Below are 47,417 nucleotides of genomic sequence, written 5' to 3' on the forward strand. Positions count from 1 at the left end.
TGAGTGTCGGCGAGGGCTTTTCCTACGGTGAAGACCGGGACGGCGTGTGGACCGAAGGGACGAGCCAAGTGGCCCTCTTGATGAAATTGCTCGGCAGGACTGAGAGGGCAGAGTCGTTGATCGCTGTCATCGAATCCCAGAGGTCGCCGGATAGCGGGTTCTATGCCACAACTGTCCGCGAGTTACCGACCGGGTTCGTGCTGGACACCGATCCGACCAAGCCGCGACTCTATTTCCGATTGTCACATCTTGGCGCAGCTTCGTGGGCTGCCCTCGCGGAACGTGGGTTCAATCCGTTTACGCTGACAAAAGGACTTCCATAGTTGAGCCGCAGTGCTTCTCGTCTCGGCCGTTTCGGTCTGTTTTGATTTCGATATGTCCGCAAAGGGGTCATTTTCGACCGATTGAGCGTAGGTTGGTCCGCTGGCTCATGTCCGCTTTGCCCCGAAAGCACCGAAATCCCGGGCCGTGTCAGCTTCGCTTCGGCACGAGCCCGTTGCAACCGCCGGCCTGCTCGGCATCGAGGACCAGCAGGGCGCCGGCGGCGTAGAGCCGGCCGACGAAGTCGGCAGCGTTGGAGCGGGCGATGGTTACGTAGGCGTACGAGGCCAATACGCGACCGTCGGCCTTCGCGATTGCCGCGATCGCCTGCGCCTGTGGCCCGATCACGGCCAGCGAGCGGCCGGGCGCGGAGCCGAAAGTCAGGGCAACGACAAGCGCAAGCCAGCCCGCGACGACGAGCGAGACCGCAAACGCGACGCTGCGGAGCGGCCGGGGTGTCGTCCGGCTAGTAGTCGTAGAAGTGCTCAAGGCTCGCACCTTTGGTCGTCAGCTCGCGCTTGATCTCGACGAGCCGATCGATCCTAGCCTTCAGGCCGGCCCTGCGGAAGCCGGGTTTGGCGTCCAGATCCAGTGAAAACAGTTCCGTGGTGTCGGGAATATCGAGAGCCGTCCCTTTCGGCGCGATCACGGTGATGAGGATATCGTGATTGCCGGCGATCTCCGCCAGGCGGTGGCCGCCATCGAGCAGCTTGTTCAAAATCTCGCTCAGCGCCTTGTAGCGCGGCGCCTGCACGAGCTGCCAATCCGGTGACAGCGTCCGGACCGGGGTGATGCGTGGCTCGGCGCCAAGCACGTCCTGCGGGAGCGTCGCGACCACGAACATGATGTCGCGTGGCTCGTCGTCATCGCTGGCATCGAGCGCCTTCTGAATCGCGGCGGCGTAGCCGATCTTGACGAAATACTCGGTGCCGAGCGCAAAATTGCGCTCCCACGTGCGCAAATCACTCGGCGTCGGTGCCGAGATCGCCGTTAGCCCGTTCAGCGTGTCGCGGAACGGATATTTGTACCAGGGAATGGTGTAGAGGAAGGCCGCATAGTCCTGCAGCACCGCGCGGGCATATTCATCCTGCGGCGTGAGCTTCTCGCCCCTGATCCATTCGAACGCGCGCCCGATCGTGTTCTCGTAAAATCCCTTGATCGCGTATTCGGCGGAGTAGCTGATGCCGATGACGTAGATCATCATCTTCACGTCGAAGCGCGACTCGGCGCTCGCCGGGACCGCGCGGTTGATGGTGCAGAAGCTCTGCCAGAAGCCGAGGATGTGACGCAGGTATCCGAAATGGCTTTCGCTGGACTGGTCGAGGGAACGGCCAAAATCCTCGAAGGAATAGACGATGTACCATTCGGGGAAGGTGAAATAGGTGTTGTCGAGCGGCCGGCGATAGCCCTTCTCGCCGATCGGCGGCAGCGGGTCTGCGGCCGTCACCGCGGATGCAATGTCGGATGTGGGCTGGCAGGTCCCCTCGATATAGGCGAGTGGCCCCAGGATCGCGACGACGATCAGGACGACCAGCGTGAGGACGATGCGACGCAAGCGCTTAAGCATGGGCCGGGCGTGTGCGCGGTGCGAGGAGATAGCCGATCAGGATGGCAAGCCCGCCGAACCCGAGATGCGGCGCATTGGCGAAGATGCGGGTCGACAGCGGCAGGTTCAGCACGCCGTTGATGAGGATGCCGAAATCGAGATAGCCGCTGCCGGTGAGGAGGCCGAGCACGCCATCGGCGAAATAGAAGACGCCGAAGAGCTGGAAGAACAGCTCGGATGCGCGGCGCGAGGTCAGCGCCGAGGCAAGGGCCCACAGCGCGGAGACGAGATGCAGGCCGTCGGCGTACCAGGTGCGGCGGAACAGGCCGAAGATCATGTCGTTCTGGTCGATGAAGGCGGGGATGTAACCGGTCAGGATCACGAAACCAAGCAGTGCGGCATAGCGAAGGGCGCACAATCTGATGATGTCCATGAGTCCTCCGGTGAGTTTGAATCTTGGTCGAGTTTAGAGTGTCCCGAGCGCCTTGAGCAGGGCGTCATTGAACTGGCCGGGATCTTCGATCTGCGGAATGTGACCGAGCCCGGGCAGCAGAGTGAGGTGCGCCTGGGGCAGCAGACCATTCAGGTCGCGCGCCTGGGCGAGCGGCGTCACGGTATCCATCTCACCCCAGAGGATAGCGACGGGCTGCTTGAGCCGCGCGTAGGCGCCGCGGTCGGCGCTGATCGCGCCGCGATCTGTACCTGCGAAATAATAGACCCAGTCGGCGATATCCGGCGTCGAGTTCTGGCGCGTCAGTGGCCGCTGCAGGATCTCGACATATTCAGGCAAGGCGCGATCCTTTTTCGCGATCAGCGATTGCAGCAGCATCTTCGTGGCAAGTGGATTAGTGACCGTCAGTGACACCAGCATTTCACGCAGCCATTTCGGACGCAGCGCTGCCGGTGGATCGGACGGTTCGGCCGTCAGCCCCAGAGCGGCATCGACCAGCACCAGCGCCCGGGTGCGGGCCGGGAAGCGCAGCACAAGCTCGGTCGCGGCACCGGCGCCGAAGGAATGGCCGACGATGATCGCGGGCGCTGCATTGAGCTTCTCGAGCACGTCGCTGATGCGCTCGGCCTGATCCTGTCGCGTGTAGCCGCCCGGCCGATCCGAGAAGCCGAACGGCGGCAGGTCGAGCGCGATCACGTGATAGCCGCCGGCGGCGAGCGCATTGCTCGTCGCCCGCCACAACTCGCTCCAGGCCGCGGTGCCGTGAAACAGCACGACCGGAATTCCGACCGGCGGGCCTTTCTCCTGAATGAACACGTCACCCGAGCGCGTCGTCACCCAATGCCCGCTCGACGGCGCGTGATCGGCACGGCCTGCCGTCTCGCGAGAAACGGCCGCCAGCCGAAATGCGATGACCGCTGCGACGACCAGCAGCAAGAGGGCGCCGCACAGCTTGGCCGCACCACGAAGGATTCCAGGGATCAAAAGGCCTCGCGGGATGAGTCGGTTGATATTGGACCGCTACTCTAGCGCGAGTTGATTTGGCGTTGAAGCGAACCGCGGTCGCGGGCCTCGCTCACGATGGAGTGGTGCTGCTGATTTGCCCGACGTGTCAAATCCTGGCCGGTGAGGCCATTCTACTTTGCATGGGGTTGTTTTCGATGTTTTTGGGGAGCCTACCCGATTCACTGCCCCGACGGCGTGCGCAGGCCGTGCCAGGCGTCGCGCACCTGGTGATAGTGCACTTCGGGCAGATAGTCGGGCGTGTTGAGGCTCAAGGTCTTGACGTCGAGGTGGCCGACCGCGCTGAGCAGCGTGTAGGAGGCGATGACGCGGTCGCGCAGCGCGCCGATCAGGCGGGCCTTGGCCTGGATCAGGTCGGCCTGCGAGTTCAGCACGTCAACGGTGGTGCGCTGTCCGCCGGCGGCTTCGCGCTGCACGCCCTGCAGGGCGACGGTCGCCGCCTTCACCTCGGACTCCGAGGCTGAGACCGCGATCTTGGCGCCTTCGTTCGCCACCCAGGCGCTGGTCGCGGCGGTGCGCGCCTGGTTGCGCACCTGGTCGAGCACGAGGCGGCTTTGCGCCGACACCTCCTTGGCCTGCCGGGTTTGCGAGGCGGCCGTGCCGCCGTCATAGATCGGCGCGGTGACGTTGGCGACGATGGAGGCCTGGTCGGTGCCGAGGGTACTGAGCGTCGGGTCGGCGTCGCGGCTGCGGCTGGCGCTGCCCTGCACATTGGCGCTCGGTAGCAGTGCGCCTTCGGCGACGCGGATATTGGTGGAGGCGACGTCGACGTCGAAGCCTGCCGCCATCACCGCCGGGTGCTCGCGGATCGCCATGGCGAGCGCGTCCTCGCGGCTCTTCGGCAGATAGCGGTCGACGACCTCGGCGGGCCGAAGCTGCGACGGTGGGTTGCCGATCACCTGAGCGTAGGTCGCCTGGCTGACGGCAAGCGCGACTTCGGCGGCGTTGAGATCGGAAAGCCCGCGGTTGAGGCGCGCCTCGGCCTGCGCCGTATCGGTCGGCGTGACGTCGCCGGCGTTCAGCCGGCGCTGGGTGACGGCGAGTGTCTCGCGCAGGAACGCGACGTTGGAGCGCTGCGCCTCGACCAGCGACTGGTTGGCGAGCACGTTGGTGTAGGCGGTCACGGCATCGAGCAGCACGCCCTGGCCGACATTGCGCAAGGCCTCACGGCCCGACTGCACCTGGAACTCGGCGACGCGCACGCTGTTGGCGGTACGGAAGCCATTGAACAGGGTCTGCGTCACGGTGACGCCGATGGTCCAGGGCTTCAGCGTCGCGGTCTGGATGGTGTTGTCTGGAAGCAGGTTGCGCACCGATTGCAGGCCGGCGCTCAGGCTCGCCACGATCTGCGGCCGGTAGCCGGCAAGCGCCTGCGGCACGTTCTCGTCGGTGGCGCGCTGGCGCGCCCGCTCGGCATTGAGCTGCGGATTGGTCTGATAGGCTTTTGCCAGCGCTTCCGGCAGCGCTTCGGCCAGCGCAGCGGCCGGGAGGGCGCAGGAAACCGTTAGCGCGGTCCATGTGACAAGGACATGACCCACGCCCGATCGGCGCCGCGTCCTTACGCGGCCAGTTCTGGCGGCACGCCCCTTCATCTGATCCCGTAACAACCCCGGCTATCCGCCCCCGCCGACGGCGGCCCTCTTACCTGTTTAACCAGCGCCGGTCCCGCAGGCAAACTGCCGCGGGTGAATGTCCCATGAAATCCGCGCTTGTTGCAGCTACGTCACAGGATTTTGCGGGAAGGGATGGGGAGCCTTACACCAACCTTACCGATTCTTGTTCAGCGGCTTGCGCTTCTCGATGAACGCGGCCATGCCCTCCGAGCGGTCCTCCAGCGCGAAGGTGGCGTGGAAGAGGTTGCGCTCAACCTGCATGCCCTCGGCGAGCGTGGTCTCGAAGGCGCGGTTCACCGCTTCCTTGGCCATCGCGGCCGCCGGCTGCGACATCGCGGCGATCTTCTCGGCAGCCGCGATCACCTCGTCCATCAGCTTGTCGGCAGGGACCACACGGCTGACGAGGCCGCTTCGCTCGGCTTCCGCCGCATCCATCATGCGGCCGGTGAGGCAGAGGTCCATCGCCTTGGACTTGCCGATCGCGCGCGTCAGGCGCTGCGTACCGCCGATCCCGGGAATGGTGCCAAGCGTGATCTCGGGCTGGCCGAATTTCGCGGTGTCGGCGGCGATGATGATGTCGCACATCATCGCGAGCTCGCAGCCGCCGCCGAGCGCGTAGCCCGCGACCGCGGCGATCGTCGGCTTGCGACAGCGCGCCACGCGGTCGCCGCCGATGGCGGCAAAATCTTCCGAGAACATGTCGATGAAGCCTTTCGGCTGCATCTCCTTGATGTCGGCACCCGCGGCGAATGCCTTCTCGCTGCCGGTGACGACGATGCAGCCGATCGCGTCATCGGCCTCGAGATCGTCGACGGCGGCGGCGATCTCGCGGAAGACGCCGAAGGACAGTGCGTTGAGCATCTTCGGGCGGTTCAGCTTGATGATGCCGACCGCGCCTTGGCTTTCGACGATGATGTGCTCGAACGTGCTCATGCTCCACCCACGCGTTTTTCGATTTCAGCGGGCAATGTGCCCGTTGGCGGGGTGGGCTTCAAGAGGGCGAAAACGCCTGACGGGACGCGCGAGCCGCGCGTCCCGGAACCGGCTCAGGCCAAGAATCGAGCGAAGAATCAGGCCAAGAATCAAGCCATGAACATGCGCGCGGCCGAGGCCAGCGTCAGGAGTGCGCCGAAGCCGATGAAGATCTTGCCGATCAGCGAGCTCTGGTCCCAGGCCGAGTTTTCGCTGCTCGCGGCAGCCATCACCGGAGCCGGGCGCGGCTGTGCATCGGTCGCCGCGACGGCCTTTTGCGCAGGCGGGTTATCCTGCTGCTGGGTGGCATCATCCGGCTGATCTGACGCGGCCACCTGGCTGTCTGGCGCTGCAGCCGCCTGGTCTGCCGCGGCCTGCAAATTGTCATTGGCCCGCGACGTCATGGCGGTGGCCGCAGCGGCGGTCGGCGTATCGGCGGAGGCGAGCTGCGCATTGGCGTTGGCGACTGCGGGCGGCATGGCGCTGGAGGCCGGCGCGATGCTCTCGGCGGCCGCGGCGTCCTTCTTATCGCTCTTGCCTGCCTTGTCGTCGGAGGATTTCTCCGCCGTCTTGCTGGTGTGGTGACGAGCGTGGTGACGCCGAGGCTTGGTTTCTTTGACGGTCTCGCTCGAATTGCTCGCGCTGTCCGACTTGGTGTCGCTCGCGGCGGTCGGTGCAGCCTGTGCGGTGTCCCCGACTGCGACGAAGAGTCCGGCGGCGAGAATCAACGCTACGCGCCCGCTGGCTTTGATCATTGTGATGATCTCCCCAATTGGCCCATCCCGGGGCGAACAGAGACCCCTGGGCGTGACCACAGCTGGGCAAAAAAAGGGAATCTTCGGGCTGGACCGGGCAAAACCGGGGCAATTGGTGGCCCGCAAAGCGCCCGATGGATGCCAGCCGGAGGGATCGGTGTTATGAGCCTCCCCGACTTGCGGGCCGGGCCGGATTCTACACCCTCAGCTTGATCACGAAGTCGTGATCTGGCCGGTGCGGGCGTAACAAATTGAAAGAGCGGCCGAATTGCTAGGTGGGAGCGCGCGTGCGCGGACGTGAGGACGAATGGACCGGCCTGATGCGGTCGGCCATGGCAGGGGATGATGCGGCGTATCATCGCCTGCTGAAGGCGGTCACGCCGGTGCTGCGGGCTGCCGCCCGGCGCGGACTCGCGCGGGCCGGCCAGCCTCCCGATCAAGCCGAGGATATCGTGCAGGACATTTTGCTGGCGGTGCATTTGAAGCGGCATACCTGGGATAGCGAAGCGCCTCTCGCCCCTTGGCTGTTCGCGATCGCCCGCAACAAGCTGATCGACGCGCTAAGGCGACGGGGCAGGCGGATCTTCGTCAATATCGACGATTTCGCCGAGACGCTGCCGGGCGAGGCTCTGCCGGAGACGGCCTCCGCAGGCGAGGTCGCGGCGCAGCTTGCGACACTGCCGCAGCGCCAGCGTGACGTGTTGCAGTCGATTGCGGTCGACAGCGCCTCGATCAGGGACACCGCGTCAAAGTTGTCGATGAGCGAAGGCGCGGTGCGCGTCGCGCTGCATCGGGGGCTGGCCGCGCTTACCGCCAAACTGCGGGACAGATGAGATGGATACCGATCAACTCATTCGCACGCTCGCGGCCGACAACGCTCATCGTGCGCCGAAGGTCGGTGCCGTGCTGGCGCTGTCGCTGCTGGTGGCCGCGCCGCTCTCGATCCTGATCTTCGCCACCTTCCTCGGCGTGCGGCCGGACGTGATGAGCGCGATGCACAATCCGTTCTTCGATATGAAGTTCGCGGTCACCCTGTCGCTCGCGATCCCCGCGATCGCGATCAGTCTGCATCTGTCGCGGCCCGAGGCCTTGATGCGCGGCTGGGGCTGGCTGCTGCTGCTCCCCGTGGCCTTGCTTGCGGTGGCGATCGGCGGCGAGATGATGATGGCGCCTGCGATGCCGATGACGATGCGGCTCGTCGGCAAGAATTCAAGGGTGTGTCTGTCGGCGATCCCTGCGATGTCGCTACCGCTGCTGGCGGGCGCGCTGTTCGGCCTGCGTCACGGCGCGCCGTCGCGGCCCGCGCTTGCCGGCGCGCTCGCCGGCCTTTTGTCGGCGGGGCTGGCGGCGACGCTCTACGCCTCGCACTGCACCGATGATTCGCCGCTGTTCGTGGCGACCTGGTACACGCTCGCCGCCGCGTTCGTGACCGCGATCGGCGCGTTCATCGGATCAAAAGTGCTGAAGTACTAGCACCGGCTACGCCGGTGCCGTGCTCTGCTGCATGCGGTGGAAGCGCAGCACCTGCTGCGCCGTCGAGGTGCGCAGCGCTTCGTAGGTGTCTCGCGCGCTCAAAAGGTCGGTCAAATCGCGGCCGGACAGCTTGTCGCGCATGGCGATGATCGCGCGCACGCTCGACCACGAGAGCCCGGCGACCTTGGCGAGGATCATCACGCCCTCGGTGCGGGTTTCGATCATCATGTTTTCGGCGATCGCAACCGGAACGCCCGCGAGCGCCGCGAGCCCGGCATTGGCCTCGTCGAATTTGCCCTGTTCGGCAAAGGCCGTGACTTGGTGCTCGTTGAGACGGCCGTCATCGAACAGCGATCTCACCAGCGCGCGCGCCATTTCGGTCTGCCGCGTCATGGTCGCCGCGCGAACGCGTTGCGCCGCCTCGTGGACCGCGCTGAGCACCGCGTCGGACTGGCCGGGATTGGCGGCTTCGAGCTTCCTGCGCACGCTCAAGGACGCCTTCGCGATCAGTTTCAGATAATGATGGCGCGGCAGGTCCGGGCGCAGGCCCACGCAAGTTGCGAGGTCGTCGTCGCGTTCGGCGCGTCCGACCAGGTCGGTAAGGCTCTTTTCCGTGAATTGCGCGCCGGGATTCTTGACCGTCGACTGCACCACCTCGTTATCGCCGCGCGCCACCAGCACGTCGGTGAGCGCATCGGACAGCACGCGGCGCATCGAGATGGCCTTGAGATGCGCCTGGCTCTTGCTGCGCGCGATCTCGATCAGGGTCGCCTCGTCGAGCCGTTCCGACTTCGACAGCACAGGGCCGGCGACGTCGATGACGTCGTCGAGCGCGAGCGTGCGGATGGTCACGGCCGGCGCCGTGTCGATCGGTGCCAGGCGCTCGGCGAGCAGCACTTTGGCCGAGGTCTCGATATGTTCGATCAGGCACTGGAAGACGTCGTCGAACACGGCGACCTGGTCGTCCGAATAGTCCACCGCGCCGGTGATGAAGAGATCGGTGACGCGGCGCAGCGTCTCGACCCGGCGCGCAACCGTGCCGTGGGACAGCGTCGCCTGCAATTCATCGAGCAGGTTTTCGGAAACTTTGGCGGCTTTCGATCTCATGGCCCTGTCCTGGAGCGTTCGGTCCGGGGGCTCTTTCTGCGCCACCGGGCAAAAATGGATTGGTCAGCTGGTCGCAATGCGGTTGCGTCCTTGCGCCTTGGCGGAATAGAGCGCGCTGTCGGCGCGCGCGAGAAATGAGTCGGCATTATCATTGTCGCGCAGCGCTGCGACGCCTGCGGAAATCGTCACATGCATGCCGGGCGCGAATGCGCTCCAGTCGAGCTCGGCCACGATCATGCGCAGGCGGTCGAGCATGCGCATGGCGGCCTCGCCCGACGTGTCCGGCATCAGCAGCAGGAACTCCTCTCCGCCGTAGCGGCCGAAACGGTCGTTGGGGCGGATATTGGCGAAGATGGTGATGGCGAAGTTGCGCAGCACCTCGTCGCCGGTCGGATGGCCGTGGACGTCGTTGATGCGCTTGAACCAGTCGAGATCGATGAGTGCAGCCGAGCAGGGCGCTTTTGCCTCGCGCACGCCGGCGATCTCTTCATCGAGCGCGCGCATGATCGAGCGGCGGTTGAGCGAGCCGGTGAGCTCGTCGAGCTCGGCGAGCTCCTCGATGCGCTGATAGGCGGCCTTCAGCTCGATGCTGCGCCGGTACAGGATCTTGCGCAGCGTGCTGCCGAACAGGCCGAGGAAGGCGCACTGGCCGATCACCAGGACAAAGCACAGCATCGATGCGAGGCGCTCGAGCCGGCTCGTCACCGGCATGCCGATCGGCAGGTCGGAGATCAGGAAGACGAAGCCGAGCCCTATGGTCGCGAGCGCCCAGGTCAGCATCGCCTGCTGCGAGGTCATGCGCAGCGTGCCGAAGGCGAAGATCAGGAACAGCACGCTGATGAAGGCGACCCCGATCGTCGGAACCGCCAGCAGGAAGACGAGCTGGAGCGCCATATGCGCCGAGATCTGGAAGACGGTCAGGTAGTGGTCCCGGTAGCGCTCGCCGACGCCGGCCTCCGACAGCACCGCGAAGCTGCCGATGATCATCAGCCCGCCGAACCAGAACAGCGACGGCACGATCATCGAGATCGCCCCGCCATAAGCGTAGATCAACAGGACGGATGTGCCGAGCGAATAGCTCGCGGCCTGGCCGACATACATCTGGCGCCGCTGCCGCATGCGGCGCGCGACGACCTCCGGCGTGGCCTGGTCGGGAAACAGGACGAGATCCGCGACCTCTGCGGCATTCCGCTCCGGGATGGATGTCGCGGCCGTGCTCATGAACCTGCCATTGGTGAATGTCAGTCCAAAAATCTACGTGGCAAGCCTTTAGGTTTGGTATCCTTGCGGTGCGAATCCGGGCCGGCCGCCCGGGTAAGTGCCTTGATCCGACACGGAAATTAGCGAGCGATTAGGGATTGTCGGCGATAGGCCAGGGAATTGGCCAGGCAATGGGCCACGGATAAGGTCAACGGTAAGGTCCAGAGATACAGTCAATTGGCCGGCGAATACGCTGCACAAGGCTGCGTTATGGATCGAGGCTTGGTAAGATCGGGCCGCGCCCGTGTGCGCTCCGCAGGGAAAAGTTATAGTATTATGTTACCATTTTTAGCGAGCCCCCAGGGGCTGCAAGAATACGCGCGTATGTGGGGTACATCACACATGTCCCCGTGCAACCGCGGTAGGTTGAAGATTCTTGCATCACCCGTCGAACCGCCTGCCGTTTCGACCCGACCAACTTTGCGAGACGGCCTTTGAGCGTGACACAGGCGGCTTCGGACGAAGTCCTAATCGCCCGGATCGCCCAAGGCGACCGGCTCGCTATGCAGGTGCTGTACGGGCGGCACCATGTCAGGGTCTATCGCTTCGGGCTTAGGCTCGTGCGCGATGAGCAGGTCGCTGAGGACCTGATCAGTGAGGTGTTTCTCGACGTCTGGCGTCAGGCCGGAAAGTTCGAGGGCCGATCCGCTGTTTCCACCTGGCTGCTGGCAATCACCCGATTCAAGGCCCTGTCTGCGCTTCGGCGCAGGAAGGATCTTGAGTTGGACGAAGAGGCCGCCAACGCGATCGAGGATACGTCCGACGATCCGGAAACGGCGGTGCAGAAGAAGGATACCAGTGAAGCGTTGCGAGAGTGTTTGACGGCACTGTCGCCGGACCATCGGGAAATCGTCGATCTCGTCTACTACCACGAGAAGTCCGTGGAAGAGGTGGCCGAAATCGTCGGGATACCGGAGAACACCGTGAAGACGCGCTTGTTCTATGCGCGAAAGAAACTGGCCGAGCTGCTCAAGGCAGCCGGTGTTGAGCGAGGCTGGCCATGATGGCATTGAGCAAGAAGATGCTGGAGCAAGAGCCCAGTGAAATTGAGATGCTGCTGCCATGGCATGCTGCCGGCACGCTGAACTCGCGCGACGCGCGCCGGGTCGAGGACGCCCTCGCCGGCGATCCTGAATTGGCGAGGCAGTACGCCGCGATCCGCGCCGAATACGAAGAGACCATCCATCTCAACGAGAGCCTGGGTGCTCCGTCGGCCGGCGCGATGCAGAAACTGTTCGCCGCGATCGATGCGGAGCCCGCACGCGGACCCGGAGGGCTGTCGCTCTCGACACGCATCTCGACGTTTTTCGCGAGCCTGTCGCCACGCACGCTCGCCTGGTCGGCGAGCCTCGGCGCGATCGCGCTGCTGCTCCAGGCCGGTATCATCGGGGCCGTGCTGGTGAAGAACCAGAGCTCGACCTTCCAGACCGCCTCGCTCTCCACGAACGCGCCGATCACGCGCGAACTCGGTGCCTCGCCTGGGGCGTCGGCGCATGCGCTGGTGCGGTTCACGCCGGACGCGCGGGTCGCCGACATCACCACGCTGCTCGACAGCTACCAGGCATCGATCGTCGACGGCGCCAAGGGCGGCATGTTCCGCCTCCAGTTCAACAAGGCGATGAACAACGACGAGCTTGCCTCGCTGCTCGGCAGGATGCAGCGCGAGAAGATCGTCAACCTCGCCGTGGCGGCCCCCTAAGCGCCGAGAGTCATGAAGCGTAAGTCCGAAAGCGTGTCGAGAGCGGGCGTCTTCGCTTCGTCGATGGGCACAGTTCTCTTGCTTGGCGCTTTCGGCGGCGAAGTCGCGCACGCGCAGGCGATCATGCGCACGCCGACAATCAGCATTCCCTCGCGCGTTCCGACCATCAGCCCGACGGTGACGGGGCGCGGCGGTCCCGTCGTCACCGGGCGGGCGATAACCAGCGTCGATCGCGGACCCAGGGTGGTGCCCCGGCTGACGGCGCGCATGGCCCACACAGCGGTGCTGCCTTACGTGCGCTATTCGCCCAATCTCTATCCGGCCTGTAGCGCGCCTAATCGCGACGCCGACGGAGAATGCCTGGATCAGCCGAGTGCGGCCGGCGGCGGTTCGGGCAAATCGGGCAAGAAGGGCGCCGGCAATTCCGGCCGCAACACGGCGCAGGCGGCGACCACGTCGCGCAGTATCGCCAATGAGTTCGTGGCGGAACTCGACAGCAACCTTTCGACGGCCGATGCCGACGCGCTTGCGCGCAGCCACGGCCTGACCCGCATTGCGTCGGAGAGCTTTCCGCTGATCGGCGCCACCATCGGGCTGTTCCGCATCACCGACGGCCGGCCCTACGACACCGTGCGCCGCGAATTCGCTGCTGCGAACGGCGTGCGCTCGCTGCAGCCGAATTTCCGTTACATGCTTCAGGACCAGAAGGCGGGCGTGCCCGCGGAAGGCGACCCCGCGCAATATGCGCTGGCAAAGCTCCGCCTGCCGGAGGCGCATATGCTGGTCCATGGCGCGAACGTCACGGTCGCGGTGATCGATTCCGGGATCGACACCAGCCATCCCGAGCTTGTCAACTCGATCGCGGACAATTTCGATGCGCTCGGCAGCAAGGAAGGGCCGCACGTCCACGGCACCGGTATCGCTGGTGCGATCGTGTCGCATGCGCGTCTGATGGGGAGCGCGCCCGAGGCGCGCATTATCGCGATCCGCGCCTTCGGCGGCACCACGGGGGGCGCCGAAAGCTCATCCTATGTGATCCTGAGATCGCTGAACTACGCCGCCGAGCACGGCGCGCAGATCGTCAATATGAGCTTTGCAGGTCCGAAGGACGCGGTGATCGAGCGCGCCATCGCGGCGACCGCCGCGCGCGGGCTGGTGCTGATTGCGGCGGCCGGCAATGCCGGCGCGAAATCGCCGCCGCTTTATCCCGCGGCCAATCCCAACGTGATCGCGGTCAGCGCGACCGATGCGCAGGACAAGCTGTTCTCCGCCTCCAATCGCGGCAGCCACATCGCGCTCGCCGCGCCCGGCGTCGACATCTTCCTGCCGGCGCCGGATGGCAAATACCAGATGACATCGGGAACCTCGTTCTCGGCGGCGTATGTCTCCGGCGTCGCGGCGCTGCTGCTGGAGCGCAACTACGCTTTGAAGCCGGAAGCGCTGCGCCTGACTCTTGTAAAGACCGCCCGCGACCTGGGAACGCCGGGCCGCGACGATCTGTTCGGCGACGGCGAGGCTGATGCTTACGCCGCGGTCATGGCGGTTGCGGTCGATGGTGCGACGCCGGTTGCGGCGGTGCCGGGGACAACAAAACGTGAAGACGCGTCGGAACGTCGCGAAGAGCCTGGAACACGCGCGCTGGCGCAACCCTCGTTGTCCAGCGCCGGCGATAAATCCACGCTTTCTCAATCGGATAGACCTGCCGCACGATAGTTGTCCGCAAACATGCGCGGACTGCGAAGGTTAAAAAATCACGCGGCGGGTTTTGAACGTTCGGCTCTGTGCCACGACCAAATGATGTGGGAGCGGTCATCCCTCCCCATCAGTCATATCAGGCGCGAGCGCCCATCCACCCCAAGCGCCCATATGGCTTGACCCGTCCGGTTGTCCCCCCGGACGGGTCTTTTCTTTTCTATACGCATATCTGCGCATTCACTGATCTCACGCTAAGCCCTTGATCATTCGTGGAATACCCATACGTGTCGCTACAGGCTTGTTCACACCTCTACACACGTGATTGGGACATTTCCGGGACATTTCTTCACTATGGCACGCAAGGTTCGTCATTCTCGCCTCGAAAGCCGCACCGCTCGACTCAAGCTCGCCGTTAAACCCAAGCCCCACACTGGACCGGCATTGGCCGACGGCGTGACCTTGCTCTACCGCCGTCGTGCCCAGAAGAATGGCACCTGGGTGCTGAAGGCCGGCGTCGGCGACGGCAGGGGCCGGAGCTATTGGACCAAGCGAATCGGCGAGGCCGACGACTACGACGAGGCCGACGGCGAGAAGGTCCTGACTTTCTATCAGGCGCAGGACAAAGCCAAAGAATTGACGCGCCGCGGCGCTTCCGAGGCCGCGTCGAACGGCGCACCCGTGACCGTCGACGGGGCGCTGAAGGCTTACGCCAAAAATCTGAAGGCCCGCGACGCCAATGAATACAACGCGCGGATGCCGCGCGCGCACTTGACTGCCGTACTTTTGGCCAAGCCAGTGTCGTTGCTCGCGTCAAGGGAGCTTGAAGACTGGCGCAACGGCCTCCTGGACAAGATCAAGCCCGCCACCATCAACCGCATGGTCAACGCGCTGTGCGCGGCGCTGTCGCTCGCAGCCCAGCACGACAAGCGGATTCAAAATCGTGACGCCTGGCAAGCAGGGTTGAAAGAGCTCCCGGAGGGGGAAGGGGCACGCAATGTCTTCCTGCCCGACGCCACTGTGCACGCCTTCGTGCGCGCGGCTTATGAGCGCGACGCCAAGCTCGGCCTGCTCGTCGACACTCTGGCGATCACTGGCGCGCGGCCGAGCCAGGCCATCCGTCTTCGGATCGAGGATCTGCATGACCATCCGACCCAGCCGAAAGTCATGATGCCAAAATCCGCCAAGGGCGGCGGACTCAATCGGTCAGAGAATAAACACAAACGCTATAGCGTTCCGATCACGCCGGCGCTGGCGACGAAGCTCAAGGCAGCCGTGGTCGGCCGTGCACCGGAGGAACCGCTGCTCATGCGGGCCGACGGCCAACCCTGGAGCAGCGATCCTTCGAGGGACTACTCGCGGACAATTCGCGACATCGTCGAAAGCCTCGGCGAGGATCCTGACCGCGTGACGATCTACGCGCTGCGGCATTCGAGCATTATTAGGCGGTTGCTTAACAACGTGCCGATCCGGCTGGTTGCAAGCCTGCACAACACCAGTGTCGGCGAGATCGAGAGCAACTACAGCCGCTTCATCACCGAGCACGCGGACGAACATGCCCGCGTCGGGCTCCTAGAAGATCTTGCGCCGCAGCCGGCGCCGGTCAGCAATGTCGTGCCGATTGGGGGGCGCTGACCGTGGCCGAGAAGCGTAGGCAGTCGGTGGCCGCAAAAGGCAAGAAGCGCAAGCGGCCGGAATCCGCAAAGGGCGGCTCGTCTGACGAAGCAGGATTCATTCTCCATGAGTGGATACCGGAAACAGAAACGCTTCGTCGCCTTGAAGTTGTGCTCGGCGCTCGGAAGCCGGCCCAGCGCACGCTGCATGAATGGCGGCTTCGCGGTAAGTTGAAAACGAGGGCGCGTTGCTTCCATCGCAACGGCCGTGTGACGTCAGAGCTGCTTGGTCGATCGTACTGGCAAGCTGTGCCGTGGGAAAGCGTAGGGGTCAACGCCGCCGAGATCATCGCCACGTCTGGCGGGGGACAAACCGTCGTCAACGAGTGCTTTTGCTACGATAAGCGCCAAGAGTTAGAGAGGCTGCTCAAAGAGCTGTGCTCTGCCGAGTCGCAGGAGGGCGAAAAAGACAATGAAACATATGAGGTAATCCGCGCTATCGTCGAACTCCGGAATCCAGAAGGCTATGGGCGCAAGAGCACGGCAACCCTGCGACGCCAAGTGCTTCACGACTTCAAGGTCGAGTGCGAAAAGCGGGGCCTTGACCCTGGTAACGACCCAAACCATCCAAGCTGGGACACCGTTGCTCGCGCACTTGGACGTAGGCAAGACTAGCTGACGCGCTTTTTTCCGCGCGCGGACGCGCGCGGAAAAGTGCGGAATGTATCACCGGTCCATTTAGGCTTCCATACGGGCATCTAAGGAGATGCCCATATGACTGCTCGCCCCGCTGCCGACGTCGCGTCTGACGTCGACGCCTACTCGATCGCCGAGTTCTGTCGACGGCACTCAATCTCGATCCCGCTTTTTTACAAGCTGAAGCAACAAGGCAAGGGGCCGGCCACCTTCTACGCGGGTGTTCGGCAACTCATTAGCCGTGAATCCGCGGCTGCCTGGCGCCGCGAGCGCGAAGCAGCCGCAATAGGTGAGAATCCCGTCTGACGCAAAAACGCCGCCCATTTTTGGGCGGCGTTTTGAATTTCAACCGACCAGGCGACGGTCGGACCACTGCAAGGGCCCGATCAATCTAGCGCCCGGTCTTACCGCCCGCAAGGGCACAGGGAGACTGGTTTATGGCATCCAAGAAGTCTTGGCGCGACATTCTGGAGATCCATCCCGCCGCAGAACTGGTTCCGATGATGTCTGCCGACGAGCTGTTAGCGCTCGGCGAGGACATCCAGAAGCACGGCCTGCACGAAGGAGTCGCACTGTGCGATGGCGACCTGCTCGACGGTCGCAACCGCCTCGAGGCAATGGAGATGGTCGGCATCAAGGTTGTCACCAGCAACGGCAAGCTCGACATTGCCTTTCGCAATGTTAAACCTCGCGATCCGGTCGACTATGTCATTTCCAAGAACATCCATCGCCGGCACCTCAGCGCCGACCAGAAGCGCGAACTGATCTCGAAGCTACTGAAAGTGACACCCGAGAAGAGCGACCGCCACATCGCCGAGGTGGCGAAGGTCGATCATAAGACAGTTGCATCGATCCGCGCGAAGAAGGTCGCAACTGGGGAAATTCCCCACTTGCCGAAGACCGTCGGCAAGGACGGCAGAAGGCGGCATAGCATTAAACTGCGCAACGCGACACAACCGCGGACCCCGAAACAACCTCAGCTCCTCGAGAAGGCCAACACGTCGCTTGACGATGCGATCAGCGCGCCGATTGATCGGTTCACGAATGCCATGCCAGTGCTGCCGGAGAAGCCTGCAGTGCTCGAAGGACTCAAGGCCGAGCAGTCGCAGTGCGTGCCGGATGATCCGATTTCGATCTGCGCCGTAGAGGTCCGTTCCTGTGTGGCGAATGCCATGCACCAGATCGAATATGGGCTCTGGCCGGAGCTGATCGCGAAGCTGCACGAGGAGCTTGATCGGATCCTGCGCGAGCCGGCACAAACGGCGGCGGAGTGATGCGTCATGGCGCAACGCAATTCCGGATACGCCCGCCAGCGCGGCGATGAATATGAGACTCCGGCCTGGGTGACAGGCGTCGTCGTCTCGTATCTGCGCCAGCATTGCTCACACGTATGGGACCCTGCGAACGGGCCAGCATCGAAGATCGCGTCGGTTCTGCGCCACGAAGGATTCGATGAGACTGCGACCAAAAATAATTTCCTCCTGCAAACCTCGCTTCCTGATACCCGCATCGACGCCGTTTGCACAAATCCACCCTATGGCGTTGGCGGCCGACTAGCTTGCGAGTTCATTGCGCATGCACTCGAGCTTGCGCCGATCGTTGCGATGTTGCTCAGAATAGATTTCGACTCCGGAAAAACTCGCACACACCTGTTCGGTGATTGCGCAGCCTTTGATCGCAAGATCGTCCTCCTTGATCGCATCATCTGGTTTGAGCGCGAAGGCGCTCCGGGTCCATCTGAAAATCACGCCTGGTTCATATGGAATCGCGCGCATCGCGGGCTGCCAACGATCACCTACGCTAGGAGGCCGCGATGACTCTTCGCTGCGAGCTCGAACCGTTTGCCGCCCGCGGTCGTAAGGCATTCAGCATCACCAGAAGCCTGTTCGATGCGATCGTCGCCACGCTGCGCCGTGATCAGCGCTTTCTCGGCATCAAATCGGACGATCTAGATCTGTTACTCGCCGATCTGCGCCGCGAGACCGAGCAGCGCTTATTCAATGAGATGCGCGACCGCGTGCATTTGGATGATGTCGAAATTGTTGATGGAGAATATCCGTGAGCGGCGCCCGACATCGGCAGAAAGGTGATCGCGTCGAGCGCAAGCTCGCGGAGCAGGTGCGTCTCTTGCGCGACTGGCTGGTGTGGCGCCGCGACGAGCGCAAGGCTGTTCTCGCGGGCCAGCACGGCGCCATGCTCGGGCGGCTCCTCTACATCCTCAAGAATCTCGCGCTGAACTCCGCGACCCTGCTGGTCGTCTTCGTGCGCGGCATAGATTGGACTGCAATCCACGCCTCAACGCGCCTGATCAACTTGCACGAGATCGACAGCGCCATTGCTGCGCTTCGCATCCGTTACGGCCTCGCACCGTTCGACGACGGTTGGCTAGGTAGCCGCGAGAGCGCGGTCGTCACCATTCGCCAGACCCAGTTTCCCGCACAAGCGGCGCCGCCCGGGGCGCAGCCCGGTCTTGGAGAACAAGGAGACCCCCTGAAACACAAGGACAGTGCAGATGTCGAATGATGTGACAACCCCTCCGCTGGGTGGTGGCGGATTTGATGACGACGGCTTCTCGTCCTCGAGTTCAAGCTCCGGGCGCGGGCATGACTTTCTGCGATGGAATGCTGAAGATCAATGGATCGACCGCGACGGCTGCGAAGCGCCATCGCCGATGTTGGTAGTTAAGGTCGACGAGATCTTGCGGATGTGGAAGGATGATCGGCCGACCGACATCACCACCAAGCCGCTCCCGGATCCCGACGAGCTCAACGCCAAAATCCCGGTCGGCGAGTGGGAGAAAGGCGTTGACGACAAGCCTCGCCCGCCCTGGGCGCATTATGTCGTGATCTATTTGGTCAATCCTGAGACCGCAACAAAGTATATCTACGCGGCGCCGACCGTTGGCGCACACATCGCATACGAGCAGTTGAAGGAAAGTGTGACGACGATGCGCATGTTGCGTAACGCACGCGTGATACCGCTCATCAAGCTCTCTAGCCGGCCAATGAGGACCAAGTACAAGATGAGCGAGCGGCCTCATTTTGAGATCATCGGTTGGCACGCACCAGGCGATGGCGGAGAGGCGCTGGCGGCGCCGACTGCGCCGCAACTCCCTGGTCCTGCCGCGGCGGAAAGGCCGCCGGTGACGACCGAGGCGTCGCGGAGGCAGCCGAGCGAGCCGAAGGACGACCCGATCAGCAGCGGGCCTCAGCCTCAGCCGAAGCGCTCGGCCAAGCCGAAGCCGCCGATCAACGCGACGCTCGACGCGATGGGTGCGGTGAAGCCGGCGACATCGGCCGAGATCCTCGACGATGACATTCCTTGGTAGTCGGCGATCGATCGAAAGTGGAGGGCGGCGTTGCCCTCCACTTCGTTCCATTCTTGGGAAACAACAATGCGGACCCTGTATTGGGACCTGGAAACGCGGAGCGCGGTGAATCTGCGCGACTGTGGGGGCTTTATCTACGCGATCGACCCGACGACCGAGCCGCTCTGCATGTTCTACGCGATCGATGATGCCGATCCGCAGCTGTGGCTGCCGACTGATCCCGTGCCGCCGGTGTTCGCGGACATCGCAGCCGACCCTTCGTCCTGGCGGATGGTCGCGCACAGCTATGATTTCGAGCGCGGCATGCTCGTGAACACGCTCGTTCCTCGCTACGGCTTTCCGCAGATTCCGCCCGAAGTTCAGCACTGCTCGCAGCGCTTGGCGCTCGCGAATGCTTATCCTGCCGAGTTGGATCTGCTCGCGCAAGCGCTCGGCCTGCCGTATCGGAAGGATCCAGCGGCGCGAAAGGCGATGCTCGCAGTGTCCCGTCCGCGCGCCAACCGCAAGCGCAGGACCGGCACCATTCCGCTGTGGGACGAGGACCCAGCGAAGCTGCAGCTGACCTATGAGCGCTGCAAGCTCGACGTCATCACCATGCGCGAGGTCTGGCAGTCGCCGAAGCTGAAGCAACTCTCTGCGACCGAGCGCCGCTACCAGCTGCAGGACCTCGCCATCAATGACCGTGGCATCCGGCTCGATCGGACGTTCGCAGCCGCAGCTCGTGACCTCGCGATTCACGAGCGCACTGCGATCGGCCTGAAGCTTCAGGAGCTGACGCACGGCACCATCACGTCTGCCGACCAAGCGAAGAGATTTCTCGAGACGATCAACGCCCGCGGTTACAACATGACCTCGCTGTCGAAGCGCGCGGTCGCGCAGGCGCTCGCCGGCGAGCCAGACGAATATGTCGCCCAGCTGCTTGAGCTGCGTCGCACGGCGGCGCGTGCGAGCGTCAACAAATTCAAAAGGATGCTGTGCTATGCAGCACCGGCCGACAACCGCATGCGCGGCACTCTGCGGATGTACGGTGGCGCGCCGGGTCGCTGGTCGAGCCTCGGTCCACAGCTCCAGAACCTCAAGAAGAACGAGAGTGGTTTACCGCTTTCCGTGGTCGACCGCGTTCGTGAGGGCGATCGTGCCAGCATCGCAGTCTTTGGCAACCCACTCGCTCTGCTCGGCGACATCTCGCGGGCGGCGCTCTGTGCTGCGCCTGGCCGCGAGCTCAAGTCGGGCGACTTCTCCGCCATCGAGAGCGTTGTGCTGGCCTGGCTCGCCGGTGAGCAATGGAAACTCGACGCTTATGCCACGTTCCAGGGGACTGGCGATACGCGGCTTGAGCCCTACAAGATTATCGCGCGCCGGATGCTGCATAAGCCGGAGAACGCAGAGATCTCGTCTGCGGAACGGCAGCTTGGCAAAGGCGGCGAGCTCGCCTCCGGCTTCGGCGGCTCGGTTGGAGCTTGGCGCCGCATCGTTCCCTATGATCCCCGCAGCGACGATGAGATCAAGGCGATTATCAGCCAGTGGCGCAGCGCGCATGCGGCGACGACAAAGTTCTGGAAGGACCTCGCCCGGACGATCCGCGTGGCGATCAAGACGGGTAGGCCGATGCTGGTGGCGCCGGCGCCGCGGCCGCCGATCGTCGCTGCGCCGACGGCAACCTGACCATCACGCTTCCGAGCGGCCGCGCCATCACCTATCCCGAAGCCCGCCTAGTGCCGGCCAAGTTCGAAGACGCGCCGTCGGATGTCCAGTTCATGGACAATGCCCGTGGGCAGTGGAAGCCCCACCGCGGCTGGTTTGGCACGTTTGTGGAGAACGTCGTTCAGGGCACCGCGCGCGACCTGCTTGCTGCGACGATCGACCGCCTAGAGGCGCGCAAGATCGCCGTGGTGGTCCACTGCCACGACGAAGTCACCGTCGAGGTGCCGATCGGATCGCTGTCGGATTCGGAGTTCCTCAAAATCCTGCTCGAGCTGCCGGCCTGGGCGAACGGACTGCCGCTCGGCGGCAAGGTGCATTCCGGTCCGCACTACCTCGAAGAGGCCGAGCACCGGGCCGAGCCGTTGCCTGCGGCGGGGCCGGACGACAAGGAGAGGGATCTTCGAGCCGAGCTCGAGCAGGCGGTCGACGTCTACCTCGAGGACGTGCGCCGGGATATCGGGACGATCGATGATCCGGCCGATCTCGAGCGCGACGACGATGCGGAATTTGTAGCTGACCTTCCTGATCATGTCGCGCCGCTGACCGAGATGGTTGGCCTGCCGCTGTTGCCTGGCAACAAGCTGATGTGCCCGTTCCACGACGAGATCGAGCCCTCGTGCACGATCTATCCCGACCATTTTCATTGCTTCGGATGCGGTGAGCACGGCAATCGGGTTGACTGGCTGATGCGTGTCGAGGGCATGACCGCAGCCGAGGCCGTCCAGATGATCAAGGAATGGCCGCCGGAACCGGCACCCGTGACGAAGTGCGACGATGCCGGCAAGTTGGCGTTGGTGAAATCGATCTGGACGGAAAGCTTGCCGCTCGCCGGCTCGGTCGCCGAGCGTTACCTTGACGAAACGCGGCATATTGACGTGACCAAGCTGCCGGCGGACGTGCACCGGTCTTTGCGCTTCCACCCTTCGTGCTTGTTCGGCGCCGGCAGCTCGTTGCCCTGCCTGATCGCCTTGATGCGCGATCCCGTCACCGATGAGCCAGTCGGAATCCAGCGCACCGCGCTCGAAGAGAAGCCCGGCCAGGTTCTCAGGATCGAGCGCCGCATGCTCGGTCGCATTGGCGTCGTCAAGCTCTGGCCGGCCTCGACTGATCTCGTCGTCGGCGAGGGCCTCGAGACGGTTCTCGCGGCCGCAACGCGCATCCCGCACAAGGGGCGCCCTCTCGTGCCGGCCTGGGCCGCGCTCTCCACCAAGAACCTCGCCGCGCTGCCGATCATCCCGGGCGTGCAGCGCCTCGTCCTCCTGATCGACAACGACACGAACCAGCAGGGCCAAACTGCAGCCGCTCAGGTAACCGCACACTGGCGCCGGCATGGCCGCGTCGTCGTGCCTTTGATGCCGCCGACTCCCGACACCGACTTCGCCGACCTTGTTCGAGCGGAGGACCAAAATGCCGTTGCCTAAGCCTCCGATCGTCCGCTCGGCCGACGGTGCGATCGGCCTGGAGGACTTCTACGCGATCCCGGAGACCAACCGGTTCATGTTCATGCCGACGCGCACGACGTGGCCGAGGGAGAGCGTCGATTCGATCCTGCCGAAAATCCTGACCGGGAAGAAGAAGCAGGGCAAGCTCGTGACGATCAAGGCCTCGGAGTGGCTGAAGCAGAACCGCCGCGTCGAGCAGGTTACCTGGATGCCTGGACTGCCACAAGTCATCGAGGATAAGCTGCTCTCTGACGGAGGCTGGAAGGATCGCCCGGGCGCGCACGCGCTCAACCTCTACCAGGCGCCGCAGCTCGTGCACGGTGACGCCACCCAAGCTGGCCCATGGATCGAGCATGTCCGGCTGCTCTATCCCGACGATGCCGAGGACATCATCGATTGGTGCGCGCACCGCGTGCAGCGGCCGCATGAGAAGATCAACTACGCGCTTGTGCTCGGCGGTTACCAGGGCATCGGGAAGGACTGGATTCTCGAGGCGGTGGAGAAGGCGATCGGGGAGTGGAACTTCCATAACGTCTCGCCGACCGAGCTATTGGACAAGTACAACCCGTTTGTGAAGGCCGTGGTGATGCGCCTGAACGAGGCGCACGACCTCGGCGAAGGCGGCCGCGCCAACCGCTACGCCCTTTATGAGCGCATCAAGGGCTACGCCGCGGCGCCGCCCAATGTGCTGTCGTGCGTCGACAAGTACGAAAAGCGCATCTACGTCCCGAATGTGCTCGGCCTCTGTATCACCACAAACCACAAGGCCGACGGCGTACACCTCGAGACCGACGACCGCCGCCACCGCGTGGCATGGTCGGAGAAGAAGAAGGAGGAGTTCTCCGCGGAATTCTGGACCGAGCAGTGGCACTGGCTGCGGAACGAAGGCGGCGCCGCTCATGTCGCGGCCTACCTCGCGCAGCGTGACCTGTCGGCCTTCAAGCCGGGTGCAGTTCCGCGCCAGACCGACGCCTTTTTCGAGATCGTGCACGCGAGCCAGGCCCCCGAGGATGGCGAGATCGCCGATGCGCTCGACGAGCTCGGCCGGCCGGACATCGTGACCCTAGCGATGCTGATCGCGACGGAACGAGGCGCCGCGCTCGAGTGGCTGCTCGACAAGAAGCATCGACGGTCGATCCCCTACAAGATGGAGACGTGCGGTTACGTCGCCGTCCGCAACCCGGACGCCGAGAAAAGCGACGGCCTCTGGAAGATCGACGGTCGCCGGCAGACGGTCTACGGCAAGGCCAGGCTGACGTCGGAACAGCGCAGGCAGGCGGCGCGCGACCATGTCCAGGAGCTGAAGAAGGCGGCCAGCAAGGCCGGAAGCGGAATGAACGAAATCGAGCCTCACTCTCGAGGTAACCACTGACCTCACCAACTTCGCTGATTTAATGACAGCGACCGATAGGAAGGAAATCGCGTGATACTTTTGCTCCAATCACTGATTTCACTGACTATAGAGGTGGGTGGAACCTGACCACCGACCGATCGGCGCGATTTGAAGGTGGTTGGTTGGTGATCGGTGATAGTCGGTGTTTTTCCATACAAGGACCTGAAATCCTTCCTTACCCTGTATTCTCTAGGAGGAAGGTTTTTCAGAAAAGAGTAAGGGAAACCACCGCCCAGCACTGATCACTTACCGATCACCAACCGGTTCGTGTTCATGGGAGGCGGGGGTCACAGGGGTCCTTGCCACGAAATCAACCTGCCGAAAAGAAATACTCTGTGATCTGTGATTGCAGAAGGCTGCGATCGTGCATTTGTTTTCACACTCATGCCTGGTGCATTCGGACTGAAAGAAGATCACCACCACAGACGTGTGTCGCCTGATCGGCTCGTCGAGACTTGCCCGTACGTCGACGTTCACTGGCTCTACCGGGAGGGCCTGTTGTTCCAAGGCGCATCGGTGACCTTGCAGACGGCACACGGGGGGTGCGAGCTCGCCACACACGAGGGCTGGAAAATTAGCATCGGGAACCAGACGATCTCGACCCGGCCGCACGGGATGCTGCCGTCGAGAGTGCTCGTCTGCCCGTCGTGTGGTGCTGGTCGGACGCGATTGTACGAACACGACGGCGTGTGGGCCTGCCGGTCTTGTCACGACCTGCGATACTCGGTCAGGCATCGCGACCGCATGATCCCCGGCCTCAATCGTGTCCGGTCAATGCGCCGCAAGATCGGCGCATCCTTGGTGCCGTTCTCGCCGATCGCGCCGCGTCCATTGCACCACCGCCGCTATTGGCGCGCCGCGCTGGAAATCCGGAAACTCGAATCTGGGCTTGTCGGGCACATTCGCGAGGATGTGGCTGATGTGCTACAGAAGCGCCATGACGGAGGACGAGGCCCACGCAATCGTTCTGGCGGTCGCGAACCGGACGCCGATTAGCAAGATCGCGGAGACCTACGGCATCACGGAAGCCGAGGTTCACGCGACTGTCGATCAACGCGCCGCAGATATGTTCGACGGCGTCAACTTGCGCCGCAAGATGTTCCTCGAAGATGCGCGCCTCGCGGCGCTCGGTGTCCCGCACTATGAGAAGGGATTGGCTGGTGACGTTGCTAGCGCTGCGATCTATGTCAAGATTTCCGAACGCCGCGCCACTATGACAGGCATGAACGCGCCGCAAGGTCACGTCATGCAACTGATCCACCAAAGCGCCCCGGTCAAACAACTGAACAGTACCCAAGAAATCCGCGCAGCGATCGACCAAGTTTGTGGGATCACATCAAGGGAACGCGAACTCCTCGATCGTCGCGAGATCGACGGCGACAAGGACCCAGCCATCTTGGAAGAGGTCAACCAGTTGCGCATTGCTCGCGGCAAGCGGCCCACGGCCGCTGACGATCCCGACTAAACCTGACCGCTGATCGCTTCTCCACCCTCCCGATTCGGGAGAAATCCCCAGATGGGGCGGATCGTTCTGTAGCGAAATTTAGCATTTTTGCACCAGCTCAACCCTCCTTGTCTTGATGAGAGAATCTTGGTGCATATATCTGGAGCGAAGGCAAGGCGCCCCGGGGCTATGAACGAGTGGAACAGGAGGAACCATGACGATCTATGGCTACGCCCGTGTCTCGACGGACGGTCAGACGCTAGCGCTGCAGAAGGACTTACTGGCCAAGGCTGGGGTCGAAAGGCTCTATGCCGAGAAGGTCTCGGGCATCGTGACCAAGCGACCCGAATTAGAACGACTACTTGACCGGCTCGAAGCTGGGGACGTGCTAATCGTCACTAAGCTCGACCGGCTCGCCCGGTCTCTGCGGGACTTGCTGAATATCGTGCATCGGATCGGCGAGGCCGGTGCAACATTCAAGTCGCTGGCGGACACGTGGGCCGACACAACAACGCCGCATGGCAAGCTGATGCTTCACGTACTCGGTGGTCTCGCCGAGTTCGAGCGGTCGCTGATCTTACAGCGGACCAATGAGGGCCGGGCGAAGGCGCGCGCCGAAGGTAAGCCGTTCGGTCGGCGGCCAAAGCTGACGGTGCACCAGCGCCACGAGGCGTTGAAGCGCCTTGAAGCTGGCGAGACGACCCGCGAGATCGCGCTAAGCTATAACGTTGCGCACACGACCATCGCGCGGTTGAAACCTGCCGAAACTCGGCTCTAATTTTACTGTGTCATAAAATCATCCGCACGGTACGGCTTTGGATGAGAGGAGTACAGCACAGACATCGTCGCAGGCGACTGATGAGCGCAATGATCAGGCGTCGTCGCATCGTTGCGATCGAGTTTGGGATGTGACGTTCGGTCCTGAACGGCAGAGCCTCGTGGCCGGTAGTTGCGGGGAAGCAGAGATTTTTTCACCGGCGTGGAGGAACGAGGTCCTGAGGGGGGAATCGTCTCCCGTTCGGAGATCAGGAATTCCGTAGGCTGCGATGCAGAGCGTGGCGTGATGGTGGAAGCCACGCCAACCGCGCCCTTCGAAGTGGTCAAGGCCGGTCTCCTGTTTGAGCTCCCGGTAGTCGCGTTCGATGCGCCAACGCAGCTTTGCAATGTCGACGAGACGCGCAAAGCCGACGGTGGGTGGCAGGCTCGATAGCCAGTACGTTGTTGGTTCCTTTTCACCTTTGGGCCATTCGATCAGGAGCCACTCTTCCGGCCAGGGTTCACTGCGGTTGAAGTCGCCGCGCAATGCGAATGCGCACGCGCGCAAAGCGGGATTTGAGGGATACATTCGTTCCTTCGCGCCAAGTGACCGTCCGCCAAGCTTTGGCAGGAAGGCTCAAGGCAAGATCCTTGACCTTGATCGGTTGGTGCTGCGCATCGCGACGTAGCTGCTTGGTCGGCCGTCCGCGGCCGGGCACATAAGGCTTGGGCGGCAAGGGGCCCGTGCCGGGCGCCCACACGGTGGTGCTCGAGAGAATCCCAGCAACATAGGAAAGCTCAAGCGCCGTAAGAGCGGCGCGCGGCTTCCCGAGCGCCGCACGATACCCACTCTTCAACGATCTGTCCGTTGAAAGTCCAGTTTAGAGTTGTTCGGCCGCCACGAAGAGCTGCTTGCTCAATCCAAATCGTAACCCAGCAATTTGCGAACTGTTGGCAATTCGATGTTCAGCCGATCACTCTGGAAACACCGTACCACGTGCGAGGACGGACGGAGGGAGGTAGAGCCCCTATGCGGAGGCCGAGATTCGGTGACGCATGCGTGTTGAATTTGAGAGCGGGCGCGCCGTCGCCAACACAAGCGAGACAGTTGTTGGCGGCGCTGCGGCGAAGTAAATCAGGAGCGTTGGACGCGTCGCCAGATGGCGGCGAATAGGCGCCCTACTTCGCTAGGGCCCTAAGTTCATTGAGCACACTTTGATAAGGCTCAATATTCGGCAGGAGCGTCTTATCCTTACCAAGCAGCTCAATCATGGTGTCCACGATAGCCAATCGGTCGTCGATTTCGTCCATGATGGTTTCCCGACGAACTCCCTTCATCGCGAGATCAGTAACAGTTTCTTTGCTCGGCAATCCGGAATCCGTCGTGATCAAACTCAGGTAGTTTTGGACGTTTTCGTTGCTGCCGTCCAGCCCGAGAACCACTGGCAGTGTTAGCATTCTCTTTTCATCGAGTTCACCTTTCGGTGCCTTCCCGAATGTCCCTTTAAAATCTTCGGCGGCGCTCGCTTCCAGTCGCGACTCAAAATCGTTGAAGTACTTCCGGAATTCCGTCAAATCTTTGTTGTCGACAACCTCGAATGTGAATCGCGACGCGAAAGTCGATGCGATCGAATCCCAAATTTTTGCTCCAACTCCTCCGGCCGTGCACGGGCATACTTCGTTCCAGTAACGCAAGAAAAATCCACAGTTCGATGTATGGTACGTTGGAAACCAGTTCAAATCCCGAGTGTCATCCAGGAGTCCTCGGGTGATGAGCACTTCCCTCGGGTCCTTCTCACCAAAACGCTGGTAAGTGAGGTGAACCTCGAGTTCAATTCGAAGATGAAATTTCATATTGTCGTTTTTGCGCCAGAAACTCATGAGTTCGATTTTGTGAAAGCATGGTTTTATCTTCACGTTCGCGAATTGTAAGTCACTGGTTAAGTCATGTTGCTCGCCCATTTTTAGCGCCCAACGAATATCGTTGGGGATAGCATTCGGCGCGGAAAGCAACTCTTTGCCCAGTTTTACCCAGCTCTTCTTGAATTCGGAGTTTTGTTTGTCGGCTTCGGCCTGCCATAAATCTTTTGCGCCTGCACCAAGAATGACCTTTTTGTCGGTGACGTCCGGACACATGTCGACCTCCATCGGGATAGCCAGTGCCCTAAGACTATGATCCATGAACGGTTCACTTCCCTTCAAAAAGGGGTTCGGGCCTTGCATGGCTTGCTTACTCGCAATCTTTCGGCCATTGTCGATCCAAAGCGCCGCCGCCGTCCGATACTGATTCCGGAGGTTCTTTAGCACTCGAGCGTTGAGCGTAAACTCATCCTCATCCTTGTCTTTGCGAAGCAACAGACCACCCGTCGCCCGGATAATGTGCTGCCCAGCTCTGATCATTCCCGCCAAAGTCCAATCCGGCTGAACCTCACTGCTCGCCTTTGCTAGGTCTTTTTGCTCGGGGTTCAACTGAAATATCTTTGAGAAATTGTTTGCGGCATACAACCACGTCGCGGGATGAATTGTCAGTTCCTCCGTTTGAACGTTTGCCTTCTTCATCCCTTGGGAAAATTCCCGCAGTTCTTGCTTGGAAAGTTCCGCCGGGGAAGTCTCGTTCTTTTCAGGAACTTCATTATGGGCGAGCGCGGCATAATAAGTTCGGCACTCTTTAATAATGTCCGCACTCAAGCCCGCCTCGAAACACTTCGCGACCATAGGACTTTCCATTTGGCTCCACGAAGTTCTGAATCCAGTTTTCATCTCCAAACGCATTCGCTCGAGATTCTTGCTCAACACTCGAACCTCGGACGCCATCAAGGATTGACCGTCAGCGATGCTTCCCAAAACAGAAAAAGTCTGGTCAAACTGAGATTTCATGTTCGCGTCGAGCTGATCAAATCGGAGGTTCATTTCTTCCCGGAGTTCTCTGATCTCTTTGGCGATTTGCTTGAGAACGTCCATCACGGCGCTCATGCTGTTGTCTTTTTCCTCCGACTGAAAGAGATCGGAGATGGCCGCGACAACACCGACATAGGCGTTCAAATATAGCCCCGGGTTTCTGGCAAAACTTTTAGTCAAATTCGTCGCGACCATTTCGGTAATACGCTTATCGAGTTCGGCCGCCTGGTGCGCTTTGACTTCGAGGCCACGGTTACCTGTGATATGCGCGATTCCGCCGATGGCACCCATCGTCTGTTGGCGATCTTGGCTCTCATTGCGGTAAAAGTCGGCGCGCTCCTGGGGAGTCAAGGTCCCCCAATAAACCGAATCGCGCCCATGCTTTTCTATCGAATCAGCTCGCTTTTTCGCCAGCTCTTTGAGCCGCTCCACTTGTTTCCGATCTTCCTCAAATACTTTTTTCACCGCTTCTTCGAGCTTGGCTTCCAAATCCTTTTGTTGCTCGGGAGTCAGTTTCACGCCGTCGTTCAACAGTTTGTTCAGAGATTCTTGATTTTTTTCATTACTTCCGAACAAATTTTCGTCGCGAAGGGTCTCTTCGACCTTGGGCTGCAGCAGGGCCGGCTTATTGCGATTCCAATCCTCGGCCTCTTTGAGCAATTCAATTGCAGACTCATGTTTCGGATCGTCATCGTCGATCGCGGCTTTCACTATCTCCTGTCCCGACTCCAGTGGTTCTTTCTCGAATTTGTTTTTCAGATCCCTCTCGCGATCGTTGAGAAATTTGTCCGCAATTGGACCGACGTGCGCTCCGTCCGCGATCGTTTTAAAGAGTGCGCCAGAATAGGTGTCGCTCAAATTCGCAGGGTCTTGGGTCTCTTTGTATCTTTCGTAGCTGCCTTCGATGAACCTTGTCGCTCTATCACCACTTAATTTCATCTCCCTGGCGGTGTTTTCAAGCCTTACCCGCTTGTTCCAAAGGCGCACGGCTCGTTGGAATTTAGGATCTTCGTGGTAGACCGATTCGACAACAACCGCAGTTTTTTCGGTGATCACGGGATTCTTCAGCACGGTCTCCGACCGCGCGCCCGTGCCTGCAACTGCGAACGCGATTAAGACGTAAGTTCTGACCTGCAACATACCGACCTCGACAACTAAAAATTGGTGCCACTGACAAATATTTGGTATTCCGCATCCTTGCGAAGAATTCCTGTATTCATGTTGATAGCGCTTTGATCACGTTTGTTCCGGCTGCTGAAAACCGCGCGCATCGGTCTTCAGTCAGTAGATTATCGGGTGAAGGCAGGTCTAGCCTCGCGCGCTCAGCCTGAGAGGTAAGCCTATCGCGGATCACCGCATAGGTTCGGACTGGACGGGCGATGTTCGTTAGGTTCTGCTCGCCCAGATCGGCGAACTCAACGCCGACCTTGCCTCGGACGTGATCATAGACAGACGCCGAGATGCAGATGCCGCATGGTTCTGTCGTGCTCAAAAGCCCTACGCGCAAATCAATGCGCCAGTCTTCCATCTCAGCGCTTGTAAGCCCCTTGACGCGGTTCTGGAACTGAACAGCAGCTCGAACCGCTTCGACGGTACTCGTAAACTCCGCCAAGAACCCATCCCCGGTGTTCTTCACAATGCGGCCGCCGTGCTCGGCGATAGCGGGGTGACCGGCGTCCGTTAGGAGCGCAGTCAGTTTGGTGTGCGTAGCCTCTTCGTCGTTGTGCATCAATCGCGCGTAGTCAGCTACGTCGGCGGCCGAGATCGCCGACAACCTGGGCTCGACCCGGACTGGCTGCTCCTGCACCATGGCCTGCAATCCAACCTGTCGCATAGTATGTATGACGGATCAGACCACGGGCCAACGGGTTTGACGAGATGCCCATTCTGACGTCGGCCATTGGCCCTTCGCGACAGTTTGCGCGCCGGCCGCGCGGTTGTCGACCTCGAAGCGAGGTCAACTAGCGGCTTCGATGCGGTTTTTGGCAGCGAAATGGGGATGGTCTGAAGCCAAGGTCAGGCGGTTTTTGGCGCTGCTTTCTCGGCGACGCAGCAGCGACGCACCGAACGATCCACATCCCAATGCCCGGCGTCGCACCGATTGACGCCGTTTCGACCCGCATAACTATTAGAAACTACGATACCTTCAACAGACTGGCGGCAGCAATGGCTGAGGCTGGTGACGCATCAAGCGACGCAGCAGATGAATCAATTGCCGGCGCACTCGGTCATTCGAAGCCGACGCAAAGAGGAAGAGAAAACCAATTAGTGAATAACTATATTCCGCTCGCTGAAGCAAACGGCGATGGGCGCGAACCGCGCAAGCATACGGCGGGCCCGGTCCGCCGTATGACCAGCAGATCGTTCGAGGTATTTCCTTGGGAGCTTCATCGACTGCGAGATCATGGACGCGATCAGTCGCGCCTAGCGGGAGGATCCACAAGAACCTGTCGGATTCATCACTGGCTACCTAAATCGAAAGCGGAGTGGGGGCAACGCGTCGGTCGGTGCGATGAGCGCCATATCCGCGCTGGAGCGCTACCGATTAGTTCTTTCCGCGCTATCTCCAACGAAAACCGAGATAGACCGGCCGAGCCGAACGAGATCAAGCGCGCCCTACAGCACTTGATCGGCAGCTTCCCGAACTCCTCAAAAAGGGAAGATCTATCGATATACGCGATCACGCTGTTCGATGATGTGAATCCCAGTATTGCCACGCTCAATGAAACGTGCCGGCGCCTGCGCCGGTCGTGCGAGTTCCTGCCCTCGATCAAGGCCGCCCCCTCGGTCAATGCGTCGGCGAGGTCTGGCAGGGCTCTTCCGATACACAACGGCACCTTTGACGCTGTCTGTCAGTATCTCAGGCGGCGTCGCCCGCGACTCGCCGAGCATTCAAGGTCACGGCCGCAGACGCAGCCGAATTTCGTTGCTCGCAAACGTGCGATGTTCGGTCAGCATGATGATGTCGACCACTCGGAATGATCTGGGCGGACCGTAGATGTATTTGAGGTGCGACGGGCGGGTGGTGAAGTCCGGCGTAATGTCGAAGTCGCGAGACTGCAGGCATGATGCCAGGCCGCCGTGGTCCAACAGGTCAGGGCGGCTTCCTTATGGCGGACGGCGAGGTCGCGGGGCGGATGTGAGACCAGCGCCCTTAGGTAGCGGCGCTGGTGGAGCAAAGGCGGCGCCCCCGCTCGGATCCGTTGCTTTTCGAGACAGTTGGACTTACGATTCTGTAGAAAATGCGTCTCAGTGGGAGGGGTCACCATGCGTGCCCGGGGTCTGCTGCGACTCGTTGCTCTATTTTGGGTCACCTGCGCTTGCGTGCTTCCGGTTCTTGCGGGGCCGAACGATCCTCCCGAAGCGGCAACGCCCGTCACGCCCGCATTCCCCGAATCAACCCCGTCCATCAAAGCCGGGCACGCCGCGGTTCCGAAGGCGACCGAGGCGACAGTGAGCAATACGGGAGCCTTGATCTACGCGATATCGTTCGAGGTGCCTCCAGGGCGAAACGGGGCGACGCCTGCTCCTTCGCTCACGTACTCGAGTTCGCGATCGAACGAACCCTCGGCCTTTGGTAGCGGCTGGAGGGCCGCGCTCTCCAGCATTGAACGCTCCATTCGCTATGGCACCCCACGCATACGTCGAAATGGCACGACGTATCAGTACGATGATTCCGACGCGCCGCACCCCACGTTCGAGCGAGACGGCGCCGAGATCCTGATAGACGATACCTCGCAAGGCGCTACATTCGTCATTACTTATCGGGACCGTATTGATCGTTCCGCGACGCGCTCGATCTATCACTCCGCCGCACCGAGCTTCTGGGAGGTGACCACCTCGGTCGGCACGACCTCGTACTACGGTGGCACACCGGATGGGGCTGTGGCTCGCGCCGTCGTTGAGGACGATCTGGGCGTACGGCAGTGGCTCCTCGTGCGAACCGTCGACCCCTTCGGCAACACCATCGACTATTCCTATCTCACCGGTCCGCCACGAACGGATCTGTCGCAACTGCAGCTCGCGCCGCTTCCCTACCGGATCGACTATGGCGCCAATCTCGTCACGGACTTGCCGCACCACGCGCGCGTCGAATTTACGTACACGCCCTGGATCAGCGCCAGTGCGCCCGCGCAATTTCTTCTCGATCACGCGCACGGCCACGTCTTCCTGGATCGTGTTCTTGCCCGAGTCGATGTGTCCTTGATGCGTCCGCAGGCGACGCCGGTCCGCAGCTATGTCTTCGACATCGAGCGATCGCCGTCGACGGGGCGTCCGTTGCTGATCTCGATGCACGAGGAAGCAGGTGGTCTCAGTGCGCCCGCGCAGCAATTCGAGTATTCGCGCAATGACGGCACGGCACCGACGCTCTGTACGTTCTGTTCGACGAATCACCTCGGATTTACACCTTCCGCAGAACTCTCGCGTGCGCCGGCGCGGTCCGTGTTTAGGTTGTTCGGCCCGGTGACTGGAGGTCCGCTGAAGGCGGTGCCGTGGGCCAATGTGTTCGTACCCCCCACGGACCCGGGCAGCGTGGAGCCCAAGTGGCCCGCCGAATTCAATGACATCAATCTGCTTCACCCCACTGAGCGCTTTTTCTCGCCGCCGGGCATTGCCAGTGCCTTTCAATTTCGGGATCTCGATGGGGACGGTACGACCGACATCCTCTATCACCCGACCTTCCTTGGCGGGACCGGCATCGAACAACCGTGGATGTCGTTTCTGCAGGGTCCCACGGGCGACCTGCGCACCAGCCTCTCCGCGCAATTTGCGGGGAAACCTGATCCGCTGAGTGCGCGCTCTGCCGCAACCGACTATGCCGACGTGGATGGCGACGGCGCGGTCGACCGGATACGCCTCATGCCCGGCTATCAAACGAGCGGCAGTCAGCCGCTCAGCAATCCCGCCTACGCGGGCCTATGCGCCTGGTGGTTTCAACACGCCGGGCGTTACACCGACCCCGTTCCGGATGAAATGCCCATCATCGTGGCGGGCTTCATCGTCGACCGCGCCGCAGCCTCGCTCGGCCTGCGGGGCGCCGCATGGTCCGCGGCACTCGGGCAGACCCTGCAGGGTCTGCTGCACGCCGGACATTCGCTGCCTCTCGATGGCGGCATCCCGAGTGGCTTTGCCAACTGCTATCACTGGAACGCCTCCAACCCTCTCAGTGATCCGGCCTTAAGCGGATACCTCGATAGCGGTAGCCCCTCCGGGCAGTTCGCCGGTCAACTGACGATCGAGCGCGGGCGGCTGCTCAATCCGGATGAGCCGCCCGCCATCGTCTCCTCCTACCTCCTGCGCTACCCGAACATCGGTTATCCGGATTTCTTCTTCAATGTGAAGCCGCAGAACCAGGGCAACATCATCACCGGGGCTCAGAGCACCCGTAGCGTCAACTCGACGCTCACGGATCTGGATGGCGATCATACGCCGGAATTCGTCGTGTTGAAGAGCCTGACGAGTCCGGATACTAATGAAACTTGGGGTCCCGGTGTCTGGCGCATACACGACTACCAGGCGACCCACGAGTTGGATGAAGCGACTACCGCAACCCGGTTCGTTTCAACGCTTGAGTCGATCATTTTCTCCAAGCGCCAGGTCGGGGGCTTCTCGATCGGCGATGAAATCGAGAAATGGCAGTGCCCCGGTTCACGCGGCCCCCTCCGCGGGCTTCCCCTGGTCACGGCGCTGCGCCGCGAGGCACTCCTCCGAATACAAAATCTCGACCTCCCGGTGGATCAGCGTCAGACCCTCGCGAAGTTCATCGATCAACTCGTCACCCCCCGCGCGCCAATTGACAAGTGGGTCGCTGATGCCGGCACCATCGGTGTCCCCGTGCAGCGCTTTCTGCCCGAGGTCGACTGGGTCTCTACGTTCCTCGATGTGAACGGCGATGGATTGCCGGACCTTGTGATCTCCAAGGGCGCGAGTTGCCACGATTCCAGCCGCTCCCTGGCAGGGTTTGATCTCGGTCCGCCGGATCACGCCCCTGGCTTTGACGTGTTCCTCAATCGGGGTGATCGCTTTGAGACGACTCCCGACTCCGGGCAGCCCTTCGCCCGCGGGCCCTTCGACATAGTGCGCAACTGGAATGCACAGGGCGCCAGCGGCAATCTCGCTCTCCTCGATAAGACGCGCTTCCCGTTCTCGACACTCGCCTTCACCGACCTCGACGGGGACGGCGTCATCGATGCGACACTGTCGGCGTTGGTTATCGTCCTGAATGGCGCCACTTCCCAATGGAAATTCGATGGCGCCGCGTGCGTCATCGGTGCGCCGGTCGCGCTCAATGCCGGCACCTTTGCGGCCGACCCCGGCAATGCCGGTTCGCTCGATGTTAGCGGCGCAGGCACGCAGAAGGTACTCATCAATTGCGCGTGGCGCGGAACGGGGACCGGCTGGACGCCCGCGCCTACGCTCGCTGCGCAGCTGCCTTCGGATGGCGGCATTCAGGGGGCGGTGATTGCCTGGGAACCGGGGAAAGGATTGTGCGAACCGGTGCCCATGCCCTGCGGCTCGTTCAATGAGAAGTGGACGCGCACCGATCTGCGACGCTTCGCCGACTTCGACAACGACGGCTTGGTCGATCTCATCACCGTGCGTGACGTGGGTCCGGGCCGACCCCCTCCGGAAGAGGATGCCACGCGCATTTATCGTAATACCGGTACCAAGCCCGATGTCTTGCAGGCCATCGACAACAGCATCGGTGCTCGTACCAGCATCCTGTTCGAGCCGGCAAAGCGTACGGAAGTCACGCGGGCACCGATGATTCCTTGGATCGTGCGCCGCATCGATCGCGACCCGCAGATTGATGGCTCCGATCAAATCACCGTGCAGACTACGAGCTACGCCTATACCGGCGCGCTCTACGACTATCATGAAGCTACATTCCTCGGGTTCAAGACGATCACCGAAACGCGCGTCCATCCCGAGGCGGATCACCCGGGAAGCGCGGCAAGCCCCGCCCTAGTCATTGAAAAAGATTATTTGCAGGCCGACGCCCCGGTCGGTGGCGTCACCAACGCGCGCAGCGGCGTGGTCCGCACCGAACGTCGGTACTCCTCGCCGGAGGGCCTCACCGAAAGCACGCAACAGACAACGGACTATGAAGTCGTCGCGGTCACTACACGCACCGGCGTGCGTCTCCGCAAGACGAAGGCCGAATCAACGACCTGCAAAGGCATGAATTGCCTCTCTAGCAGCGGGGCACGTCTGCAATCGACTTCGTCCTTTTCGGACTTCGATGACTTCGATCACCCGAGCTTGCAGACCCAGACCGGCATGCGCACCGGCTACAACGACGGCTTTGATGGCACTATCAGCATTGAGCACCGATGGATCTACCTCAACAATCTCGATGAGTGGATTCTCGGGCAGCCGCAGACTTATCAGCGCACGAGCGGAGGTCAAACGCTCGCGGACGAAAGCTACCAGTTCCTGCACAACAAGCTCAGCAAACGCACAGTGGCGCGCCTCAATGTGGATGCCGCTTGCTCGGTCGGTGCGACGAGTTTCGTCATCGAGGCCCGCTACAATCCAGACGGCACGCTGCTCGAGCTCAGCAACAACAACGACCAGATCGCCGGCGGCGCGCGGCCTCGACGCGGTTTCCTCTACGACGATGACACCCATCAGTACCTGAGGGCTCAAACCGACTACTACACCCGCGCCGGCCAGCCGGCGATGCTTACATCGGTGTACTCGTTCGACCGGCGCTTCGGCACCATCGAGACGATCACGGATCCAAACGGCAATAGCTCGAAACAATTGCGCGATGCCCTCGGGCGACCGAGCGTCGAGTTCGGCCCCGACGGCCAGATGCTGCGCCAGTACTCCTACAACTGGAGCATACGACCCGTCACGGCCACGACGACCGACGTGCCCGGCCGCGGTCAGCCCTCCATCACTACCGTCGAATTCATGGATGGTTTCGGTCGCTCGCGACAGGTGGAAACGCTCGCAGCCGGTGGTGCGTTCGTGTCGAAATGGCAGACCTATGACTCGACGGGGGGCGTTTTCGAAGAGGCCCCGCCATTCAAGGCGGCGACCGCAGGCTTTCTGTCCCGTACCGGATTTGCGTTTCCGCTAGGCCATCACACGAACGATGTTCGCGGCCGCACGGTCGTCACGAAGAGCGCGGATGGCCGCGTGACAGGATCCACCTTTTCCCCTGACGCGACAACAGCGGTCGACGCCCTCGGCACCCCCACGCGCACCTATCACGATGCTTTCGCGCGGGTCGTCGCCATCGAAGAATCATTTCGCGCTGCGGATACTACCGGCGGTTTTGTTCCCCAGAGTACTCAGTTTATCCTCGATGCGGATGCTCGCGTCCTCGCCATCATCGACGCTGACGGAGCCATTCGGCACTTCACGCACGACGAACGCGGCAATATCGTCACCGCCGAATCTGCTCACGGACCGAACGTCGCGAGTGTTCCGTATCGATTCTGCTTCGACGGTCGCGGCCAGCCCCTCCAATCGACCACGCCCGCCGGCATCAGGGTCTATGACAAGCGCGATGAGCTCGGTCGCCTTCTCTCGCGTCACTACGCCGCGCAAAGCAGCGACGATGAGACGCTGGAGTATGACAATCCGGCCGTGCCCAATGGGCTCGGTCATCTCACTCGCAGCACGAATGCACACGCGATCGTCGATCTGGGTTACGACCAACGGGGCAACATCACGCAACGAACAACGCGCACCACGCTCGGCGCGGACGCGAGCCCCTTTGCGGACGGTACCTATACCGAGAGCGCCGAATACGACGCACTCGACCGGATCATCGGGCAGAACTTGCCCCGCGATCCCGCTCAGATTCAGACACCCATGATCATGAACTACTTCTACGATGACGGGGGTCACCCACGCCAGGTGCACCTCGGCATGGCCGTCCTCGCTTCTGTGACCGACTACAGCGCGAGTGGCAAACCTCTCCACGTCGAACTGTCGAACGGACTCGCCGAGGTCTACCACTACGATCCGCTCAATGATCGATTGACTGCAAGCGAAGTCCGCCAGGGCACTTCCCCCGCTATCCTCTCGTATGCCTTGACCTACGATGACGATGATAATCCACGCGTCATCACGCGCTTCCTGGGGGCCGGCGTCGGCGCCACCGACACGCTGCAAAAAGTCTATGCGTTCGATTCACTCAACCGGCTGCAAAGCGCGACGTACTCGGGGCTGTCGCCCGCGCCGCAGAGCTTCGCGTACTCATACTCGCGAGCCGGCGCCATCCAATCAAAGGATGGCTTCACCTATTCATATCAGAGCGCGGATACGCAGGCGATCACTCAGCGCGCGGGAACTGCGCCTACGCCGACCGAGCACTATGCCTACGATGTCGATGGCAATCTGCGATCGGCCACACCCAGTCACGACGGCCAGAACTGGACGTTCGCGTGGGATGGCGCCGGCCGGCTCGCCGCGACCACCCGAAACCCCACCTCCGCCACGCCCTCCGTGACCTTGATTCGATACGGGCCGGAGGGCTCGCGCCTCGCCAAAATACGTAAGCGTTCCGGTACGACATCGGCAGATCTCTACATCGGCGCGCTCGAGCTGCGCGTCGAGGGAATCACTGGCCAACGCCGCGCGTATGAGGACATTTCGTTCGGTCCTGTTGCACTGCAGCTCGCGCTGAAGCCCGGCGCCAGCGGCTTGCTTGAAGCAGACCCCGCGGCCACTCGCTTCTATCACCGTGACTATCTCAGCTCGACCCTCATGGTCTCGAACCCGAGCGGCACAACGACACCTGTCAGCGGCGCGGCGGGCCGGCTCGACTATGGACCCTACGGAGAAACCCTGCTGGCAGAGGACGGCGTCGAGGCCATTCGCAAGCGCTACGGCAGCATGGAGCTGGACGCTGAAACCGACCTGACGTACTACCACGCGCGCTATGCGGACGCGCAGCTCGGTCGCTTCATCAGCCGCGACTCCGTCACTGTCACATCGCTCACTCCACCCCAGGTGGACCGCTACGCACTCGCGTTCGATAACCCCATCAAATTCGCGGACCCCAACGGCCACGATGCTGAAGATGTCGTCAATCGATTTAAGGAGCTTACGTACCGCATAACCGGTGTAGCCAACGCCTTCGTAAGTGATGCGTTCGGCGGTGCGGGTCGGATGCATTCGGATATCCCCAGCTACCAGGAGGGGCAGCAAGCGGGTGACGTCCTTGCTGTGGCCGCGTCAGGGTTTGAGCTCCGCCACGCTCCGGCGATCGCGACAACGCTCGCCGCGCCTCTGATCCCCGAGACCAGTGGAGGATCTCTGGCCGCGGTCGTGCCGATGACGGGTGTGGTAGCGGCCCACGCGGTCGTGATGGGGACCACGGCCGCCAAGAATTTGTTATTGTCAAAGGGAGGAGGCGGTGGCGGACGGCCGCGGTTCTCAAAGGAAACGGTCCGTCAGTCCGATGCCGAAGCGACAAACGCCAATGGTGACCTCATCTGCCGTTACTGTTCCCAAAAGATGACGAAGGAGCCCGGCAAACCCAACTCGCGCCACACCGATCACATTGATCCCGTTAAGCAAGGCGGCACCAATTCCCCGGACAACGCCGCGGCAGCGTGCCGGACCTGCAATTGCTGTAAAGGCGGCCGAACACCCGATGAGTGGGGCGAAGCCATGAGTCGGTAGCGTGGCGACGATGTCACACCACTCGGGGCAGTCTCGCCGGGCACTCTTGGTCGGGAGCAGCGCTTGGCTCGTCGCCACACCCGCGCCGCGACTGCTCGTCGCCGACGAGTCGACGAACTCCGGACTGTCGATGAGTGCCCCGCTCGCAGCGCTCGAGCGTGATGCGTTCGCGCCCTTGGCCAAACAACTCCCGGATCCCCTGAATCGCGCTCGCGTGCGCTTTGTCGCCGTGCGGCCGGCAGGACAGCGGTACGACGCGGCCGACCTCTTGAACCAGCTTGGCCGACGCGATCGCGGCGATGGCCTTGTCCTCGCTCTCACGGATGTCGATCTCGCCTATCCGGGCCGCACGTTTGTCTTCGGCACGGCCGATGCGGCTCGTCGACTTGCCGTTGTTTCGCTGTTCCGACTGCGTCCCGAGCCGCCCGACAATTTGTTGCTGCTGAGGCGCCTCGCGAAAGAGACGGCTCACGAGCTCGGCCACGCTTGCGGCCTCGGACACTGTGCCGATCCCGACTGCGTCATGCGTTTCTCCCGCGTCGCCGACGAGATCGACCAGAAGGGCTCGAGTTATTGCTCCGCGCATCGTGGGCTGCTGCAACACTCGTTATTCTAGAACTCTCGCCGGATCGCCTCCTTAAGCAGCAAGGTTTCTGAGAAGCGCGATGAGCTCGAAGCGAGGATCTCCCATACCTCCGGCTTCCGCAACGCCCCTTCGGCCATCGCACGATCCAGGGTCGCGAGGTGATGGCAGTATAGATAGCCGACCAGATCGGTCGCATGAGGTGGACGTCATGCTTGAAGAGATCGAAGCGGCAGTCTTCGTGCCGGTGCCATCAGGAGCGTGCGTGATCTGTTTGGAGCAAGGGTCGAAAAGAGGAAGAGTTTGCGCGTAAGCGAGATTGCCGAACAGGCGCTCGCGCTGCTGCAACATGAGTTGCAGGTTAGGTGCGGATCAGGACAGACCTTGTGCATGATCTTCCGGAAGTCGTGGCGACGCCGACTCACCTCCAACAAGTGATCCCGAATTCGATCAAGAACGCCATCGATGCGATGCAAGCGGTTCCAGCGGGTGCCAGAATTTTGCGAATAGCAACGCGATCGAAAGGCTCTTCCGCTGTCGTACTAACATTCCCGGAAAGGAACTGGAATTTCGAAGGAGAGCAAAGCCCGAATATTCGATCCGTTCTTTTCGACCAAGCCATCAGGCATGGGAATGGGACGAGGGCTCGCCATAAGCCGCACAATCATCGAGAATCCCGGAGGAGATTTGCGACTTACGGAGTCAAATGCTCATGAGTCAACTTTCGAAATGACTTTAGCGGTCAGTAGTCGGCGACTTGGCCCGCGGGAGCTTGGAACTGTGGCCAGTTAGGCCTGCTCGATCGATTGGATCAAGGAGCCCATCCGCAAATCGCACCATGACTCCATCGCGGCGCGGCACATTGCCTGGCTATCGTTGCCTGGCTATCGTTCTCGGGGGGTCTGCCACAGAGTAGACCCTCACTTCGGTCTTTAGCAGGCATTCTGAGCCGGCACGCCACCGTTGTCGAGCCCAGCGACGCTGGCGGTGACTAGGTCGAAACCTAACGCTTCATGATCGGATTGCTGTCGATCTCGCGCGCGCGGGCGCGATGGCATATGGTGACGTCAGGCGACAGCTCGCCGACCTCGTCGGCGGGCCAAGTCGAAGGCCGTGCCATGACAGAAACCGACAAAAGCCGGGACGATTGTTCAAGGAGGGCGTCAATGGCTGACCGCTTCCTCCGCGAAATCTGGGACATGCATGAGTTGCGGAAAGACGTCCGGTCCCTGCCACGGGCAAGGGCCGAGGAGTTCACGAAGAGGCTGGGCGATGATGCCGCGGACGATTGGGTGTTTCGGGCACGCGACGCGCAGCTGCCGCCGTCCGATCTTGAATGGTGCTGGCTTTTCCTTGGCGGCCGTGGCACCGGCAAGTCGCATTCGATGTCGGCGGCCGTGCACATGGCGGTGCGCGCCGGGATATCCCGTATTCATTTGATCGCGCCGACGACGGCGGATTTCCATGACGTGAACCTCGAAGGCCGAAGCGGCATTCTCGCGACCTGCGGCCGTGATCCGCGCCCGCGCTGGACCTCGTCGAAGCGGCGGCTGGAATGGCCGAATGGCGCAATGTGCGTGTTCTTCTCGGGCGAGGAACCGGACTCCCTGCGCGGTCCGCAATGCGAGATGTGTGTGATCGATGAGATCGCGCGTATGCGTTATCAGCAAGCTGTGTTCGACATGGCGATGATGGGCTTACGGCTTGGCGACAAGCCGCGCATGCTGATCGCCACCACACCGCGGACCACGCCGTTCATGAAGAAACTGGTTGCAATGGACGGCATCCGGATCACCAGCGGTTCGACTTACGACAATGCGGCGCATCTCGCGCCGGACTTCCTGAGAAAGATCCGCGAGATTTACGAAGGAACACGGCTTGGCCGCCAGGAGCTACATGGCGCAATGATCCTCGATCCGGTCAATGCGCTGTTCAAGGATGACTGGCTGATCCATGACGAGGTTCCGGAAGAGTCGATCGAGCAGGCGACCGTCGGCGTCGACCCGTCGGGAGGCGCGGATGAGGTTGGCATCGTCGTCTCCGCGCTGCTCAATGACGGCCGGTTCGCGGTGCTGGCCGACCGCTCAACGTCGGGAAGCCCGGCGCAATGGGGCGAAGCGGCGGTGAAGGCGCACGATGACTTCGATGGCGACGACATCGTCGTCGAAATTAATTTCGGCGGCGATATGGCGACGGAGGTGATCAAGCAAGCTGCCGAACGCATTCATGCGCGCGGCGAGCGCGGCACCAACATGATCCGGATTAAGGAAGTCTCGGCGTCGCGCGGCAAGGCGATGCGAGCCGAACCGATCTCGCTGCTTTATGAGAAAGGTCGCGTCCTGCATCGTCGCGGCCTCGACCAGTTGGAAAGCGAGATGATGGCCTTTAGCCGCGAGTGGGATCGTGCCGTAGACGGTTCGCCCAACCGCCTCGATGCCATGGTGTGGGGATTGACGCGACTGTCGAAAGTGATCACGCAGATCCCGATCGCATAGCCGAAGGGCCTATGCCGCGTAGAGTTCCCGAAGAGCGGAACTAGCTGGAGCCAGTGCATCGTTTTTGTACGGCTCACGCTGATGGAGGCCGCTGCGCCGCTCAACGCAATTCGACACAATGCATTCGGCAGTCGATCACGCGTTGGGCCTGGACGCGACAGCGGAAGGCATCTTTTGCCGAGCGAAGAGGCACCAAACTGGAGCTAGAGGACAATCGCAACACGGCTCCTCGAGAGGTCGCGGAACGAGCGCAGGTCCGAGCCGAAGGCGGACATGCCAGGATCCGAACCTCGCTCCTAAGTGCCTGCAACTAAAGAGCTTGGTCGCCACAACCAGCGGCTGACCCCACCATCGACCCCACCACCTTGGTGCAAGCCAGCACCGCCACGGCACACGCTCCTTGGCCTCATACAACCTTTGATCTGTGTGCCGGGGGTTGTTTTCTCGAACGTAAACAATCTGCTGGCGAGGCGTGGGGATCGGTTCCGCACTCGTTCTTCAAAAATCTTTTCTTCTAGTGCTAGCAAGTGACTTGTACTTGCTAGCAAGTCAGCTTAGTCTATTGCTTGCAAGTGAAAACGTTTACTTGCTTGCATCTCAGGGGAGCGAGCGATGAAACGAATAGTTAACGGGGTCACCTACAACACCGAGACGAGTCGAGTTCTGGCGCGGTCCATCTGGACCGATGCGGACGATAACAAAGTTACGAGCGAGCTTTTCCAGACCCGTGGCGGCGCATTTTTCATTGTCCACAGCTGGTCGGAGCAGGTCTGGAACGAGCGCATTCGGATCAACGAGACTCGCGACCAGTTCGAGTTCGAGCCGATGAGCGCCGAGCAGGCGCAAGCATGGATACTCGAGGGTGAGGTGGAGGTCGTCGACGACAGCCCTTTCGGCGATCCGCCGGAAGCCAAAGCTGAAACAGAACCCGGTTCGACCGTCTATGTTCGCGTTCCGTCTTCGCTGAAGCGGACCATCGACCAGGAGGCCGGCAAGGCCAAGCTCTCGACCAACGCCTGGGCGATGAAATGCATGGAGCGTTGTTTGAGTGACAGCGAGGAGGGCAAGAAGGCGATCAGCGCGGCGTTTCACTACGCCAGGGGTCTCGTGTGGGACGAACAATTTCAGGGGGCGGAGTTCGAGGCCAAGGATCTTCTCAATGCGCTCGATGACATTGGGGAATTGCTTCTGCAGGGAGCGAAGGCCTTATGGGGCACTGATGACTTCCGGAAGATATCCGGGGTCGAGCTGGACCGTGGATACGAGGAGGTGCGGCGTGAGTACTGGCCCCGGAAGTCCGAGATTGCGGACCGCAAGTGAAGCGCGGTTGGCCTGTCGAGATTGGTCGTCGAATGTCGAACGGCTCGCTCTCTGTGGGGAGCGGGCCGTTTCATTTTGTTTTCACCTTCAGCGCGATCTCGACCAGCCGGCGGATGGCTTCGGCGCGCAGCATCGCCTGCAGCGTGGTCACATCGTCGGGAAGAGAATCATCAGCGCCCATCGCCGACCAGAGAATCATAAAACGCGGTCTCTGTCCGAACCGCTGATCGCGCCATCGATTCAAATCCCAGCGATCAGCCCGCCGCCTGCGGTCGCCAGGTCTGTTGCGGCATCCGCCAGTCGATGCCCTCCAACAGGTAGCCAAGCTGGGCTGGGGTCGACGACGGCCACAGGAAGCGGCCGCGCTCCAGCCGCTTGGCGTAGAGCGACATGCCCAGTCCATCGTGCCAAAGGATCTTGATCAGCTTGCCGCTCTTGCCACGGAACACATAGAGGTCGCCGCCGTGCGGGTCTCGCTTGAAGGCTTCCTGCACCAGCAAAGCCAGCGAGTTCATGCCGCGACGCATATCGGTGTGGCCGGTCGCAATCCACACCCGCACGCCCGACGCAATGGGGATCACCGTAGCCGTCCATCCGCCAGCGCCGCCACGGCGGCCTTCAGCGTCGCCGCGTCGACCGTACCCGTGATCCGCATCCGAGCCCCGGCAGCAAACTCGATCTCAATCGACCCGCCGCTGCTGGCCGGCGCGACTGGACATGGCCTCGGCCCGGATTCTGCGACCACCATCGCCGGTACGAAGCCAGGTTGATGGGCGGCATCCTTCGGCTCAGGCCGAAACGACCGTCGCCATCGCAGCAGCAACGAGCGCGAAACGCCATACCGCCGAGCTGTCGCCGCAACTTGGCGCGGCGCCTGCAAGCTCTCCAGGACGATCTTGAGCTTCTCGTCCTCCGACCAGCGCCGCCGCCGGCCCGTGTCCACCACTTCAAGCCGCTCGACTTGGGCACTGCGCCTATCACTGTCCATAAGGACAGTTCTCAACAACACGCCTCATTCGGCAAGGCGGCCTTCACCGGACTTCACCGGCTTTCAATTACCCACAAATTCTCCTCCGACCATGGCGCCCAGCGCAATGTCGGTGAGGCGTGACAGCCCGCGCCACATGACGGTATTGCCGGGCGGCGGATCGCTGGCGCGGGCGAGATAACCGCCGAGCCGGGCGATCTTGATCAGATAGTGCGAGAGCGTTTTCTGTCTTGCTTTTGGTTTGTCGTTGACGAGGCGATCGAGCACGCCGATTTCAGTCGCAGTCAACGCGAGGGTTGGCGGCGCGTCTGGGGCGGAACGGTTGAGCATCGTCATCCAGAAGACCCGCCAACTCAGGATGCAAAACAGCGAGATCAGATTGGTCAGACGCTGGGCGGTCCTGAGCTTCGACTCCTCAGCTTTGCAACCCGATTTGAGGATCTTGTGGAACACCTCGATCTTCCATCTCAAAGCATACCATTCGAGCTTCTCAACGGCGTCGGCGCGGGAACCAACAGGCAGGTCGGTGATCAGCTTCCAATCGATCTTCTTTCTGTTTTTCGGCGTCCCGCGCTCTTCGGCATGGATCACCGTCAGGGTCAGAGCGGGATAGCGCTTCTGCTTTCCGATTGGTGGCAGGACGCGAATCTTGCGATACCTGATCTCAAGAACGGCCTGGTCGGGATCGCCGTTGCTATCTCTGACTTCGATGCGATGGAGCCCTTTGACGGCGACCTCGTCCATTTCGTCGGCGATCGTGTGATCCCCGTCTCCAGCCAAGCGGTCGACGCAGGTCCTGACCAGGAAATGAGTTCCGATCTCCTGTGCTGCGCAGAAAAGCTCGTAGATGTCACTCTCGCGATCACCAATATGGATGCATCGTCCCGGATGATCCAAGAGTTGTGTAGAATGCTTGAGATTTTCCAACCACCGGACGCTTTCCTTTTTCTCGATGGGAATCCGGGTCGGATTGATCTTCTTTTTAAGCGCTGCCGTCCCCTTGAATTTCTTCCGGGTCCAGAACTTGACGGCCGCCAAGCCTAGCGGCACCCCCTCGATTGTAACCGCGAGGCTCGAATGCATCAGGATGCCGCAAACCGTGTGCGATCTGAGGCGACCCGCCTTATCCCGTCCACTGTTTATGCTCTTGGTGATGCCGATCGCTTCTGACTTCTCGCGTTGATAGCTGAACTCGGTTGTATCGTGCAGCACAAGAACGAGACCTTCAGTGGCGGCGGCACGATCACGTGTCGATTGGAAATGGCCAGCCAGAATGTCCGCTTCGCTGACCCGGTCATTAGAGAAGAAGCGGTAGGCTGCCTTGGTATTCGCCCAATCCTGGCAGACGAGCGGAATGCTTTGTCCGCAAACAGCCTTTTGCCGATCGATCCCTTAATGTCAGCCCCATCGAGCACCCCCCCCCTCGCGAATCAGGTGCTCAGCAAGGAATCACAAGTGATTCTTTCGACTCAAGATTTCGCCGATCAGCGGATCAGTCCGGGTGGTCAAAGTTATGGGTAATTAAAGCTTCACCGGACGGATACAAAGATCGCAGAGAAGCGAGGCTAGATTTCGACCACGTTCGCCGGCCACGGCAGCCCTTTTATGATCTGGGGAGATCGCTCGACCTCTTCGGCTTTTATCTGCCGACGCCAGTGAGGACAGTTGTCGCCTTCTGCAAGACACTTGACGCAATCGCAACGTACCATCTCCTTACGTTCTGTCATTGTCGCTGTCCTTTCCCGTCTATCGCCATCTTCTCATCAATCCGCTTCTGCACCGCAATGTACTATTGCGCGTCTTCCCAGTCGCCGCACAGTCCCGGCCACGCTTCGCGCGCCAGCACTTGTCGAACAGGGAGATCGCGATTTCGCAGGCCTCGATACCGCGATGAATCTCATTCTTCTTCAGCGTGTAGTGTGTTCTAAGAGCAGAAGGCCCGCCGGAATCGTTGACGGGCCTTCTTGATCGATTATTTGCCGCCAGGCATCCGTTTCCTGTTCCTAGACCAGGATGTCGATGAGGGTCTTCCACCATGATACGAGCATCGACTGCTGATCAGTCGGCGGCTTCGCGAGCGAGAATAGCCGGTAGATGCTCCAGAGGATCGCCTGCTGCTCCTCACCCGCCGGTTTTTCAGTCAAGATGCCACAATCGAGAGGGCAATACCTGTCTCTTATACACATCTCCGAGCCCAC

Annotated in this window: 39 protein-coding genes and 3 pseudogenes; 25 read left to right on the forward strand and 17 right to left on the reverse strand. The window is 61.6% G+C overall.

Annotation, left to right across the window (positions count from 1 at the left end; genetic code table 11):
* Nucleotides 1–323: pseudogene (locus tag Q2941_RS33470) on the forward strand (hypothetical protein); the annotation flags it as partial.
* Nucleotides 324–471: 148 nt separating this feature from the next.
* On the opposite strand, the gene Q2941_RS33475 reads toward Q2941_RS33470, so the two are convergent.
* The 7 genes from Q2941_RS33475 to Q2941_RS33505 form a co-directional block, all read right to left on the reverse strand.
* Entirely contained in the window at nt 472–810 is a 339-nt protein-coding gene (locus Q2941_RS33475) for a hypothetical protein (RefSeq protein ID WP_458195089.1), read from the reverse strand.
* A complete protein-coding gene (locus Q2941_RS33480; protein ID WP_458195090.1) occupies nt 788–1,888 on the reverse strand; it encodes a hypothetical protein in 1,101 nt (366 codons plus the stop codon). Before Q2941_RS33480 ends, Q2941_RS33475 begins: the two co-directional genes overlap by 23 nt.
* Entirely contained in the window at nt 1,881–2,300 is a 420-nt protein-coding gene (locus Q2941_RS33485; protein ID WP_458195092.1) for a hypothetical protein, read from the reverse strand. The genes Q2941_RS33480 and Q2941_RS33485 overlap by 8 nt, the downstream gene beginning before the upstream one ends.
* A 33-nt stretch (nt 2,301–2,333) precedes the next feature.
* Nucleotides 2,334–3,302 (reverse strand): alpha/beta fold hydrolase, encoded by a 969-nt coding sequence (locus Q2941_RS33490; RefSeq protein ID WP_458195093.1) that lies wholly within the window; start codon nt 3,300–3,302, stop codon nt 2,334–2,336.
* 200 nt (nt 3,303–3,502) lie between these two features.
* Nucleotides 3,503–4,933: a TolC family outer membrane protein gene (locus Q2941_RS33495; RefSeq protein ID WP_458195094.1), complete on the reverse strand. Its 1,431-nt coding sequence runs from the start codon at nt 4,931–4,933 to the stop codon at nt 3,503–3,505.
* Nucleotides 4,934–5,107: 174 nt separating this feature from the next.
* Nucleotides 5,108–5,887 carry an enoyl-CoA hydratase gene (locus Q2941_RS33500; RefSeq protein ID WP_027528161.1) on the reverse strand — a complete coding sequence of 260 codons (780 nt, stop codon included), beginning with the start codon at nt 5,885–5,887 and terminating at the stop codon, nt 5,108–5,110.
* Nucleotides 5,888–6,036: 149 nt separating this feature from the next.
* Nucleotides 6,037–6,681, reverse strand: coding sequence for a hypothetical protein (locus Q2941_RS33505; protein WP_458195095.1), 645 nt, complete (start codon nt 6,679–6,681; stop codon nt 6,037–6,039).
* 287 nt (nt 6,682–6,968) lie between these two features.
* Here Q2941_RS33505 and Q2941_RS33510 point away from each other — a divergent pair, with 287 nt between their 5' ends.
* Together Q2941_RS33510 and Q2941_RS33515 are read left to right on the forward strand one after the other, a co-directional pair.
* Nucleotides 6,969–7,514, forward strand: a complete 546-nt coding sequence (locus Q2941_RS33510; protein ID WP_458195097.1) for a sigma-70 family RNA polymerase sigma factor — start codon at nt 6,969–6,971, stop codon at nt 7,512–7,514.
* 1 nt (nt 7,515) lies between these two features.
* Nucleotides 7,516–8,154 carry an NrsF family protein gene (locus tag Q2941_RS33515; protein ID WP_027528158.1) on the forward strand — a complete coding sequence of 213 codons (639 nt, stop codon included), beginning with the start codon at nt 7,516–7,518 and terminating at the stop codon, nt 8,152–8,154.
* Nucleotides 8,155–8,160: 6 nt separating this feature from the next.
* On the opposite strand, the gene Q2941_RS33520 is transcribed toward Q2941_RS33515, so the two are convergent.
* Nucleotides 8,161–9,261 carry a DUF2336 domain-containing protein gene (locus Q2941_RS33520; protein ID WP_458195098.1) on the reverse strand — a complete coding sequence of 367 codons (1,101 nt, stop codon included), beginning with the start codon at nt 9,259–9,261 and terminating at the stop codon, nt 8,161–8,163.
* Between the two features lie 63 nt (nt 9,262–9,324).
* Nucleotides 9,325–10,482 carry a GGDEF domain-containing protein gene (locus Q2941_RS33525; RefSeq protein WP_458195099.1) on the reverse strand — a complete coding sequence of 386 codons (1,158 nt, stop codon included), beginning with the start codon at nt 10,480–10,482 and terminating at the stop codon, nt 9,325–9,327.
* A 473-nt stretch (nt 10,483–10,955) separates the two neighbouring features.
* On the opposite strand from Q2941_RS33525, the gene Q2941_RS33530 reads away from it, so the two are divergent.
* From Q2941_RS33530 to Q2941_RS33605, 16 genes are all read left to right on the forward strand, one after another.
* Nucleotides 10,956–11,525 (forward strand): sigma-70 family RNA polymerase sigma factor, encoded by a 570-nt coding sequence (locus tag Q2941_RS33530; RefSeq protein WP_027528155.1) that lies wholly within the window; start codon nt 10,956–10,958, stop codon nt 11,523–11,525.
* Nucleotides 11,522–12,220: a hypothetical protein gene (locus tag Q2941_RS33535; RefSeq protein ID WP_458195100.1), complete on the forward strand. Its 699-nt coding sequence runs from the start codon at nt 11,522–11,524 to the stop codon at nt 12,218–12,220. The genes Q2941_RS33530 and Q2941_RS33535 overlap by 4 nt, the downstream gene beginning before the upstream one ends.
* A 12-nt stretch (nt 12,221–12,232) precedes the next feature.
* Nucleotides 12,233–13,933 (forward strand): S8 family serine peptidase, encoded by a 1,701-nt coding sequence (locus Q2941_RS33540; protein WP_458195101.1) that lies wholly within the window; start codon nt 12,233–12,235, stop codon nt 13,931–13,933.
* A gap of 333 nt (nt 13,934–14,266) precedes the next feature.
* Complete coding sequence (locus tag Q2941_RS33545; protein ID WP_458195102.1) at nt 14,267–15,547, forward strand: site-specific integrase; 1,281 nt, start codon at nt 14,267–14,269, stop codon at nt 15,545–15,547.
* A 2-nt stretch (nt 15,548–15,549) separates the two neighbouring features.
* Complete coding sequence (locus tag Q2941_RS33550) at nt 15,550–16,200, forward strand: hypothetical protein (RefSeq protein ID WP_458195103.1); 651 nt, start codon at nt 15,550–15,552, stop codon at nt 16,198–16,200.
* A gap of 99 nt (nt 16,201–16,299) precedes the next feature.
* On the forward strand, nt 16,300–16,527 hold the full coding sequence (locus Q2941_RS33555; protein ID WP_458195104.1) for a hypothetical protein: 228 nt from the start codon (nt 16,300–16,302) through the stop codon (nt 16,525–16,527).
* 197 nt (nt 16,528–16,724) lie between these two features.
* Nucleotides 16,725–17,495 carry a ParB N-terminal domain-containing protein gene (locus tag Q2941_RS33560; RefSeq protein ID WP_458195105.1) on the forward strand — a complete coding sequence of 257 codons (771 nt, stop codon included), beginning with the start codon at nt 16,725–16,727 and terminating at the stop codon, nt 17,493–17,495.
* A gap of 6 nt (nt 17,496–17,501) precedes the next feature.
* The gene (locus tag Q2941_RS33565; protein ID WP_458195106.1) at nt 17,502–18,038 is read left to right on the forward strand and encodes a hypothetical protein; all 537 of its coding nucleotides are present in this window, start codon (nt 17,502–17,504) and stop codon (nt 18,036–18,038) included.
* A complete protein-coding gene (locus Q2941_RS33570) occupies nt 18,035–18,283 on the forward strand; it encodes a hypothetical protein (RefSeq protein WP_458195107.1) in 249 nt (82 codons plus the stop codon). The genes Q2941_RS33565 and Q2941_RS33570 overlap by 4 nt, the downstream gene beginning before the upstream one ends.
* Nucleotides 18,280–18,744, forward strand: coding sequence for a hypothetical protein (locus tag Q2941_RS33575; RefSeq protein ID WP_458195108.1), 465 nt, complete (start codon nt 18,280–18,282; stop codon nt 18,742–18,744). The genes Q2941_RS33570 and Q2941_RS33575 overlap by 4 nt, the downstream gene beginning before the upstream one ends.
* On the forward strand, nt 18,734–19,549 hold the full coding sequence (locus Q2941_RS33580; RefSeq protein ID WP_458195109.1) for a hypothetical protein: 816 nt from the start codon (nt 18,734–18,736) through the stop codon (nt 19,547–19,549). The genes Q2941_RS33575 and Q2941_RS33580 overlap by 11 nt, the downstream gene beginning before the upstream one ends.
* Before the next feature lie 66 nt (nt 19,550–19,615).
* Nucleotides 19,616–21,214: a DNA polymerase family A protein gene (locus Q2941_RS33585; RefSeq protein ID WP_458195110.1), complete on the forward strand. Its 1,599-nt coding sequence runs from the start codon at nt 19,616–19,618 to the stop codon at nt 21,212–21,214.
* 50 nt (nt 21,215–21,264) lie between these two features.
* Nucleotides 21,265–22,674, forward strand: coding sequence for a DUF7146 domain-containing protein (locus tag Q2941_RS33590; RefSeq protein WP_458195111.1), 1,410 nt, complete (start codon nt 21,265–21,267; stop codon nt 22,672–22,674).
* Nucleotides 22,661–24,067 (forward strand): primase-helicase family protein, encoded by a 1,407-nt coding sequence (locus Q2941_RS33595; protein WP_458195112.1) that lies wholly within the window; start codon nt 22,661–22,663, stop codon nt 24,065–24,067. Before Q2941_RS33590 ends, Q2941_RS33595 begins: the two co-directional genes overlap by 14 nt.
* A 958-nt stretch (nt 24,068–25,025) precedes the next feature.
* Nucleotides 25,026–25,553: a hypothetical protein gene (locus Q2941_RS33600; RefSeq protein WP_458195113.1), complete on the forward strand. Its 528-nt coding sequence runs from the start codon at nt 25,026–25,028 to the stop codon at nt 25,551–25,553.
* Nucleotides 25,554–25,746: 193 nt separating this feature from the next.
* Nucleotides 25,747–26,310, forward strand: coding sequence for a recombinase family protein (locus Q2941_RS33605; protein WP_458195114.1), 564 nt, complete (start codon nt 25,747–25,749; stop codon nt 26,308–26,310).
* Nucleotides 26,311–26,312: 2 nt separating this feature from the next.
* Here Q2941_RS33605 and Q2941_RS33610 read toward each other — a convergent pair.
* From Q2941_RS33610 to Q2941_RS33620, 3 genes and pseudogenes are all read right to left on the reverse strand, one after another.
* Nucleotides 26,313–27,109 (reverse strand): annotated as a pseudogene (locus tag Q2941_RS33610) (IS701 family transposase); the annotation flags it as partial.
* 358 nt (nt 27,110–27,467) lie between these two features.
* The gene (locus Q2941_RS33615) at nt 27,468–30,326 is read right to left on the reverse strand and encodes a hypothetical protein (RefSeq protein ID WP_458195115.1); all 2,859 of its coding nucleotides are present in this window, start codon (nt 30,324–30,326) and stop codon (nt 27,468–27,470) included.
* A gap of 187 nt (nt 30,327–30,513) precedes the next feature.
* Nucleotides 30,514–30,996, reverse strand: a pseudogene (locus Q2941_RS33620) (adenylate/guanylate cyclase domain-containing protein); the annotation flags it as partial.
* A gap of 356 nt (nt 30,997–31,352) precedes the next feature.
* Between Q2941_RS33620 and Q2941_RS33625 the strand changes: the two are divergent.
* From Q2941_RS33625 to Q2941_RS33650, 6 genes are all read left to right on the forward strand, one after another.
* Nucleotides 31,353–32,168: a hypothetical protein gene (locus tag Q2941_RS33625; protein ID WP_458195116.1), complete on the forward strand. Its 816-nt coding sequence runs from the start codon at nt 31,353–31,355 to the stop codon at nt 32,166–32,168.
* Nucleotides 32,169–32,453: 285 nt separating this feature from the next.
* Entirely contained in the window at nt 32,454–39,833 is a 7,380-nt protein-coding gene (locus tag Q2941_RS33630; RefSeq protein WP_458195117.1) for a SpvB/TcaC N-terminal domain-containing protein, read from the forward strand.
* A 130-nt stretch (nt 39,834–39,963) separates the two neighbouring features.
* Nucleotides 39,964–40,449: a hypothetical protein gene (locus Q2941_RS33635; protein ID WP_458195124.1), complete on the forward strand. Its 486-nt coding sequence runs from the start codon at nt 39,964–39,966 to the stop codon at nt 40,447–40,449.
* A gap of 534 nt (nt 40,450–40,983) precedes the next feature.
* Entirely contained in the window at nt 40,984–41,208 is a 225-nt protein-coding gene (locus Q2941_RS33640) for an ATP-binding protein (protein WP_458195125.1), read from the forward strand.
* A gap of 374 nt (nt 41,209–41,582) precedes the next feature.
* Nucleotides 41,583–42,911, forward strand: a complete 1,329-nt coding sequence (locus Q2941_RS33645) for a terminase large subunit domain-containing protein (protein WP_458195118.1) — start codon at nt 41,583–41,585, stop codon at nt 42,909–42,911.
* A gap of 612 nt (nt 42,912–43,523) precedes the next feature.
* Nucleotides 43,524–44,231 (forward strand): hypothetical protein, encoded by a 708-nt coding sequence (locus Q2941_RS33650; protein ID WP_458195119.1) that lies wholly within the window; start codon nt 43,524–43,526, stop codon nt 44,229–44,231.
* A 70-nt stretch (nt 44,232–44,301) separates the two neighbouring features.
* Here Q2941_RS33650 and Q2941_RS33655 read toward each other — a convergent pair whose 3' ends face one another.
* From Q2941_RS33655 to Q2941_RS33675, 5 genes are all read right to left on the reverse strand, one after another.
* The gene (locus Q2941_RS33655; protein WP_458195120.1) at nt 44,302–44,430 is read right to left on the reverse strand and encodes a hypothetical protein; all 129 of its coding nucleotides are present in this window, start codon (nt 44,428–44,430) and stop codon (nt 44,302–44,304) included.
* Between the two features lie 55 nt (nt 44,431–44,485).
* On the reverse strand, nt 44,486–44,812 hold the full coding sequence (tnpB, locus tag Q2941_RS33660; protein WP_458195121.1) for an IS66 family insertion sequence element accessory protein TnpB: 327 nt from the start codon (nt 44,810–44,812) through the stop codon (nt 44,486–44,488).
* Nucleotides 44,809–45,219, reverse strand: a complete 411-nt coding sequence (gene tnpA, locus Q2941_RS33665; RefSeq protein WP_458195122.1) for an IS66-like element accessory protein TnpA — start codon at nt 45,217–45,219, stop codon at nt 44,809–44,811. The genes tnpB and tnpA overlap by 4 nt, the downstream gene beginning before the upstream one ends.
* 63 nt (nt 45,220–45,282) lie before the next feature.
* The gene (locus tag Q2941_RS33670; RefSeq protein ID WP_458195126.1) at nt 45,283–46,608 is read right to left on the reverse strand and encodes an IS4 family transposase; all 1,326 of its coding nucleotides are present in this window, start codon (nt 46,606–46,608) and stop codon (nt 45,283–45,285) included.
* 614 nt (nt 46,609–47,222) lie between these two features.
* Nucleotides 47,223–47,363: a hypothetical protein gene (locus tag Q2941_RS33675; RefSeq protein ID WP_458195123.1), complete on the reverse strand. Its 141-nt coding sequence runs from the start codon at nt 47,361–47,363 to the stop codon at nt 47,223–47,225.
* Nucleotides 47,364–47,417: the final 54 nt, after the last annotated feature.

It is taken from the genome of Bradyrhizobium sp. UFLA05-153, assembly GCF_054185185.1.

Bases quoted from the DNA above. Each gene is read 5' to 3' on its own strand.
- Q2941_RS33560 (WP_458195105.1), top strand. From the start codon at position 16,725: ATGTCTGCCGACGAGCTGTTAGCGCTCGGCGAGGACATCCAGAAGCAC.
- Q2941_RS33565 (WP_458195106.1), top strand. From the start codon at position 17,502: ATGGCGCAACGCAATTCCGGATACGCCCGCCAGCGCGGCGATGAATAT.
- Q2941_RS33500 (WP_027528161.1), bottom strand. From the start codon at position 5,887: ATGAGCACGTTCGAGCACATCATCGTCGAAAGCCAAGGCGCGGTCGGC.
- Q2941_RS33645 (WP_458195118.1), top strand. From the start codon at position 41,583: ATGGCTGACCGCTTCCTCCGCGAAATCTGGGACATGCATGAGTTGCGG.
- Q2941_RS33650 (WP_458195119.1), top strand. From the start codon at position 43,524: ATGAAACGAATAGTTAACGGGGTCACCTACAACACCGAGACGAGTCGA.
- Q2941_RS33655 (WP_458195120.1), bottom strand. From the start codon at position 44,430: ATGATTCTCTGGTCGGCGATGGGCGCTGATGATTCTCTTCCCGACGAT.
- tnpA (WP_458195122.1), bottom strand. From the start codon at position 45,219: ATGGACAGTGATAGGCGCAGTGCCCAAGTCGAGCGGCTTGAAGTGGTG.
- Q2941_RS33485 (WP_458195092.1), bottom strand. From the start codon at position 2,300: ATGGACATCATCAGATTGTGCGCCCTTCGCTATGCCGCACTGCTTGGT.
- Q2941_RS33600 (WP_458195113.1), top strand. From the start codon at position 25,026: ATGACGGAGGACGAGGCCCACGCAATCGTTCTGGCGGTCGCGAACCGG.
- Q2941_RS33505 (WP_458195095.1), bottom strand. From the start codon at position 6,681: ATGATCAAAGCCAGCGGGCGCGTAGCGTTGATTCTCGCCGCCGGACTC.
- Q2941_RS33570 (WP_458195107.1), top strand. From the start codon at position 18,035: ATGACTCTTCGCTGCGAGCTCGAACCGTTTGCCGCCCGCGGTCGTAAG.
- Q2941_RS33520 (WP_458195098.1), bottom strand. From the start codon at position 9,261: ATGAGATCGAAAGCCGCCAAAGTTTCCGAAAACCTGCTCGATGAATTG.
- Q2941_RS33525 (WP_458195099.1), bottom strand. From the start codon at position 10,482: ATGAGCACGGCCGCGACATCCATCCCGGAGCGGAATGCCGCAGAGGTC.
- Q2941_RS33635 (WP_458195124.1), top strand. From the start codon at position 39,964: ATGAGTGCCCCGCTCGCAGCGCTCGAGCGTGATGCGTTCGCGCCCTTG.
- Q2941_RS33615 (WP_458195115.1), bottom strand. From the start codon at position 30,326: ATGTTGCAGGTCAGAACTTACGTCTTAATCGCGTTCGCAGTTGCAGGC.
- Q2941_RS33480 (WP_458195090.1), bottom strand. From the start codon at position 1,888: ATGCTTAAGCGCTTGCGTCGCATCGTCCTCACGCTGGTCGTCCTGATC.
- Q2941_RS33545 (WP_458195102.1), top strand. From the start codon at position 14,267: ATGGCACGCAAGGTTCGTCATTCTCGCCTCGAAAGCCGCACCGCTCGA.
- Q2941_RS33580 (WP_458195109.1), top strand. From the start codon at position 18,734: ATGTCGAATGATGTGACAACCCCTCCGCTGGGTGGTGGCGGATTTGAT.
- Q2941_RS33495 (WP_458195094.1), bottom strand. From the start codon at position 4,933: ATGAAGGGGCGTGCCGCCAGAACTGGCCGCGTAAGGACGCGGCGCCGA.
- Q2941_RS33585 (WP_458195110.1), top strand. From the start codon at position 19,616: ATGCGGACCCTGTATTGGGACCTGGAAACGCGGAGCGCGGTGAATCTG.
- Q2941_RS33605 (WP_458195114.1), top strand. From the start codon at position 25,747: ATGACGATCTATGGCTACGCCCGTGTCTCGACGGACGGTCAGACGCTA.
- Q2941_RS33555 (WP_458195104.1), top strand. From the start codon at position 16,300: ATGACTGCTCGCCCCGCTGCCGACGTCGCGTCTGACGTCGACGCCTAC.
- Q2941_RS33540 (WP_458195101.1), top strand. From the start codon at position 12,233: ATGAAGCGTAAGTCCGAAAGCGTGTCGAGAGCGGGCGTCTTCGCTTCG.
- Q2941_RS33515 (WP_027528158.1), top strand. From the start codon at position 7,516: ATGGATACCGATCAACTCATTCGCACGCTCGCGGCCGACAACGCTCAT.
- Q2941_RS33595 (WP_458195112.1), top strand. From the start codon at position 22,661: ATGCCGTTGCCTAAGCCTCCGATCGTCCGCTCGGCCGACGGTGCGATC.
- Q2941_RS33535 (WP_458195100.1), top strand. From the start codon at position 11,522: ATGATGGCATTGAGCAAGAAGATGCTGGAGCAAGAGCCCAGTGAAATT.
- Q2941_RS33630 (WP_458195117.1), top strand. From the start codon at position 32,454: ATGCGTGCCCGGGGTCTGCTGCGACTCGTTGCTCTATTTTGGGTCACC.
- Q2941_RS33625 (WP_458195116.1), top strand. From the start codon at position 31,353: ATGGCTGAGGCTGGTGACGCATCAAGCGACGCAGCAGATGAATCAATT.